47 protein-coding genes, 1 tRNA gene and 1 rRNA gene (1 of these 49 running past the window's edge) are annotated in these 57,032 nt (G+C 71.8%); 23 read left to right on the top strand and 26 right to left on the bottom strand.

The genetic code is table 11. The features are described 5' to 3' along the window. Positions 1-895: the 5' portion of a tRNA (adenosine(37)-N6)-dimethylallyltransferase MiaA gene (gene miaA, locus ACZ4MF_RS31910; RefSeq protein WP_467495609.1), read on the bottom strand. The gene continues 44 nt to the left of window position 1, outside the view; 895 of the gene's 939 nt are visible here — the first part of the coding sequence; its start codon is at positions 893-895; its stop codon lies beyond the left edge, outside the window. Between the two features lie 181 nt (positions 896-1,076). Here miaA and ACZ4MF_RS31905 point away from each other — a divergent pair, with 181 nt between their 5' ends. Beyond that, on the top strand, positions 1,077-1,370 hold the full coding sequence (locus ACZ4MF_RS31905) for a hypothetical protein (protein ID WP_467495607.1): 294 nt from the start codon (positions 1,077-1,079) through the stop codon (positions 1,368-1,370). A gap of 24 nt (positions 1,371-1,394) precedes the next feature. After that, on the top strand, positions 1,395-1,679 hold the full coding sequence (locus ACZ4MF_RS31900; RefSeq protein WP_356033654.1) for an antitoxin: 285 nt from the start codon (positions 1,395-1,397) through the stop codon (positions 1,677-1,679). A 147-nt stretch (positions 1,680-1,826) separates the two neighbouring features. Here ACZ4MF_RS31900 and ACZ4MF_RS31895 read toward each other — a convergent pair whose 3' ends face one another. Together ACZ4MF_RS31895 and miaB are read right to left on the bottom strand one after the other, a co-directional pair. Further along, positions 1,827-2,540 carry a class III extradiol dioxygenase subunit B-like domain-containing protein gene (locus ACZ4MF_RS31895; protein WP_467495605.1) on the bottom strand — a complete coding sequence of 238 codons (714 nt, stop codon included), beginning with the start codon at positions 2,538-2,540 and terminating at the stop codon, positions 1,827-1,829. Between the two features lie 49 nt (positions 2,541-2,589). Further along, on the bottom strand, positions 2,590-4,119 hold the full coding sequence (gene miaB, locus ACZ4MF_RS31890; RefSeq protein ID WP_467495603.1) for a tRNA (N6-isopentenyl adenosine(37)-C2)-methylthiotransferase MiaB: 1,530 nt from the start codon (positions 4,117-4,119) through the stop codon (positions 2,590-2,592). Between the two features lie 143 nt (positions 4,120-4,262). Between miaB and ACZ4MF_RS31885 the strand changes: the two genes are divergently transcribed. The 3 genes from ACZ4MF_RS31885 (at position 4,263) to ACZ4MF_RS31875 (ending at position 6,859) form a co-directional block, all read left to right on the top strand. Then, positions 4,263-4,622: a DUF6204 family protein gene (locus ACZ4MF_RS31885; RefSeq protein WP_467495601.1), complete on the top strand. Its 360-nt coding sequence runs from the start codon at positions 4,263-4,265 to the stop codon at positions 4,620-4,622. A gap of 51 nt (positions 4,623-4,673) precedes the next feature. Continuing rightward, entirely contained in the window at positions 4,674-5,117 is a 444-nt protein-coding gene (locus ACZ4MF_RS31880; RefSeq protein ID WP_467495599.1) for a MarR family winged helix-turn-helix transcriptional regulator, read from the top strand. Positions 5,118-5,389: 272 nt separating this feature from the next. Further along, positions 5,390-6,859, top strand: a complete 1,470-nt coding sequence (locus ACZ4MF_RS31875; protein ID WP_467495597.1) for a hypothetical protein — start codon at positions 5,390-5,392, stop codon at positions 6,857-6,859. Here the strand turns inward: ACZ4MF_RS31875 and ACZ4MF_RS31870 are convergent. After that, positions 6,856-7,275, bottom strand: coding sequence for a pyrophosphohydrolase domain-containing protein (locus ACZ4MF_RS31870; protein WP_467495595.1), 420 nt, complete (start codon positions 7,273-7,275; stop codon positions 6,856-6,858). The genes ACZ4MF_RS31875 and ACZ4MF_RS31870 overlap by 4 nt on opposite strands. 106 nt (positions 7,276-7,381) lie before the next feature. On the opposite strand from ACZ4MF_RS31870, the gene ACZ4MF_RS31865 reads away from it, so the two are divergent. Further along, entirely contained in the window at positions 7,382-8,380 is a 999-nt protein-coding gene (locus ACZ4MF_RS31865; RefSeq protein ID WP_467495593.1) for a TAXI family TRAP transporter solute-binding subunit, read from the top strand. 39 nt (positions 8,381-8,419) lie between these two features. On the opposite strand, the gene ACZ4MF_RS31860 is transcribed toward ACZ4MF_RS31865, so the two are convergent. Next, entirely contained in the window at positions 8,420-9,823 is a 1,404-nt protein-coding gene (locus ACZ4MF_RS31860; RefSeq protein WP_467495591.1) for a sensor histidine kinase, read from the bottom strand. A gap of 9 nt (positions 9,824-9,832) precedes the next feature. Further along, complete coding sequence (locus ACZ4MF_RS31855) at positions 9,833-10,519, bottom strand: response regulator transcription factor (protein WP_356033628.1); 687 nt, start codon at positions 10,517-10,519, stop codon at positions 9,833-9,835. A 290-nt stretch (positions 10,520-10,809) separates the two neighbouring features. Here ACZ4MF_RS31855 and ACZ4MF_RS31850 point away from each other — a divergent pair, with 290 nt between their 5' ends. From ACZ4MF_RS31850 to ACZ4MF_RS31815, 8 genes are all read left to right on the top strand, one after another. Beyond that, positions 10,810-11,586: an amino acid ABC transporter ATP-binding protein gene (locus tag ACZ4MF_RS31850; protein WP_356033625.1), complete on the top strand. Its 777-nt coding sequence runs from the start codon at positions 10,810-10,812 to the stop codon at positions 11,584-11,586. Between the two features lie 77 nt (positions 11,587-11,663). Beyond that, on the top strand, positions 11,664-12,494 hold the full coding sequence (locus ACZ4MF_RS31845; RefSeq protein WP_467495588.1) for a glutamate ABC transporter substrate-binding protein: 831 nt from the start codon (positions 11,664-11,666) through the stop codon (positions 12,492-12,494). A gap of 124 nt (positions 12,495-12,618) precedes the next feature. Then, positions 12,619-13,284, top strand: coding sequence for an amino acid ABC transporter permease (locus ACZ4MF_RS31840; protein ID WP_467495586.1), 666 nt, complete (start codon positions 12,619-12,621; stop codon positions 13,282-13,284). Beyond that, positions 13,281-14,183: an amino acid ABC transporter permease gene (locus ACZ4MF_RS31835; RefSeq protein ID WP_467495584.1), complete on the top strand. Its 903-nt coding sequence runs from the start codon at positions 13,281-13,283 to the stop codon at positions 14,181-14,183. The genes ACZ4MF_RS31840 and ACZ4MF_RS31835 overlap by 4 nt, the downstream gene beginning before the upstream one ends. Before the next feature lie 177 nt (positions 14,184-14,360). After that, on the top strand, positions 14,361-15,965 hold the full coding sequence (locus tag ACZ4MF_RS31830; protein WP_467495582.1) for an FAD-dependent monooxygenase: 1,605 nt from the start codon (positions 14,361-14,363) through the stop codon (positions 15,963-15,965). 77 nt (positions 15,966-16,042) lie between these two features. Then, a complete protein-coding gene (locus ACZ4MF_RS31825; RefSeq protein WP_313960178.1) occupies positions 16,043-16,129 on the top strand; it encodes a putative leader peptide in 87 nt (28 codons plus the stop codon). Between the two features lie 67 nt (positions 16,130-16,196). Continuing rightward, positions 16,197-16,760 (top strand): cupin domain-containing protein, encoded by a 564-nt coding sequence (locus tag ACZ4MF_RS31820; RefSeq protein WP_467495580.1) that lies wholly within the window; start codon positions 16,197-16,199, stop codon positions 16,758-16,760. Continuing rightward, the gene (locus ACZ4MF_RS31815; RefSeq protein ID WP_467495715.1) at positions 16,751-17,209 is read left to right on the top strand and encodes a rhodanese-like domain-containing protein; all 459 of its coding nucleotides are present in this window, start codon (positions 16,751-16,753) and stop codon (positions 17,207-17,209) included. The genes ACZ4MF_RS31820 and ACZ4MF_RS31815 overlap by 10 nt, the downstream gene beginning before the upstream one ends. Before the next feature lie 25 nt (positions 17,210-17,234). Here the strand turns inward: ACZ4MF_RS31815 and ACZ4MF_RS31810 are convergent, their stop codons facing one another. From ACZ4MF_RS31810 to recA, 3 genes are all read right to left on the bottom strand, one after another. Further along, complete coding sequence (locus tag ACZ4MF_RS31810; protein ID WP_467495578.1) at positions 17,235-19,763, bottom strand: ABC transporter permease; 2,529 nt, start codon at positions 19,761-19,763, stop codon at positions 17,235-17,237. Between the two features lie 237 nt (positions 19,764-20,000). Continuing rightward, positions 20,001-20,855, bottom strand: coding sequence for a recombination regulator RecX (recX, locus tag ACZ4MF_RS31805; RefSeq protein WP_467495576.1), 855 nt, complete (start codon positions 20,853-20,855; stop codon positions 20,001-20,003). Between the two features lie 3 nt (positions 20,856-20,858). Next, positions 20,859-21,977: a recombinase RecA gene (gene recA / locus ACZ4MF_RS31800; protein ID WP_467495574.1), complete on the bottom strand. Its 1,119-nt coding sequence runs from the start codon at positions 21,975-21,977 to the stop codon at positions 20,859-20,861. Between the two features lie 878 nt (positions 21,978-22,855). Between recA and ACZ4MF_RS31795 the strand changes: the two genes are divergently transcribed. From ACZ4MF_RS31795 to ACZ4MF_RS31780, 4 genes are all read left to right on the top strand, one after another. Continuing rightward, entirely contained in the window at positions 22,856-23,134 is a 279-nt protein-coding gene (locus ACZ4MF_RS31795; protein WP_467495572.1) for a polyprenyl synthetase, read from the top strand. After that, positions 23,124-24,179: a polyprenyl synthetase family protein gene (locus tag ACZ4MF_RS31790; protein ID WP_467495570.1), complete on the top strand. Its 1,056-nt coding sequence runs from the start codon at positions 23,124-23,126 to the stop codon at positions 24,177-24,179. The genes ACZ4MF_RS31795 and ACZ4MF_RS31790 overlap by 11 nt, the downstream gene beginning before the upstream one ends. A gap of 118 nt (positions 24,180-24,297) precedes the next feature. After that, on the top strand, positions 24,298-25,461 hold the full coding sequence (locus ACZ4MF_RS31785; RefSeq protein WP_467495568.1) for an oxygenase MpaB family protein: 1,164 nt from the start codon (positions 24,298-24,300) through the stop codon (positions 25,459-25,461). Between the two features lie 114 nt (positions 25,462-25,575). After that, on the top strand, positions 25,576-26,403 hold the full coding sequence (locus ACZ4MF_RS31780; protein ID WP_467495566.1) for a hypothetical protein: 828 nt from the start codon (positions 25,576-25,578) through the stop codon (positions 26,401-26,403). Positions 26,404-26,438: 35 nt separating this feature from the next. On the opposite strand, the gene ACZ4MF_RS31775 is transcribed toward ACZ4MF_RS31780, so the two are convergent. Beyond that, positions 26,439-27,710, bottom strand: coding sequence for an AI-2E family transporter (locus ACZ4MF_RS31775; protein ID WP_467495564.1), 1,272 nt, complete (start codon positions 27,708-27,710; stop codon positions 26,439-26,441). 136 nt (positions 27,711-27,846) lie between these two features. Next, on the bottom strand, positions 27,847-28,041 hold the full coding sequence (locus tag ACZ4MF_RS31770; protein WP_356033591.1) for a DUF3046 domain-containing protein: 195 nt from the start codon (positions 28,039-28,041) through the stop codon (positions 27,847-27,849). A gap of 80 nt (positions 28,042-28,121) precedes the next feature. Between ACZ4MF_RS31770 and ACZ4MF_RS31765 the strand changes: the two genes are divergently transcribed. Next, complete coding sequence (locus ACZ4MF_RS31765) at positions 28,122-29,066, top strand: hypothetical protein (RefSeq protein ID WP_467495561.1); 945 nt, start codon at positions 28,122-28,124, stop codon at positions 29,064-29,066. A gap of 27 nt (positions 29,067-29,093) precedes the next feature. Here ACZ4MF_RS31765 and ACZ4MF_RS31760 read toward each other — a convergent pair whose 3' ends face one another. The 3 genes from ACZ4MF_RS31760 to ACZ4MF_RS31750 are packed head-to-tail and all read right to left on the bottom strand — an operon-like array spanning position 29,094 to position 31,017. Beyond that, complete coding sequence (locus tag ACZ4MF_RS31760) at positions 29,094-29,402, bottom strand: AzlD domain-containing protein (protein WP_362822892.1); 309 nt, start codon at positions 29,400-29,402, stop codon at positions 29,094-29,096. Further along, positions 29,399-30,121 carry an AzlC family ABC transporter permease gene (locus ACZ4MF_RS31755; protein WP_467495713.1) on the bottom strand — a complete coding sequence of 241 codons (723 nt, stop codon included), beginning with the start codon at positions 30,119-30,121 and terminating at the stop codon, positions 29,399-29,401. The genes ACZ4MF_RS31760 and ACZ4MF_RS31755 overlap by 4 nt, the downstream gene beginning before the upstream one ends. 50 nt (positions 30,122-30,171) lie before the next feature. Beyond that, on the bottom strand, positions 30,172-31,017 hold the full coding sequence (locus tag ACZ4MF_RS31750) for a helix-turn-helix transcriptional regulator (RefSeq protein ID WP_467495711.1): 846 nt from the start codon (positions 31,015-31,017) through the stop codon (positions 30,172-30,174). Positions 31,018-31,186: 169 nt separating this feature from the next. Between ACZ4MF_RS31750 and ACZ4MF_RS31745 the strand changes: the two genes are divergently transcribed. The 3 genes from ACZ4MF_RS31745 (at position 31,187) to ACZ4MF_RS31735 (ending at position 37,927) form a co-directional block, all read left to right on the top strand. Further along, positions 31,187-36,178, top strand: coding sequence for an ATP-dependent helicase (locus ACZ4MF_RS31745; protein WP_467495559.1), 4,992 nt, complete (start codon positions 31,187-31,189; stop codon positions 36,176-36,178). Between the two features lie 45 nt (positions 36,179-36,223). After that, positions 36,224-37,069 carry an Fpg/Nei family DNA glycosylase gene (locus ACZ4MF_RS31740; RefSeq protein ID WP_467495557.1) on the top strand — a complete coding sequence of 282 codons (846 nt, stop codon included), beginning with the start codon at positions 36,224-36,226 and terminating at the stop codon, positions 37,067-37,069. Between the two features lie 93 nt (positions 37,070-37,162). Beyond that, the gene (locus ACZ4MF_RS31735) at positions 37,163-37,927 is read left to right on the top strand and encodes an SDR family NAD(P)-dependent oxidoreductase (RefSeq protein ID WP_467495555.1); all 765 of its coding nucleotides are present in this window, start codon (positions 37,163-37,165) and stop codon (positions 37,925-37,927) included. A gap of 371 nt (positions 37,928-38,298) precedes the next feature. Here the strand turns inward: ACZ4MF_RS31735 and ACZ4MF_RS31730 are convergent, their stop codons facing one another. From ACZ4MF_RS31730 to ACZ4MF_RS31690, 9 genes are all read right to left on the bottom strand, one after another. Further along, positions 38,299-38,769 (bottom strand): Dps family protein, encoded by a 471-nt coding sequence (locus ACZ4MF_RS31730; RefSeq protein WP_071383380.1) that lies wholly within the window; start codon positions 38,767-38,769, stop codon positions 38,299-38,301. 185 nt (positions 38,770-38,954) lie between these two features. Continuing rightward, a complete protein-coding gene (locus ACZ4MF_RS31725; RefSeq protein WP_030947329.1) occupies positions 38,955-39,329 on the bottom strand; it encodes a helix-turn-helix domain-containing protein in 375 nt (124 codons plus the stop codon). Between the two features lie 109 nt (positions 39,330-39,438). After that, the gene (locus ACZ4MF_RS31720) at positions 39,439-39,984 is read right to left on the bottom strand and encodes a CinA family protein (RefSeq protein WP_356033570.1); all 546 of its coding nucleotides are present in this window, start codon (positions 39,982-39,984) and stop codon (positions 39,439-39,441) included. Continuing rightward, the gene (pgsA, locus tag ACZ4MF_RS31715) at positions 39,981-40,745 is read right to left on the bottom strand and encodes a CDP-diacylglycerol--glycerol-3-phosphate 3-phosphatidyltransferase (protein ID WP_467495551.1); all 765 of its coding nucleotides are present in this window, start codon (positions 40,743-40,745) and stop codon (positions 39,981-39,983) included. Before pgsA ends, ACZ4MF_RS31720 begins: the two co-directional genes overlap by 4 nt. Continuing rightward, a complete protein-coding gene (gene rimO, locus ACZ4MF_RS31710; protein ID WP_467495549.1) occupies positions 40,742-42,214 on the bottom strand; it encodes a 30S ribosomal protein S12 methylthiotransferase RimO in 1,473 nt (490 codons plus the stop codon). The genes pgsA and rimO overlap by 4 nt, the downstream gene beginning before the upstream one ends. Before the next feature lie 94 nt (positions 42,215-42,308). Continuing rightward, positions 42,309-43,151 carry a helix-turn-helix domain-containing protein gene (locus ACZ4MF_RS31705; protein ID WP_356033562.1) on the bottom strand — a complete coding sequence of 281 codons (843 nt, stop codon included), beginning with the start codon at positions 43,149-43,151 and terminating at the stop codon, positions 42,309-42,311. A gap of 287 nt (positions 43,152-43,438) precedes the next feature. Continuing rightward, a complete protein-coding gene (locus ACZ4MF_RS31700; protein WP_467495547.1) occupies positions 43,439-46,183 on the bottom strand; it encodes a DNA translocase FtsK in 2,745 nt (914 codons plus the stop codon). 124 nt (positions 46,184-46,307) lie between these two features. Beyond that, on the bottom strand, positions 46,308-46,991 hold the full coding sequence (locus ACZ4MF_RS31695) for a response regulator (RefSeq protein WP_467495545.1): 684 nt from the start codon (positions 46,989-46,991) through the stop codon (positions 46,308-46,310). A gap of 319 nt (positions 46,992-47,310) precedes the next feature. After that, positions 47,311-52,767: a HAMP domain-containing protein gene (locus tag ACZ4MF_RS31690; RefSeq protein ID WP_467495542.1), complete on the bottom strand. Its 5,457-nt coding sequence runs from the start codon at positions 52,765-52,767 to the stop codon at positions 47,311-47,313. A gap of 408 nt (positions 52,768-53,175) precedes the next feature. Between ACZ4MF_RS31690 and ACZ4MF_RS31685 the strand changes: the two genes are divergently transcribed. After that, entirely contained in the window at positions 53,176-55,935 is a 2,760-nt protein-coding gene (locus tag ACZ4MF_RS31685; protein ID WP_467495541.1) for a SpoIIE family protein phosphatase, read from the top strand. A 70-nt stretch (positions 55,936-56,005) separates the two neighbouring features. Here ACZ4MF_RS31685 and ACZ4MF_RS31680 read toward each other — a convergent pair. The 3 genes from ACZ4MF_RS31680 to rrf form a co-directional block, all read right to left on the bottom strand. Continuing rightward, a tRNA-Thr gene (locus tag ACZ4MF_RS31680) sits at positions 56,006-56,081 on the bottom strand. An 84-nt stretch (positions 56,082-56,165) separates the two neighbouring features. Further along, the gene (locus tag ACZ4MF_RS31675; protein WP_358658226.1) at positions 56,166-56,828 is read right to left on the bottom strand and encodes a DegT/DnrJ/EryC1/StrS family aminotransferase; all 663 of its coding nucleotides are present in this window, start codon (positions 56,826-56,828) and stop codon (positions 56,166-56,168) included. A 116-nt stretch (positions 56,829-56,944) separates the two neighbouring features. Then, a 5S ribosomal RNA gene (gene rrf, locus ACZ4MF_RS31670) occupies positions 56,945-57,032 on the bottom strand; the annotation flags it as partial.

The raw sequence follows: 57,032 nt of genomic DNA, 5'->3' as shown, positions 1-57,032 counted from the left end.
GAAGTTCCTCGCGGGTGGCCGCGGCCCCACTCAACCAGTGCACCCTCGGGTCGCGCCTGAACCACGAATCCTGCCGGCGCGCGAAGCGCTTGGTCGCGCGCACGGTCTCGGCCCTGGCCTCCACGTCGGTGCACTCCCCGGCGAGCGCCGCGAGCACCTGCTGGTAGCCGAGCGCGCGCGACGCCGTGCGCCCCTCGCGCAAGCCCTGCGCCTCCAGTGCGCGCACCTCGTCCACGAGACCGGCCTCCCACATCAGGTCGACGCGGCGCGCGATGCGCTCGTCCAGCTCCGGACGCGCGACGTCGACACCGATCTGAACGGTGTCGTAGACCGAGTCGTGGCCGGGAAGGTTGGCGGTGAAGGGCCGGCCGGTGATCTCGATCACCTCCAGCGCCCGGACGATCCGGCGGCCGTTGCTGGGCAGGATCACGCGGGCCGCCTCGGGGTCGGCGGCGGCCAGCCGGGCGTGCAGGGCGCCCGAGCCGCGCAGCGCCAGCTCCTCCTCCAGCCGGGCGCGGACCTCGGGGTCGGTGCCGGGGAACTCGAGGTTGTCCACGGCCCCGCGGACGTACAGGCCGGAGCCGCCGACCAGGATCGGCCAGCGGCCCTCCGAGAGCAGGGCGTCGATCCGGGCACGGGCGAGCTTCTGGTACTCGGCGACGGAGGCGGTGACCGTCACGTCCCAGACGTCGAGCAGGTGGTGCGGTATGCCGCCGCGCTCTTCGGGCGTCAGTTTGGCGGTGCCGATGTCCATCCCCCGGTACAGCTGCATGGAGTCGGCGTTGACGACCTCGCCGCCCAGCTGCTGGGCCAGAAAGACGCCGAGATCGGACTTTCCGGCCGCGGTGGGTCCGACGACGGCGATGACGCGGGGGGTGGGGAGTGCACTGCTCACCGCACCAGTTTCGCAAACCTCCGGGTGGGCTCTCGAACGAGTTACGTGACGCATGGGTTTTTGCGTCGTTGCCCGTGGCGAGATACCGCCTCCGAATCACGGAGACGGTGACCCCGGCGGCGCAACCGTACGCACCGGGTGACGCGGGATTTCGCCCGCACGAGTACCGTATGGAGTGAATATGGGCGTGTTTGCTCGGATCTTCGGCAGGTCGAAGGCGACTCCGGAGACGCCGGACGCCGTGGCGCAGGCCGGTGTGGAGCCGGACGGAGCCGAGGCGGAGGAGGTGGAGTCGGCAGCTGCGGAGGAAACCGCCTCGGCGGAGGCGAAGGGTACGACCGGGGAGGGGCGTGAGGACGCCTCGGCACGGTCCGGTGCCGAGGCGGACGAGACGTCCGACGGCTCCGGCATCCCCAAGCAGCAGTCCGCCGAGGAGGCCGCCGACAGCGCGACCGGCGAGGGCGCCCGCAGGTAACTGCCCCGCGAGGGAAGGTGGACCATGGGTCTGTTGGACAACATGAAGGCCAAGCTCGGCCCGGCCAAGGACAAGGTGTCGGACCTCGCGCGACAGCACGGGGACAAGGTCACGCACGGCATCGACAAGGCCGCCAAGGCCGTCGACGAGCGGACCAAGGGCAAGTACAGCGACAAGATCCACGCGGGCACGGGCAAGGCCAAGGAGGCCGTCGACCGCCTCGCGCACAAGGAGGGCACCGGCCCCGAGACGGACGGGACCGACCCGGCGACCCCCACCCGGCCGCAGGAGCCGCCCACGGCTTCCTGAGGCCGCGGACGGCGCCCTTGCGGCACGGGGCACGGGCACCGGCGGACGGTCGTGGAGCGGCACCAGCGGCTCCCGGCCGTCCGCCGTCTCACGGGTACGGCGGGCCTTCGCACGTGCCGCGGCAGGCCCGGTACCGGATCGGACGTTCTAGGACCAGGTGGCGACGACGTACCCGACGCCGTACGGCGCGTCCTCGTAGAGCAGCGCGCCGGCCAGGTCCGCGCCCTCGGCGGCGCCGGCCAGGACCTGCCAGGGGGCCCGGCCGGAGGCCTTCAGCTCGTGGGCCAGCTCCGGGTCCAAGGCCCGGACGGCCGCCAGGTCCGCCGTGCCCAGCGCCCGCGCGACCCCGGCGTCGAACGGGGCCGCCCGCTCGTCCAGGTACCCCGGCGCCTTCAGCGTGCGGCATGCGCTGGCGTCTCCCATCACCAGCAGCGCCACCCGCCCGGCCCGGGCACCGATCTCCCGCCCGGTCGCGAGGCACCGCTCGGGCGCCAGCGGCTCCCCGACGCCGAGTCCCTCGATCGGGGCGTCCGCCCGGCCGGACCGCTCCAGCAGCCATGCGCCGACGGCGAGCGACGGCGGCAGCTCGCGCTCGGGGACGGCGTCCGTGGCCGGGCCCAGGCGTACGGCGACGTCGACCCCGAAGCCGCGGAAGGAGCCCGGGGTGCCCTGCGCGAACGCACCGCGCCCGCTCCGCTCGGCGGGTCCGACGACCACCAGGAGGTCCGGGCGGGCGGCGGCGAGCACGCCGAGCGCGTCGGCGCAGGCCGAGCGGGCGACGTCCAGCTCGGGCGCGGCACCCGCGGCGACCTCGGGTACGAGCAGCGGCGGGCAGGGACAGACTGCGGCGGCGACAAGCATGACCGGCAGCGTACGCCGGACGGCGGCCGCCCCTCGTCGGGGCGGGCCCTCAGTCGCAGCCGCAGCCGCTTCCCGCCGCGGCCGGCAGCGGCTCGGGGACGCCGATCTTCGGCAGGCCCAGCATGACGCCGGCCGGCTTGGCGGCCTCGGCAGCGTTGCGCTTCTCCCAGGCGTCACCCGCGCGCGTGCGGCGCACGGAGAGGACCGGGCCCTCGGCGAGGAGGTGGTGCGGGGCGGCGTAGGTGATCTCGACCGTGACGACGTCGCCGGGGCGGACCTCCTGGTCCGGCTTGGTGAAGTGGACCAGGCGGTTGTCGGGGGCGCGGCCGGACAGGCGGTGCGTGGTGCCGTCCTTGCGGCCCTCGCCCTCGGCGACCATCAGCTCCAGCGTGCGGCCGACCTGCTTCTTGTTCTCGTCCCAGGAGATCTCCTCCTGGAGGGCGACCAGCCGCTCGTAACGCGCCTGGACGACCTCCTTGGGGATCTGGTCGTCCATGGTCGCGGCGGGGGTGCCGGGCCGCTTGGAGTACTGGAAGGTGAAGGCCTGCGCGAACCGGGCCTCGCGCACGACGCGCATGGTCTCCTCGAAGTCCGCCTCGGTCTCGCCGGGGAAGCCCACGATGATGTCGGTCGTGATCGCCGCGTGCGGGATGGCGGCCCGCACCTTCTCGATGATCCCGAGGTAGCGCTCCTGGCGGTAGGACCGGCGCATCGCCTTCAGGACCGTGTCCGAGCCGGACTGGAGCGGCATGTGCAGCTGCGGCATCACGTTCGGGGTCTCGGCCATGGCCGCGATCACGTCGTCGGTGAAGTCGCGCGGGTGCGGGGACGTGAAACGGACGCGCTCCAGGCCCTCGATCGTGCCGCAGGCGCGCAGCAGCTTGCTGAAGGCCTCGCGGTCGCCGATGTCGGAGCCGTACGCGTTGACGTTCTGGCCGAGCAGCGTGATCTCCGAGACGCCCTCGGCGACCAGGGCCTCGACCTCGGCGAGGATGTCACCGGTACGGCGGTCCTTCTCCTTGCCGCGCAGGGCCGGGACGATGCAGAAGGTGCAGGTGTTGTTGCAGCCGACGGAGATCGACACCCAGGCCGCGTAGGCGCTCTCGCGCCGGGTCGGCAGCGTCGAGGGGAACGCCTCCAGCGACTCGGCGATCTCGACCTGGGCCTCCTGCTGCACGCGCGCGCGTTCCAGCAGCACCGGCAGCTTGCCGATGTTGTGCGTGCCGAAGACGACGTCCACCCAGGGCGCCTTCCGCACGATGGTGTCCTGGTCCTTCTGCGCGAGGCAGCCGCCGACCGCGATCTGCATGCCGGGCCGCGAGGCCTTCCTCGGCGCGAGCCGGCCGAGGTTGCCGTACAGCCGGTTGTCGGCGTTCTCGCGGACGGCGCACGTGTTGAAGACCACGACGTCGGCGTCGCCGTCCGAGCCCTCCGGGGCCCGCACGTACCCGGCCTCCTCCAGCAGCCCGGACAATCGCTCGGAATCGTGGACGTTCATCTGGCACCCGTAGGTACGCACTTCGTAGGTCTTGGGTCCCTGAACGTCCACTGCCCGGCTCCGGTCGCTGCTGCTGGTCATGGGTCAAGGGTAGGCGCTGGCCGGGGCGACCGGGATCGGCGGGCCGACGGGGTGCGGGTGAGGCCGCGATGCCGGCGCCCTCCCGGCCGGCCGGAGCCGAAACCGGGTGGAGCGGGCGCGTCCGCTGCGCCTAGGGTCGCGCAATGACCACACGTACGTTCCGGATCACCGTCCGCGGCGCCTTCGACGGCCTCACGGACGCGCAGCGGGCCGCCCTGCTGGCCGACGCCGCGGCACACGACGTGCTGCGCGCCGCGTTCACGCCCGAGGGCAGCCTCACCTACGACATCGCCGCCCGCCCCGCCTTCGTCTTCCGCTTCAGCGACACCGGCGAGGAAGAGGAGGACATCCTGGAGGCGACCGAGCGGGCCGAGGAGGCGGCGCGGGCCTGGCTGAGCGAGCGCGGCTACGGCTTCAAGAACCTGCGCTCCAGTGCCGAGGACCTCTCCCAGGCCCCGATGGGCAAGCGCCAGCGGCGCGCGGCGCGTTTCGACGGAGCATGAACTTGAGTACTCAAGGATCCAGCAATGGCCTGCGGAGGGAGCGGGGCGGCGATGAGTGACACCCTCGACGCGGCCCTGCGCCTGGTCAGGGCGCAGGCGGCGCTCGTACGGCGCTTCGACTCCCGGCTGAGCGGGCTGCACGGGATGAGCCTCGTCGACTTCACCCTGCTGCTGCGGCTGGGACAGGCGCCCGGCGGACGGATGCGCCGGGTCGATCTCGCCGAGGCGCTGGGCCTGACCGCCTCCGGGGTCACGCGCGGGCTGGCCCCGCTGGAGCGGATGGGGCTGGTGACCCGCGAGCCGGACGCCCGCGACGCGCGCGTGGCCTACGCGTCGCTGACCCCGACGGGCCGCGGGCGGCTGACGGAGATGCGCGCCACGGCCGAGGAGACCGCCGCCGAGGTCTTCGCCGCCCGGACGTGGAGCGGTGAGGACGTCGCGCTGCTGTCGGGGCTGCTGACCCGGCTCGGCGGGGCCGGGCTCGACGGCCGCTGAGCCCCGGCCCGTTACGGAGCCCCGGGGCGGCCGCCGTCCGCCCCGGGGACGGCGGCCATCCGCAACACCCGTGCGCACGGGAGCACTTCGGCCATGGATGGCCCGAACACGCCGTGTCACAGCTCACGTTCAGTTGTGGCCACACGGTGAGGGCGTGATGGATGCGGCGTGGCATGCTCATGGTTCGACATCGAGTTACCGGCCGGTACGACCGCTGGGCAACCCGCCCGCCGGCATCTCTCTGCCACCCCCCACTGCATCCAGGACCGACCTTGCGCAGACGCACGAGGCACAGGCACGCCCTGCTGCCCGCCCTCGCCGTGACCACCCTCTTTCTCGCCACGGCCTGCTCCTCCTCCGCACCGCAGGCCGCACCGGCGTCGGCCGCCGGACGCGGACAGCCGTCCACGGCCATCGACCGTGCCGCCGACGGCACGGACCGCTCACTCGCCGTCGCCGCCGCTCCCGCCGCCCCCGCGACCGCCACGGCGGGCCCGCCGGGCAGCGGGCAGCGCGCGCACCGGACCACGCTCGCCGTCAGCTCGTACGACAGCCGCACACGACGGGCCGTACTGTCCGACGAGCCGCCCTCACACGGGAGTTCGACCGCAGCCCCCTCGACCTCCCCCGCTCCTTCCGGCAGTTCCCCGGGCGTCGCGCACCGGACCGCCGTGGGCGACGTGATCGCCAGCGCGCCCGCGCCCGGGGCGCCGCACGGACTGCTCGCCAAGGTCACCAGGGTGATCGGCGAGACGGACCGGGGCACGCAGGTGCAGACGGAACCGGCCACGCTGAACGCGCTGCTCGGTGACGCCACCGCGAAAGGCGCCGTGCCGGTCGATCCCGCGTCCTTCGCCGTCGAGAAGCTGCTGCCCGGCGTGAAGGTGTCCTGGGCCAAGGCCGGTGACGTGCACGTCGGCCCGAAGGGCGCGACGGTGCCGCTCGGCAGTCTCCGGCTCGACGTGAGCACCGCGGTGCCGACGGCGAAGGACGCCCCGGTGTCGGCCGGTGCCTCGGTGCACGGCTTCGTGCAGGTCGCCCCGCGGGTCGACTTCGCCTACGGCGGCACCGGCACCGGCGTGACACCCGGGTCGGCGTACCTCGGCGTGTCCGGTCGCTGGACCTCCGGCTGGTCGGTCGGGGGCCGGGCCGCCGCGACGACCGGCGCGCCGCTGCGGATCCCGTTCGCCACGCTGCACGCCGACCCCGTCCTCCAGATCGGCCCGGTCCCCGTCGTCGTCAACCTCGACCTGACCTGTTACGTCCAGCTCAGCGGTGACGGACACGTCACCGTCGACGTCGAGCAGAGCCTCAAGGGCGCCTTCACGGCGGGCGGCACCTTCGGCCCCGCCAAGGGCTGGACGCCGGTCAGCTCCTCGGACATGACGGGCACCCCCGTACGCGCGTCCGTCACCACCGCGGGGTCCCTGAAGACGGCGCTCGGCGCCGAGGCCTCCGTCGGCCTCTACGGCGCCGTCGGCGTCACCGCCGACCTGGCCCCCTACCTGCGCGGCGAGGCCTCCGGCACGGCCACCGCCTCGTCCCGCGCCGGCTCGCCCTCCGCCGGCACGGGCGGGGTGAAGGCCTCGATGGCCTGGCGCGTGTACGGCGGCGTCGATCTGTCCGGGACGCTGCGGCTCCAGCTGTCCGTGTTCGGCACGCCGATCGTCCACCGGGACATCCCGCTGGGCGCGCTGCACCGCGAGTGGAAGCTGGCGGGCGGCACCCTGAAGACTTCCTAGGACCCCTCGGCGCCCGGCTCCGCCGGTATCCAGCCCTGGCCGCGCAGTACGGCCGACACGTCCGGGGCGCGGTAGTGCTCACCCTTGAGGACCTTGCCGTCGGCCCGGCGGGCGACCTGCCCGTCCGGGCCGATCTTGCTCATGTTGGCGCGGTGGATCTCGGCGATCACCTGGTCGAGGTCGATGCCGTGGACGAGCGCCGTGCCGTACGCGACGTAGACCACATCGGCCAGTTCGTGCGCGAGCTTGTCCAGCGGGCCGTCGACCGCGACCTCGGCGACCTCCGCGGCCTCCTCGGCGAGCAGTATCCCGCGGTGCGCGGCCAGTTGGGGGTCCACCTCCGCCGGCGTGCTGCGGGCGTCGAGGCCGAAGGCATGGTGGAACTCACGGACGAGGTCGGCGGGTGAAGTGCTCATGCGTCGACCCTAACGGCCGCCACTGACAGCGCCCGTGCCCTCCTCGTCGCCCGGGGAGTGACCGCGGCCCTGGTCACGGGCGTGCCCGGGCTGGCAGGATCGCCGCATGTCGAAGGTGTTCCCCCGGCTCGGCAGGCGCCGGGCGCTGCCGGTCGCGGCCGCCGGGGCCGTGCTGCTCGGGCTGCTGCTGTGGTGGCTGCTGCCCCTGGGCGAGAGGCCGCCGAGCGGGACGATCGTCTTCAGCACGGGCACGTCCTCGGGGGTCTACCAGGAGTACGGCGAGCGGCTGCGCACCGAGCTGGCCAAGGACATGCCCGGGCTGAAGGTCGAACTGCTCGGCAGCGCCGGTTCGCAGGAGAACGTGCAGCGGGTGGCGACGGGCAAGGCCGACTTCACCATCGCGGCGGCCGACGCGGTGGAGACGTACGAGCTGGCGCACGGCAGCGGCGCCGGGCGGCTGCGCGGGGTGGCCCGGCTCTACGACGACTACGTGCATCTCATCGTGCGCAGTGACTCGGACATCCGCAGCGTGGCGGACCTGCGGCACAAGCGGGTGGCGACCGGGCTGCCGGACTCCGGGGTCCGGCTGATCGCCGACCGGGTGCTCAAGGCAGCCGGCATCGACCCGCACCGGGACATCACTCCGGCCGGTGACGGCATCGACACCGGGCCCGAGCGGCTGCGGCAGAACAAGATCGACGCGTTCTTCTGGTCCGGCGGACTGCCCACCAAGGGGCTGGTCGGGCTGGCCAAGAAGGCCGCGTTCACGTTCGTGCCGATCGACGGCGGCCTCGTCGCCAAGCTGCACGACGAGGGCCAGGAGAACCGCTACTACCGGGCCACCAGCATCCCCGAGTCGGCCTACCCCGTCGTGCAGCAGGGCAGCGGGGTGCCGACGATCGCCGTCGCCAACCTCCTGATCACCCGCGCGGACGTGGACCCGCGACTGACCGAGTGGCTGACCCGCACGGTCATCAAGAGCCGCGACGGCATCGGTGCCCACGTCCACAGCGCCCAACTGGTCGACCTGCGCACCGCGATCTACACGGACCCGCTGTACCTCCAGGAGGGCGCCCGCCGGTACTACCGCTCGGTGAAGCCGTAAGGCGGCCGGAGCGGGGCGGGTACGCCGGAGTCCGCCCCCTCAGTGCTCCCCCTGCCGCGGCACCCGCACCGTCACGCGGAGACCGCCCGGTTCGTGGTGGTCGTAGGTGATCGAGCCGCCGCCCGCCGTGAGCAACGCGTGCGTGATGGACAGGCCGAGGCCCGAGCCCTTGATGTTCTGGTGGCGGCCGCTGCGCCAGAAGCGGTCACCCACGCGCGCGAGTTCCTCCTCGGTGAGGCCGGGACCGGTGTCGGTCACCACGGCCATGCAGGTGTCGCCGTCGGCCGCCACGGTGACCGCCACCGTGCCGCCCTCGGGGGTGAACTTCACGGCGTTGTCGATCACCGCGTCCAGGGCGCTGGACAGGGTGATCGGGTCGGCCCAGCCGGTCGTGGGCGGACACTCCCCGGTCAGCCGGACGCCCTTCGCGTCGGCGGCCGGTGACCACGCGGCCAGCCGCTCCTCGGCGAGCGCACCGACGTCGGTCAGGCTCAGGTCCGCCTCGGCGTGCTCGGCCAGCGCGAGGTCGAGCAGGTCGTCCAGCACCTGCGCGAGACGCTTGCCCTCGGTACGGACCGAGGCGATCTCCTCGTTGCCCTCGGGGAGTTCGAGGGCGAGCAGTTCGATGCGCAGCAGCAGCGCCGAGAGCGGGTTGCGCAGCTGGTGCGAGGCGTCGGCGACGAAGGCGCGCTGCTGCTCCAGCACGTCCTCGACGTTGTCCGCCATCTCGTTGAACGACCGGGCCAGCCTTCTGAGTTCCGGCGGTCCGCCGGCCGCCGCGACCCGGGACTTCAGGCGCCCGGTGGCGATGTCGTGGGTGGTGGCGTCCAGGACGCGGACCGGTCTGAGCACCCAGCCGGTGAGCCGTAGCGCCGCTCCGACGGCCAGCAGCATCGCCGCGCTCTCGCCGGCCGCGATGAGCAGCCAGCTGTGGAGGATCCGTGACCGCATCTGCCCGGTGGGAGAGTCGGTGACCACGACCGCCACGACGTCCCCGTCCCGGATCACCGGCGAGGCGACGACCAGCCGGCTGCGCTGCCAGGGCCACGCCTGCCGCGGGTCGTGGCTGCGCCGGCTGAGCAGCGCCTCCTCGAACGCGTCCCGGACTTCCCCCTTCGGCGGTACGAACCAGTCGCCGGGGGCGTTGGCCATGGCGGAGCTGTTGCGGTAGAAGACACCGGCCTTGATGCCGTAGACGCCGTAGTAGCTGTCGAGTTCGCTGCGCAGCGCCTCCAGGCGCTCGTCCGTGCCCGTCCGGCGGGATCCGCTGGGGCCGCCGGTGACGAACTGGGCGAGCGCGGCGAAGCGCGCCGTGTCGTCGATCCGGTCGACCACGACCTTCTGCTGCTCGGCGGCGGCCACGCTGATGGCGAGCGGCAGGCCGAGAGCGAGGAGTACGGCCGCCATCAGGACGATGAGCAGCGGCAGCAGACGTGCGCGCACCCGGCCCCGCTAGGCGGCCGGCGCGACGAGCCGGTAGCCGACGCCGCGTACGGTCTCGATCAGCGCGGGCATGCGCAGTTTGGCCCGCAGGGAGGCGACGTGCACCTCCAGGGTGCGGCCGGTGCCCTCCCAACTGGTGCGCCATACCTCGCTGATGATCTGCTCGCGCCGGAAGACGACGCCCGGACGCTGCGCGAGCAGGGCGAGCAGGTCGAACTCCTTGCGGGTCAGCTGGACGACCGAACCGCCCACGGTGACCTGGCGGGTGGGCAGTTCTATGCGCACGGCGCCGAGCAGCAGCGAGCCGTCGCCGCCGGGCCCCGCGTCCTCGTGGGCGGTGCGCCGGCTGACGGCGTGGATCCGGGCGAGCAGTTCCCCGGTGTCGTACGGCTTCACGACGTAGTCGTCGGCGCCGAGGTTGAGCCCGTGGATGCGCGAGCGCACGTCGGAGCGTGCGGTGACCATGATCACCGGGGTGCCGGTGCGCTTGCGGATCTTGCCGCAGACCTCGTATCCGTCCTGGTCGGGCAGGCCGAGGTCGAGCAGGACGACACCGAAACCGTCGCTCTCGGGGACGAGCGCCTGGAGGGCTTCCTCGCCGCTACGCGCGTGCGTGACCTCGAAGCCGTGCCGCGCAAGGACGGCGGACAGGGCCGCGGCGACGTGGTTGTCGTCCTCGACGAGCAGCAGTCTCATCCCGGCCCCCTCCGGTTCAGCGGTCGTACGGTGTCGGTTCCCGTGCGTCTTGTAGGTGCACGCGCGCGTGCACCATGGCAGTGACGCCGATGGACAAGGACGGCGTCAAGAGGGTTCCGGTTGCCTGTCGCTTCCGTTATCCGGCCGATACGCGCGCGGGGAACATGTGCTACGACACGTGTCCGTTTGCTATCGGATCGTGATGCTCAGATCTCCCTCAGATGTGATGACGCAGGTCACAGCGGCTCATTACTGTCCTCCGAAACCGAGCAGGACGGAGCCCGAGAGCGATGACCGAAGCAGCGCTGACCAAGGAAGACACGGTCACGTCCGACGAACTGGTCGTGCTGAAGAGCGTCAACAAGCACTTCGGCGCGTTGCACGTGCTCCAGGACATCGACCTGACGATCGCCCGCGGCGAGGTCGTCGTGGTCATCGGGCCCTCGGGGTCCGGAAAGTCGACTCTGTGCCGCACGATCAACCGCCTGGAGACGATCGACTCCGGCACCATCACGATCGACGGAAAGCCCCTGCCCCAGGAGGGCAAGGAGCTGGCCCGGCTGCGGGCGGACGTCGGGATGGTGTTCCAGTCCTTCAACCTCTTCGCGCACAAGACCGTGCTCGAGAACGTGATGCTGGGCCAGCTCAAGGTCCGCAAGGCGGAGAAGCAGCAGGCGGAGGAGAAGGCCCGGGCGCTGCTCGACCGGGTCGGGGTGGGCACCCAGGCCGACAAGTACCCCGCCCAGCTGTCCGGCGGTCAGCAGCAGCGCGTGGCGATCGCGCGGGCGCTGGCGATGGGCCCGAAGGTCATGCTCTTCGACGAGCCGACCTCGGCCCTCGACCCCGAGATGATCAACGAGGTCCTCGAGGTCATGCAGCAGCTCGCCCGTGAGGGCATGACGATGATCGTCGTCACCCACGAGATGGGATTCGCGCGCTCGGCCGCGAACCGCGTCGTCTTCATGGCCGACGGCCGGATCGTCGAACAGGCCACGCCCGAGCAGTTCTTCAGCAACCCGCGCAGCGACCGGGCCAAGGACTTCCTGTCCAAGATCCTGCACCACTGAGGGCGCGCCGCTCGGGCGGTGCCGACCACCCGCCCCGCACGGACCTCGATCTCTCCTCCACGCAAAGGAAGTTCACGATGAAGCTCCGCAAGGTCACCGCCGCTTCGGCCGCCGTTCTCGCCCTCACGGTGGGCGCCACCGCCTGCGGCGGCAAGAACTCGAACAGCGCCTCGGACGGCAACAAGATCAAGATCGGCATCAAGTTCGACCAGCCCGGTCTCGGCCTGAAGCAGCCCGACGGCTCCTTCTCGGGCTTCGACGTGGACGTGGCCACGTACGTGGCCAAGCAGCTCGGTTACAAGCCGGACCAGATCCAGTTCGTGGAGACGAAGAGCGCCGACCGTGAGAACGCGCTCCAGCGCGGCGACGTGAAGTTCATCGCCGCCACCTACTCGATCACCGACGAGCGCAAGCAGAAGGTCGACTTCGCCGGTCCGTACCTGCTGGCCCACCAGGACCTGCTGGTCAAGAAGGACTCGACGATCGCCAAGGGCACGGACCTCAACCAGAAGAAGCTGTGTTCCGTGACCGGCTCCACCCCGGCGCAGCACATCCAGCAGACGATCGCCCCGAAGGCCAACCTGAGGGAGTACAGCTCCTACTCGGAGTGCATGGCGGGCCTGCAGAGCGGCGCGGTGGACGCGGTGACCACCGACGACTCGATCCTCGCGGGCTACGCCGCGCAGGACAAGTACAAGGGCCAGTTCAAGCTCGCCGGTCTGAAGCTGAGCAACGAGAACTACGGCATCGGCGTCAAGAAGGGCGACTCCGCCACCCTCGACAAGATCAACAAGGCGCTGGAGAAGATGGTCAGCGACGGCTCCTGGGACGCCGCGGTGAAGAAGGACTTCGGCCCGGCGAACTACAAGAACGAGCCCGCGCCGAAGATCGGCCAGATCGTCAAGTAACGCGGAACTCCGCCGGCGCTGACTCCGGCGGGTGACGCAGGGTCACCAAGGCGCGCCGCCGCCGCTCTCCCGGCGGCGCGCCCCGCCCTCCACGTACGCCACACACCCGGAAGCGCGGGAGATCGTGTTCGACTTTCTTTCTGGTTACGACGTCCTCGGGGCGTTCTGGATGACGGTGAAACTCACCGTCCTCTCCGCGGTCGGCTCCCTCGTCTGGGGCACCCTGCTGGCCGCGATGCGGGTCAGCCCGGTCCCGGTCATGCGCGGCTTCGGCACCGCCTACGTGAACATCGTCCGCAACATCCCGCTGACGATCATCATCCTGTTCACCTCGCTGGGTCTCGCCGACGTCTTCGGAGTGACGCTGGGTGCCTCCGACTTCAAGATCCAGGGCTTCCGCCTGGCGGTCCTCGGTCTCATCGCCTACACCGCCGCGTTCGTCTGCGAGGCGCTGCGCTCGGGCATCAACACCGTGCCCCTCGGCCAGGCCGAGGCGGCCCGCGCGATCGGGCTGAACTTCGGCCAGACCCTGCGCCTGATCGTGCTGCCACAGGCGTTCCGCGCGGTCGTCGGTCCGCTCGCCAACGTCCTGATCGCGCTGGCCAAGAACACCACCGTCGCGGCCGCCATCGGCGTCGCCGAGGCCGCGACCCTGATGAAGACCATGATCGAGAACGAGGCCCAGACCCTGGCGATCGGCGCCGTCTTCGCCCTCGGCTTCGTGGTCCTGACCCTGCCGGTCGGCCTGCTCCTGGGCTGGCTCGGCAAGCGACTGGCGGTGAAGCGATGAGTTCCGTCCTCTACGACACGCCCGGCCCCCGCGCCAGGCGGCGCAACGCGCTCCTGTCCGTCGTCTTCCTCGTCCTGCTGGCCGCGCTGGTCTGGTGGGTCTGGACGACGCTGGACGACAAGCAGCAGCTGAAGTGGGCTCTGTGGCAGCCGTTCACCACGTCCGAGGCCTGGACCACGTACCTGCTGCCCGGACTCGGCAACACCCTCAAGGCCGCGGCGCTGTCCATGGTCATCGCCCTGCCGCTCGGCGCCGTCTTCGGCATAGCCAGGCTGTCGGACCACCGCTGGGTGCGCGCGGTGGCGAGCGTGGTGGTCGAGTTCTTCCGGGCGATCCCGGTGCTGCTGCTGATGCTGTTCGCCAGCGAGTTCTACAACCTCTACACACAGGTCAGCAGCGACGACCGGCCCCTGTACGCGGTGGTCACCGGCCTGGTGCTCTACAACGCCTCGGTGCTCGCCGAGGTCGTACGGGCCGGCATCCTGGCCCTGCCCAAGGGCCAGACGGAGGCGGCGTACGCGATCGGTCTGCGCAAGGGGCAGACGATGACCAGCATCCTGCTCCCGCAGGCGGTCACCGTGATGCTGCCGGCCATCGTCAGCCAGCTCGTGGTCATCGTGAAGGACACCGCGCTGGGCGGCGTGATGCTCGGCTTCCCCGAGCTGCTCAACAACCGCGGCACGCTCGCGGCCAACTACGCGAACGTCATCGCCAGCTTCGTCGTCGTCGCCGTCATCTACATCGTGCTCAACTTCGCCCTGACCTCCTTCGCGAGCTGGCTGGAGCGCCGGCTGCGGCGCAGCAGGCGCAGCACGGGCGCGGTGCTCGGCGCGGAGGAGCTGGAGGAGCTGAATCCGGCCGCGGTGGGTGGCACCGTCGGTACCGGCAGCGCCGCCTGACACCTCGGCACTCACCCGTACGGGCCCCTGGGGCAGTGGCATGATCGCCACTGCCCCTTGTCGCTTGACGCAAACTCTGCCAATGGGTTGCATACGTTCTGTGATCGTGCACCCCGCTTCACCTTCTTGTTCACCGCCGTCCGTCGAGGCACCGCTGCGGGCAGGGGGCGCCACGCCGTGGACCCGGTGATCGTCGTCGGAGCCGGGCCCGTCGGGCTCACGCTCGCCCTGGCGCTGGCCCGCCAGGAGGTGCCGTCCGTCGTCCTGGACGAGGGCCCCGGCAAGGACGAGCCCCGCCCGGCGCGCACCGTCGTGCTGCGCGAGGACACGGCCGCGCTGCTGCAGCGGCTGACGGGAGTGCCGCTCGACACGTACGGCATGCGCTGGGCCGGATGGCGGTCCCTCAGGCGCAAGCAGGTGATGAGCGAGGTCGACTTCGCCGAGGGGGGCCCCGCCGCCCCGCTGCACATCGCCCAGCACGTCCTCACCGCCGCCCTGCGCACGGCCGTCGCCGACGATCCCCTGGTGAAAATGGCCGTGGACAGCCGCCTGGACGCGATCGAGCAGGACCGTTCCGGCATCACCGCGCACTCCCGCGGCCCCAAGGGCACCTGGTGGCGCGGCAGTTACCTGGTCGGCTGCGACGGCCCGCGTTCCACGGTGCGCAAACTCCAGGACATCCGCTTCCCGGGCCGTACGGCGGTGGAGCGGCACGCGGTCGCCGCGCTGCGCGCGGAACTTCCGTGGGAGGGCCGAGCGTTGATCCATCGGACGCCGCCGTGGCGGCAGTCCGGGCCCTCGGCCGTGGAGGTGACCGCCCGCCCCCTCCCGGACGGCGTGTGGCGCCTGGACTGGCTGCTGCCGCCCGGCAGGGACCTGGTCACGCCCGAGACCCTGGTGGCCCGGATCCGCGAGACGCTCGCGGGCTGGACGGACGGCACCACACCGCCGTACGACCTGCTCGACACCGGTGTCCACACCGTGCACCACCGGCTGGCCCGCCGCTGGCGCGCGGGCCGGGTCCTCCTCGCCGGGGACGCCGCGCATCTGCTCGGCGCGCTCGGCACCCAGGGACTCGACGAGGGCCTGAGGGACGCCGACAACCTCGCCTGGAAGCTGGCCCCGGCCTGGCACCACGGGCACCACGAGACGCTGCTGGACAGCTATCAGACCGAGCGGCGCGCCGCGGTCTCCGCCCGGCTGCGCGCCGCCGACCAGGTACTGCCGGTGCTGCGCGGCGGAGGCGGGCTGCGCCAGATGGTGCCGGGCACGGCCCGGGGCCACGATGCGCTGCTGGCCGACGGCCACTTGGGGCGCGGAGCGCTCGGCGCACCGGGGACGTACGCCGACTCGCCGCTCGCGCCCCCGCCGCTGGAGGGCCGGATCCCGGTCGGGACCGCACCCGGCGCGCAGATCACCGACGTCCGGGTCACCGCGGAGGACGGCTCGTGCGTCCGGCTGCGCGACCGTCTCGGCCGCGGTGCCCTGCTCGTCGTGCTGATCGCGCCGGGCACGGGCGTGTGGGACCGCAAGCACTGGATGTCAGCCGGGGTGATGCCCCGGCTCGCGGCGGCCGTGACCGCGCTGCCGCACCCGGCCGAGTTGCTGGTCGCCGAGGACTACCCGGGTGCGCCGGCGCACAGCGTGCTGCTCGTACGCCCCGACGGCCACCTGGTCACGGCGCTGAGCGGGGTCCGTCCGGCCGCCCTGTACTCGGCGGCGGAGGCGGCGGTGGGCGGCGCGGTGAAGGAGGAGGCGGAGGCCGCCTCCGGCGCGCGCTGACCCGTACGCCGATCACGCTCTGTCCACATGGTGACGGTGAGTTGACCGGAGTGCACGCGCATGCTGTACTCCGGACCATGACCGACACCTGTGTGCGCCTGTGGCGGAGGGTCCACATGGACCTCGTCCGCTACGCGGGCTGTGTGTGTCGTCCGTCCTGCTGAATTCGCTCCCCCTCCCTCTCCGGGCGCCGTCGTGCGCCCGTTTCCGCGAACTTCCAGGACGGTGCTCGTGTCTGTCTCCCCTGCTTCCGCGTCCCCTGCCGCTGCATCCGTGCCTCCTGCCTCGCCCGGCGCCCGTTCGGCGCCCACCCAGGCGGACCTGCTCGCCTTCGCCCGGCGTACGGCCACCGACGCCGCGCTGATCGCCTCCCTTCCGCTCGACCCGGACGGCCGTACCTGGGTGCGGCTGGAGGGGCCGGGCGGCAGCGAGGCCTGGCTGATCGGCTGGCCGCCGGGCACCGGTACCGGCTGGCACGACCACGCCGAGTCGGTCGGCGCGTTCGTCACGGCCTCGGGCGAGCTCAAGGAGCACTCGCTCGCCGCCCGGCTGCCCACCGACGGCTGGCAGACCCTGGAACTCTCCGAGGGCGTCGACCGCGTACGCCGCCTCCCCGCCGGCGAGGGCCGCGCCTTCGGCCGCCACCACGTCCACGAGGTCCTCAACACGTCCCGCACCGAGCACGCGATCTCCGTCCACGCCTACCACCCGCCCCTTCCCCGTATCCGCCGCTACAGCCGCACGGGTCAGGTACTGCGCCTGGAGCAGGTGGAGCGGCCGGAGGACTGGCAGTGAGCGGCACGGAGGGGACCCCGGCGGGCGGCACCGGCCCGGCGGCGGACGCGGGCGAACGGCCGCTCGCCATCGACGCGTTGCTGGAGCGGGTGCGCGCGGGCTACCGGCGTATCGAGGCACATGAGGCGCACGAGGCGGCGCGCACCGGGGCGGCGCTGCTGGTGGACATCCGGTACGCGGCCCTGCGCGAGCGGGACGGGCTGATCCCCGGCGCTCTCGTCATCGAGCGCAACGAACTGGAGTGGCGCCTCGATCCTCGGGGCAGTCACCGCGTCCCCGAGGCCACCGGCCACGACCTGCGCGTCGTGGTCCTCTGCAACGAGGGCTACGCCTCCAGTCTCGCCGCCGCCTCCCTGCACCAACTGGGCCTGCACCGGGCGACCGACCTGGTCGGCGGCTTCCAGGCGTGGCGGGCGCAGGGGTTGCCGGTGGAGCCGCCGGCGCGCTGACGACGGCCGCCCCTGCTCCTGGGTGCTACTCCCGGGCGGTGGCCACCGTCACCGCCCGCACCCGCAGCGCCGCCCGCCCCGGGACCGCGCTGCCGACGAGCGCGAGCAGACCGGCCACCGCGACGACGGTGAGATGGAGCAGGGGCGTGACCGTGGGCGCGGCCCGGCCGGTCATGCCGACGCTGAACGCCGTGAGCACGGCGAGGGCGATCCCGCTGCCGAGCGAGGTGGCGAGGAGCAGCAGGCTCAGCACCTCGGTGCGCAGCATGCGCAGCACCTGGCGGCGGGTCGCCCCGGCGAGCCGGAGCAGGGCGAACTCCCGGACATGCTCCGCCACCGACATGGCGAGCGTGTTGACGACGGCGATGGCGGTGAAGGCCAGTACCAGCCCCATGGCGAGGTAATTGACCTTGGCGTTCGTCTGTTGCCGGTCTGCCTGGAGGGCGTCGGCGTCGGCCGGGGAGAAAATTCGCAACCCCGGGAACTCACGGAGCGTAGTCGCGAGTTGTGTCTGTGTACGGGCTGTGCTGACGAGGACGGAGGAGGCGAGCGGGTTGTCGACGTGCCGGGCGAGGAGATCGTGGGCGAAGGTGAGATCGCCGAAGCCCAGACCCCGGGCGTAGACGGCGGCGACGGTGAGCGCGGCGGGCGTGCCGTCGCCGAGGGTGAGTTTCAGGGTGCTGCCAGGCGCCAAGTGGTGCTGATCGGCGGCCAGTCGGCTGACGGCGACCGTGTCCGGGCCGAGCCGGTCGAGGGAGCCGGCGGTGACGTCCGGGTCCCAGGTACGGGTCGGACCGGCCGGGGTGACACCCTGCGCCGGGTACTTGTCGAGACCGATGCGCACGGTCGTGCGGACGACCTCGGTGACGGTGTCGTGCGCCGCGCGCAGCCGCTGGGCGGCCTCGTGGGGGACGCCGGGCCCCTGCGCGGCGACGACCCAGTCGGCCCGGACCCCGTCGCGGACCTGGGCGCGGGCGGCGTCGCCGAGGGTGGACTGGACGAACAGCACGGTGCAGGTCATGCCGACGAGCAGGGTGAGGGGGGTGACGACGGAGGCCATCCGGGCGGCGTTGCCGCGCAGGTTGGCGGTGGCGAGGCGGCCGCCGTGACCGGTGAGCCGGAGCGGGCCGGCGAGCAGCAGGGCGGCCGCCTTGACGAGGAGCGGGCCGAGCAGGGCGACGGAGGTGGACAGGACGACGACGGCGAGGAACGTCACGGGAGTCGAGGCGGGCTCGGTGCGCAGGGAGGTGAGGACGACGACGAGGACGGCGGCGCCGGCGAGAAGCAGCAACCCTGCCGCGGTCCGGCCCCACGCGGGACGACCGGGTACGATCCTGGCCTCGGCCAGAGCCTCGGTCGGGCGGATGCGGGCGATCCTGCGGGAGGCGATCCGGGCCGCGGCCCAGGCGCCGAACACGGTGGCGGCGAGCGCGGCCAGCGGCGGGAAGACACTGACGGTGCGTTCGAGCGTGGCGGGTACGGCGCCCAGGGCGACGAACCTGGCATACAGCGCGCCGCCGAGCGGCAGCCCGAGCAGCGCGCCCACGGTGCCCGCCGCCGCGCCGACGATCAGCGCCTCCCGGCCGAGCAGCGCGCGGATCTGCCCGGGCGTGGCGGCGATGGCGCGGAGCAGGGCGAGTTCCCGGTGGCGCTGCTGCACGGTGAGTCCGAAGGTGCCGACGACCACGAGCACCGCCACCAGCAGCGCGGTGCCGCCCATGGCACCGCCCATGCTGACCAGCCGGGTGCGGGCGCTCGCCGCGTCCAGGAACTCGACGGGTCCCCGGGCGTCGCCACCCGCGACCTGGACGGAGGTGCCGTCAAGCACCGCCGCCACGGCCTGCCGCACCCGTCCGGGATCCGTCCCCCGGACCGGCAGCACCCCGAACGCGCTGACCTGCCCCGGACGCCCGGCCAGCCGGCGGGCCTCGGCGGCCGAGAAGAAGAGGGACGTCTGGTGGCGTACGGCGGTGGCGGGGGCGGCGATACCGGTGACCCGGTAGCTGCGCGGGGCCCGGGTGGACTGCACGGTGAGCCGGTCGCCGATGTGCAACCGGGCGCGTGCGGCGAGGTAGTCGTCGACGACCAGTTCACCGTCGGACCGGGGCGCGCTGCCCGCGGTCAGCCGGTACGGCGTGAGCGCGGCGGAGTCCCAGGCGTGTCCGTAGGCGGTACGCCCGCCGGTCCCGGACGGGGTCAACGGCAGGGCGAGGAAGGTGAGTTCGGGCACGACCCGAAACACTCCGGGGACGCTGGCGAGTCGGCTGCGCAGTCCCTCGTCGACCCAGGCGCGCTCGGCGATGGGTTTCGCCTTGTGCTTCACCTTGGTCTTGCCCTTTTTGTGCTTGACGGTGGTCTGGTGGACGTACGGGTCTTTGGTGACCACGACGGGGGCGGCGGCGTAGCGCTCGGTGCGGATGGTGCCGCGCAGGCCGGTGTCGAGGAGGGTGCCGCAGGCCGTGATCAGAGCGGCGGCGCACATCAGGGCGAGGAAGGCACCGAGAAAGCCCGCTTTCCGGGCGCGCACTGTCTGGAGGGCGTAACGCAGCATCATCGGGGCGGGCTCTCTTCTGTTGTACGCGTCGGCGGTGTCGTACGCGTCCGGGCCCCGGCCGGTGTGTCCGTGCCGTGGCCCGCAGCGTGCCTCCAGACTCGCCCGGACGGGCCCGGCACAGCACTGCGGCGGACCGGCGTCTGCAACGGGGGCTAACCCCACCGCGGGAGACCCACGAGCCGTCCCGACGTGTGCTGCCACCGTCGGGCCGGCCGAGAGAACCCCGCCCAGGGGGCCTCAGATGTCCGCGTCCCCCAGGAACTCGGTGTCCTCGCCCTCTTCCTCCAGGGCCTGGCGGACGACGCGGAGGGCCATGCCCTCGGGATAACCCTTGCGGGCGAGCATGCCGGCGAGGCGGCGGAGCCGCTTGTCGCGGTCGAGGCCGCGGGTGGCACGCAGTTTGCGGTCGACCAACTCGCGGGCGGTCGCCTCCTCCTGCTCGGTGTCCAACTGACCGACGGCCTCGTCGATCAGCGCCGAGTCCACTCCCTTGGTACGCAGCTCCCGGGCGAGTGCCCGACGGGCGAGCCCGCGGCCGTGGTGCCGGGACTCCACCCAGGCGTCCGCGAACGCGCCGTCGTCGATCAGTCCGACCTCCTCGAACCGCGACAGCACCTCCTCGACCACGTCCTCGGGGATCTCCCGCTTGCGCAGGGCGTCGGCGAGTTGCTTGCGGGTGCGCGGGGTCCCGGTGAGCAGGCGCAGGCAGATCGCCCGTGCCCGCTCAGCCGGGTCCCCTGAAGACTCCCCCCGCTCGGCCCTCGACGAGGAAGGGGTGCCTTCGTCCTCCCCGGGCGCGTCCCCGAAGCCGCGCCGCCGCCGGCTCCGGCCGCCCTTGCCGCCCCGGCGGGCTCCGCCGTCGCCCTCGTAACCACCGCTGCCGCGGCGCTCGCCGGGGGCGTCGGACTCGCCGTACTCGCTGAACTCTCCGTGCGCGCCGTAGCCTCCGAGCCCGCCGTACTCGCGGTACCCGTCGGTCCGGTGTCCGTCGTCACCGTCCGGCGCGGAGTCCGGGCAGCCCCCGGTGCCCCTCCCCCGTGGGGCACCGGGGGTGGCGTACTCGTACTCGGCCCAGTCGGTTCGTCGTGTCACGGGTCAGCTCTTGGCTGCGGCGGCCTTGGGCTTGGCGGCCTTGGCGGCGGGCGCCGTCTTGGCGTCGTCGTCGGCCGCGGCGGTGACCGCCGCGTCTGCGCCGGGCTCGGCGGCGGGCTCCTCCGGCCGGACCCCCACGCCCAGCTTCTCCTTGATCTTCTTCTCGATCTCGTTGGCCAGGTCGGGGTTGTCCTTCAGGAAGTTGCGCGCGTTCTCCTTGCCCTGGCCGAGCTGGTCGCCCTCGTACGTGTACCAGGCGCCGGCCTTGCGGACGAAGCCGTGCTCCACGCCCATGTCGATCAGACCGCCCTCGCGGCTGATGCCCTGGCCGTAGAGGATGTCGAACTCGGCCTGCTTGAAGGGCGGCGCGACCTTGTTCTTGACGACCTTGCAGCGGGTGCGGTTGCCGACCGCCTCGGTGCCGTCCTTCAGGGTCTCGATGCGGCGGATGTCGATACGCACCGAGGCGTAGAACTTCAGCGCGCGGCCACCGGTCGTGGTCTCCGGGGAGCCGAACATCACGCCGATCTTCTCGCGGAGCTGGTTGATGAAGATCGCGGTGGTCTTGGACTGGTTGAGCGCGCTGGTGATCTTCCGCAGCGCCTGGCTCATCAGCCGGGCCTGGAGACCGACGTGGCTGTCGCCCATCTCGCCCTCGATCTCCGCGCGCGGGACGAGCGCGGCGACGGAGTCGATGACGATGAGGTCGAGGGCACCGGAGCGGACCAGCATGTCCACGATCTCCAGGGCCTGCTCGCCGTTGTCCGGCTGGGAGAGGATCAGGTTGTCGATGTCGACGCCGAGCTTGCGCGCGTACTCGGGGTCGAGGGCGTGCTCCGCGTCCACGAACGCGACCTGGCCGCCGGCCTTCTGGGCGTTGGCCACGGCGTGCAGGGTCAGGGTCGTCTTACCGGAAGACTCCGGTCCGTAGATCTCCACGACGCGGCCGCGCGGCAGGCCACCGACGCCGAGGGCGACGTCGAGCGCGGTCGATCCGGTCGAGATGACCTCGATGGGCTCCCTCGACCGCTCGCCCATGCGCATGACTGCGCCCTTGCCGAATTGCCGTTCAATCTGTGCGAGCGCGGCGTCGAGCGCCTTCTCGCGGTCGGTTCCTGCCATGGGTTCCACCCGGTTTGCTTGAGTCGATCGCTTCACGTCAAAGACGCTAACGCCTGCCACTGACAATGCGCCCCGACGCAGGCCCAGCCTGTGGATAACCGGGGGACACCTCCCCGCAAAACGGGTCGAAATCCACCCTCTAGAGCCTCGCCTGAGCTTCCATGAGAATGGATGTTCGATTTTTGTGTCAAGCGCACCCCCCGCAGGTACGGCCGATTGCGACCGGCGCTCCCGGAGGAAGCGGACCTTGGGGGACGCGGTGCGCGGGGGTGGGGCGGCCGGCTCCGGCGACTCGGTGACACGATCCCGCCGTCCTGCTGCCCCCCGGACGGCACGAGCGGGCACGAGCGGCGCCGGTCGCGGACGCGCTGCCGCGCAACAAGCACGCCTGGCTGCTCGTCCCTGCCCCGCGCCTGGTCGCGCCCCGTCCCGCAACGTCTCGGCGAGCCCTCGTCTCCGTGTCCGCCCGGGCAGGCCCGGCTCTGTCGGCCCACGGCGACCGCCGCCACGCCGTCTGTCGGCCCGCCCCGGATCCCGCGGCCCTGCGCCGCGCCCAGGACGAGAAGGTGCCGCGAGCCCCCGGCTGCTGCCCAGTCTGGTCGGCCGGCCTGGGCGAGCACGTTGCTCGCGGCGTTGACACCGGCGCCGAAGCCGCTGTCGCCGTCGGCGGGGTGGCCATACCGGCGGCGACGAGCGCGACGGCGGGCGGCGCGGACCGGAACCGTACGGCCTGCCGAACCGGTCACCCATTGGTGCACCCGGCGTCGGTTCCGCCACCTCCGCCTGTCCGGGGCCGTCATGCTCACGTGAAACGGCGATGTGGGACCGGCATCGCCCGGAGGCACCGGCGGGAGACCGGGCGTACTGACGGGAGAGGCATGACAGAGGCAGCGGGGCGCCGCGGCGGTCTGGACGAACAGGCCGTACTGCTGGTGGCGGGGGTGGCGGACCTGGCGGTGAGTGCGCTGGGCTCGGCCGTGACGACCGTACGGGGGCTGCTGCGCCGCTCGGACACCGCGGAGCTGGCATCGGCGGCCGAGCAGGACCTGGTGGCCCGCGGCCGGCTGGCACTGGACCGCTACGCGACCGTACCCCCGGCCCATTTGGAGATCCTCGCCCGGCACGCGCGCGTACACCGGGGTGCCGATGGCGGCTGAGCGGTGGAACGCGGCCGGGTTCCGGGCCCGCGTCGACCAGGTGCTGCACACGTTCGTCGCCCAGGAGGCCGATCTGCTGGCCGGGGTCGATCCGGCCCTCGGACCGGTGGCCGGCCAGCTGGAGTCGGCGGTCGCGGACGGCAAGCGGCTGCGGGCGGCGTTCTGCTACTGGGGCTGGCGTGCGGCCGGCCAGCCGGACAGTGACGCACTGGTGCGGGCCGCGGCCTCCATGGAACTGGTGCACGCCGCCGCGGTCGTGCACGACGACCTGATCGACGACAGCCCCCTGCGGCACGGCCGGCCCACCGCCCACCTGGCCCTGCGCGGTGCCGTGACCGGGCATCCGCGTCCCGGCGCCGCCGCGCGGTCGCTGGCGATACTGGTCGGGGATCTGCTGATGTCGCTGGCCGGGCAGCTGTTCGCCACGTGCGGGCTGCCCGCCGCCTATCTGGGCCGCGCCCGCCCGCTGTGGTCGCTGCTGGCCCGTGAGCTGATCGCGGGTGAGTGCCTGGAGATCCTGCACACCGGGGCCGTCCCGGACACCACGGCGTCGCTGAAGGTGATCCGGTACAAGACCGCCAAGTACACCGTCGAGCAGCCCCTGCTGATCGGCGGCACCCTGGCCGGGGCCGGGGAACGGCTGCGGGCGGGCTACTCGGCGTACGGGCTGCCGCTCGGCGAGGCCTTCCAGCTGCGCGACGACCTGCTGGGCCTGTTCGGGGACCCGGAGCGCACCGGGAAGGCCGACACCGACGACGTACGCGGCCGTCGCCCCACCGCGCTGCTGGCGGAGGCCTGGCGCATCGCCGGCGCGGACGAGCGCGAGCGGCTTCGGTTCCTGCTGGGCCAGGGCGAGCCGGACCGGGCCGGCCTGGACGCCGTACGGGAGGTGATGCGCCGGCTCGGGGCACCGGACCGGGTCGAGAACATGATCTCCGCGCGCGTGGCGGAGGCACTCGACGCCCTCCACGACCTGGACGTGTCCGCGCGCGCCGCCGACGCCCTGGCCGAACTGGCGCATGCGGCGACGGTCCGCCCGTACTGACCGTCTGCCCCGCCCTCCGCGCCCGTACGGCTGCGACCGCCCACGGCCCGGGCCCTGACGTCCCGTATGCCCACAACTCGCCGCACGCCCATGACTTCCCGGACAAGGAGCCCCTGCCATGACCGTCACCGAGGCATCGATGGACGCCCTGCGGGAGGCCGGCGACGAACTCGCCGACGCCACCGTCGCCACCCTCTTCGCGCGCGGGGAGGTCGGCACCTTCAACACGCTGATGCGGTACGTCTCCACCGCCGGCGCTCCGCTGCCGGACGGCCTGCCCGACGTGGCCCGCGAGTACCTCCGGGCGACGAGCGTGCCGCCGTCCTGGGTGGACTGGGGCGAGATGGAGAAGGCGCGGCTGTTCTTCATCGACAACAACGTGCACATCTCCACGGCGTTGTCCTTCGCCTCCATGCCCGCCTGTTACGTCGTCCCGCACGTGGCGCGGCTGCTGTCGGCCACGCACTCGCTGAAGTACCCCTCCAAGCGGATGGCGGAGACCGGCCAGTTCACGGTCTATCTGATGCGGCCGGACGCCTTCGAGGCGGGCAGCCGCTTCATCCCGGCCGCCCAGAAGGTCCGGCTGCTGCACGCGTCCATCCGGCACCACCTCAAGCGCGAGAACCGCTGGGACACGGCGGCCCTGGGCACGCCGATCTGCCAGGAGGACATGATCGGCGGGCAGATGTTCTTCTCGCTGCTCGTCCTCGACAGCCTGCACCGGCTGGGCATCCACATGACCACGGAGGGAGCGGAGGCCTACTACTACGCGTGGCGGGTGGTCGGCGCCATGCTCGGTGTCGACCAGGAGGCCGTGCCGAAGACCCTTCAGGAGGCGCGGAGCTTCCTCGACCTGTACATGATCCGTCACATGGGCCCCTCGGCGGAGGGCGCGGAGCTGACGCGGCAGCTCATCGACCTCTACGAGGAGGTCGTGCCCGGCACCCTCTTCGACCCGATCGTCTCCGCCCTCGTCCGCCATCTGGTCGGCGACACCTGCGCCGACTGGCTCCAGGTGCCCCGCACCCGCTGGGACACGCTGGTGAAGGCCGTCCCGCACCTCCTCGGGGTACTGGAGACCATCGAGGACCGCTCCCCGCTCGGCGCCTGGGCCCTGGACCGGCTCGGCCATCTGACGACCGTCCTCGAACTGTCCTCCCTCACGCGCGGGCGCGTGATGCATTACGCCATCCCCGAGCACCTCAAGAAGGACTACGGCGTCACCGACACGGTCCCCCGCACCAGGCGCTGGACCCCGCCCGCTGCCACGGTGTCCCCCTGACCGCTGCCTTCCGGGCGCCGGATGCCGCTGTTCACGGGGATACTCCCCGGGGCGTACGGCGGGTGCCTTCGGCCGGACGACGACCGCGCGGGCAGCCGCCGGGAGCCTTGGCGCATGAAGACACCGCGCGCTGCCGGCCGCGTCACCGACCGTCTCGTCGAGCGACCCGTCGGCCTCCCCGTCAACCGTTCCGCCGGCCGATCCGCCGACCGCCTCTGTCATGCGACGGGGCTGTTGCTCGTCCTGTCCGGTCTCGTGCACCTGGTGGTGTTCGCGGTGGACGGCGGCCCCTGGTACGGCCCGGTCTCCTGGCGCAAGCCCTTCACGTTCGGGCTCTCCTTCGGGCTGACTCTGATCGCGATCACCTGGGTCACGTCGTATCTGCGCGTTGCGGACCGGCTGCGCGCGGTCCTGCTGGTCGTGTTCGCCGCCGACTGCGTGGTGGAGGTCGGCGGGATCACCGTGCAGGCGTGGCGCCGGGTGCCCTCTCATCTGAACATGGAGACCCCCTTCGACACGGCCGTGTCGATGACGCTCGCGGTGGGCGGCGGTGTCCTGGTGGTCGTGCTCACGCTCTTCGCCGCCGCGTCGTTCCGGCAGCGGCCGACGGGGCCTGCCGGCATGCCGCTGGCGGTGCGCTCCGGATTCGCGATCCTGCTGGTGGGGCTGGCCTCGGGCGCGGCGATGATCGCGCGCGGGGTCGTACTGACCCGGACCGGCCACCAGCAGGCCGCCTATCACTCGACGGCGCCGCTCAAGCCCCTGCACGCCGTCAGCCTGCACGCGGTCCTCGTGCTGCCGCTGCTGGCCTGGCTGCTGTCCCGCTCACCCCGGAGTTCGTCCTGGAGCGGGCGGACGCGCCGGCGCATCGTGGCCGCGGCGGTCGGCTGTTACGTGATGGCCGTCGCCGGTGCGGGTGTGTGGGCGGGAGTGACGTACTGAGGTCCGTCGTACGGGAACGGCTCGGCGGACGCGGTCTACGACTCCTCGGCGGCCTCGGCCTCCCCGGCCCGCAGTCGGCGTACGCGCGCGCGTATCCCGGGTCCGCCCGGGCCGCGGCCGCGATGCCCGTGCACCCGGGGGTCGTCCGTGACGGCGTACCGCTTCACGTACGCGCCCAGGAAGGCCTGGAGGGTGGCTGTCGCCGGGATGGCGATGAGCGCGCCGACGGCACCGAGCAGCGCTGTGCCCGCGATGACCGAGCCGAAGGCGACCGCCGGGTGGATGTCGACCGACTTGGCGGTGAGCTTGGGCTGGAGCATGTAGTTCTCGAACTGCTGGTAGACCACGACGAAGGCCAGCACCCACACCGCGTACCAGGGGGCGACGGTGAAGGCGATCAGCATCGGCAGCGCACCCGCGAGGTACGTCCCGATGGTGGGGATGAACTGCGACACCAGCCCGACCCAGACACCGAGCACGGGCGCGTACGGCACGCCCAGGGCCTCCAGCAGGATGTAGTGCGCGATACCGGAGATGAGCGCCATCAGGCCGCGCGAGTAGAGATAGCCGCCCGTCTTGTCGACGGCGATCTCCCAGGCGCGCAGCACCTCGGCCTGGCGCGCGGGCGGCAGCACGGAGCACAGGGCGCGGCGCAGCCGGGGGCCGTCGGCGGCGAAGTAGAACGAGAACAGGCCCACCGTCAGCAGCTGGAACAGCCCGCCGAGCACCTGCTGGGACACGTCGAGGACACCGGCCGCGCTGTTCTGTGCGTACGAGCGCAGCCAGTCCGAGTGGAGCAGGCCCTTCTGGACGTCCACGCGTCTGAGGTCCGTGTGGAAGGAGTCGTTGATCCAGCGGATGAGCGAGTCGAGATAGTCGGGGAAGCCCTCGACCATCTTGATGATCTGGCCGGCCAGCATGGAGCCGAGCAGGGTGACGAACCCGGCGACGGCGATCGTCAACCCCAGAAAGACGAGGAAGGTGGCCAGCCCCCGGCGCATGCCACGGGCGGCCATCCGGCTCACCGCGGGCTCGATCGCGAGGGCCAGGAAGAACGCGATCAATATATTGATCAACAGTCCGGTCAGCTGGTGGAAGGCCCACGTGCCCAGCTGGAACACGGCGACCAGCGCGAGCGCGAGCACCATGGCGCGCGGCAGCCAGCGCGGCATGCGGCCGCCCGGAACGGCGGCGTCCGGGACCGGGGGCCGGTCGGGCGCTGTCGTACCGGTGGGTGCCGCGTGCCGGGTCAGCGACTCGGTGCCCTCGTCGGCGGATGCCACGAGGTTCTCGTCGGTGGGTGCCACGAGCCAAGTGTCGCCGAGGCCACCGACAACCAGCGCCCACCTGCGATTTCGTGACCGACCAGTGCCGTGCAGCAGCCACTTTCACGACCTATTGCCACATATCGTCCAGAAGGCGGCTGCGTGTCGGGGCAGGACGTCAGTGGCGCTCGCCCGGCACGTCCATGACCGTGCAGACCACGCGCCACACGTCCTTCGCCGCCCAGCCGGCGTCCAGCGCCTCGTTCACCGTGCGTCCGCCCAGCTCCGACATGACGTGATCACGCGCGAAGGTGTCGGCGTACCCCGGACCGAAATGTTCCGCCATCCGCTGCCAGAAGGTCGTCAACCGCATGACTCCAGTATCCCGCCCCTGAGGGTGGGCCCCGGCCGTGACCGCTTGCCGAGACCGCTTTCCGTCCTACGGTCTGACCCATGGCCGACATCGGAGCTTCCCCACTCCCCTCCACGCCCCAGGCGCACTCCTCGCTCTTCCGCGCCGAACAGTTCGTATGGCTCACCGCGCGCGTGCTGGAGCAGCGCCTCTTCGCCCACCACTTCCTGCACGGCACCGCGGACGCGGTGGAGACGGCGCTCGACGCCTACCGCAACGAGGACGGCGGGTACGGGCACGCGCTGGAGCCCGATCTGCGCGGACCCGTGAGCCAGCCTCTGCACACCGCGCACGCGCTGCACGTCCTGGACGCCATCGGGCGCTGCGGCGGACAGCGGGTGGAGCGCGTGTGCCGTTATCTCACCGCCGTCTCCACGGCGGACGGCGCGCTGCCGGCGATCCATCCCAGCCAGCACGGCTACCCGGCGGCCCCGTTCGTGCCGGTCGTCGACGACCCGCCCAGCGATCTGCTCGCCACCGGGCCGGTGGTCGGGCTGCTGCACCGCAACGAGGTGTGGCACGCCTGGCTGTTCCGGGCGACCGACTTCTGCTGGCAGGCCGTGGAGTCCCTGGAGAAGTCCCACCCCTACGAAGTGGAGGCGGCCGTGCTCTTCCTGGACTCCGCTCCCGACCGCTCGCGCGCCGAGACCGCCGCCGACCGGCTGGGCCGCATGGTGCGCGAGCAGCGGCTCGCGGCCCTGGACCCGGACCGGCTCGACGCGTATCCGGTCGCGCCCGGCTACGCCCCCGCCGAGCACCACTTCCCGCACGACTTCGCGCGCGGCCCGGACTCACTCGCGCGCGCGTGGTTCACGGACGACGAGATGTCCCGCTCCCTGGACCACCTGGCGGCCGAGCAGCAGGACGACGGCGGCTGGCCCGTCCGCCGGCGCCGGTGGGCCCCGGCCCCCGCCCTGGAGGCACGCTCCCTGGTGACGATCGCGGCGCTGCGCACGCTGAGGTCGTACGGCCGCTTCGTGGGCTGAGCCGACCTGGCCGGCGGCGTCCTCGCGTCACCCTCCGAGGGCCCGTACGCCCGCCGTCACCACGACGGCCGCCATGACGACCACCAGGAACGGCGCACGCAGCACCAGCGCCACGGCGGCCGCGCCGAGCCCCGCCGCCCGTGCGTCCAGCACGAGCGCGTGCCCGTCGGCGAACGTCTGCTGGGCCGTGAGCGCGGCCAGCAGGGCGACGGGCAGCAGGGCGGCGAGCCGCCGTACGAACGGCCGCTCCATGGCGCCGGCCGGCACCAGCAGCCCGGCGAGCTTGACGGCGTAACAGCCGATGGCGGTCAGCCCGATCGCGATCCAGGTGTTCACCGGTCCTCCCTCGATCCCGTGAGGAGGGCGATCGGTGCCGCCAGCGCCGCCACCAGGACCGGCACGCCGGCCGGCAGGACGGGCAGCAGGCCGAGGCCCAACAGGATCGCGAGGCCCGCCACCGCACGCTCGGTGGCCGTCTTCAGCATCGGCGCGAGCAGGGCGAGGAACACGGCGGGCCCGGCCGCGTCCAGGCCCCACGCGCGCGTGTCGCCTATGGCTTTGGCACCGAGCGCGCCGAGCAGCGTGGTCAGGTTCCAGAGCACGTACAGCGAGAGCCCGGTGATGGTGAAGCCGATCCGCCGGGCGCGCCGGTTCGGCTGGGACAGGGTAACCGCCGTGGTCTCGTCGATCACCCACTGGGCGGCGAACGGCCGTACCGCGCGCGGGAGGGCCAGCAACTGCGACAGCCGCAGCCCGTAGAAGGCATTGCGCACGCCGAGGAAGAAGGCGCCGGTAGCCGCCGTGAACGGACCTCCTCCGGCGGCGAGCGCCCCGACCAGCGCGAACTGGGAGGCGCCGGTGAACACCAGGAGGCTGAGCGCGCAGGTCTGGAGCAGCCCGAGCCCGCTGCCCGCCGACGTCACGCCGAAGGCGAATCCGGACAGGCCCACGGCAACACCGACGCCGAGGGCGTCCCGCACGACGGCCCGGTCGGGCTTCACCACGGCGTCGGTGCCGGTGCCCGTGTCGTCGTCGCCGGTGTCGTCGTCGGCCATGTCCCCGTGTGCTGTCTGCTGTGCCACGCCTCGGACGGTACGGGCGTCCTTCAGTGCGGGTCTTGTACGTTCTTGCGCCCGCTCGCCTGTCTGCGCTCTCGCTGATACGCCCCCGGGGGCACGCCGACGATGCGCGCGAAGTGCCGGTTGAGGTGGGACTGATCGGTGAATCCGACGGCGACGGCCACCTCGGCGGGCGGCGCCCCCGCATCCAGCAGGAGCCGCGCGCGGCGCACCCGCGCGTCGGTCAGCCAGGCATGCGGCGGCATCCCGTAGGCATCACGGAACGCCCGCAACAGCGCGAACGGGCTGGTGCCGAGGTCGGTGGCGAGCCGCTCCAGGGTCGGCGGCGCGGTCATCCGCCCGTCCAGCACGGCACGCGCGCGTGCCGCGATGCCGGCTCCGGCCGTGCGGACCCGGCGCTGCGGCAACGGTCCGCCGTTCAGCCGCAGCAGCCTCGTCACGGCGACCCGCAGCAGGGTGTCGGCTGCGAGCGCGTTGCCCTCCTCAGCGGCACGCAGTACCTGATGGACCAGGCGCCCGGCGTAGGGGTCGTCGAGAACGGGGCTGACGAAGCCCGGGGTGCCGCGGAGCGTGGTCGTCTCGGCCGCGATCGCGGCGACCGTCTCGGGCGAGGGGTAGACCGCGCCGTACCGCCAGCCCTCGGGAACGCCGGCGCGGCCGGTGTGCGCGGTGTCCGGGTTGACCAGGGCGAGGGCTCCGGCGCCCGCGGACACGTCGGATCCGTGGTGGTGGAAGATCTCGACGCCGTCGGCTATCGCGGCGATCACGAAGTGCTCGTGGGTGTGCCGGACGAAGGTCTTGCGGACGTATCGGGCCCGCAGCAGGTCCACGCCCGGCAGGTCGTCGTACCGCCAGTGCCGCGCACGCTCCACCGGCCGATGCCCGTGCGTCCGGCCACCCGTTCGTTCCTCGCCCCGCCCGGTCGCGCCCGCCACGTCTCCATTCTCCGCCCCACCGCCCGCGACCGGCTCCGTTCGCACCCGACGCACGGCGTTTCCCCAGGTCAGAGCGATTGTCAGTGGCCGGGTGCAGGATGGACGCATGGTCAGCTCCGCACACCGAGCCCTCGACGGCTTCTCACCCGCGACCCGCGGCTGGTTCACGGGGGCGTTCTCCGCGCCCACCGCGGCCCAGGCGGGTGCGTGGCAGGCCATCGGTGCGGGCTCGGACGTGCTGGTGGTGGCCCCGACCGGCTCCGGCAAGACGCTGGCCGCGTTCCTCGCCGCCCTGGACCAGCTGGCCTCGTCCCCGCCCCCGGCCGACGCGAAGAAGCGCTGCCGGGTGCTGTACGTGTCACCGCTGAAGGCCCTCGCGGTCGACGTCGAGCGCAATCTTCGCAGCCCGCTGACCGGTATCCGCCAGGAGTCCGTGCGCCTGGGCCTGCCCGAGCCCGAGGTCAGGGTGGGCATCCGCTCCGGCGACACCCCTGCCGCCGAGCGCCGCGCGCTGGCAACGCGTCCGCCGGACATCCTGATCACCACTCCCGAGTCGCTGTTCCTGATGCTGACCTCGGCCACGCGTGACGCGCTGACGGGCGTGGAGACGGTGATCCTGGACGAGGTACACGCGGTCGCGGGCACCAAGCGCGGCGCACATCTCGCGCTATCCCTGGAGCGGCTGGACGAACTGCTGTCGAAGCCGGCGCGCCGGATCGGCCTGTCGGCGACGGTCCGCCCGGTCGACGAGGTGGCCCGCTATCTCTCGCCGCGCCGCAAGGTGGAGATCGTCCAGCCCGAGTCGGGCAAGGAGTTCGACCTGTCGGTAGTCGTCCCGGTGGAGGACATGGGCGAGCTGGGCGGCTCCCCGGCGGCCGACGCGGCCGAGGGCGGCGAGCGGCCGTCGATCTGGCCGCAGGTGGAGGAGCGGATCGCCGACCTGGTCCAGTCGCACCGCTCCACTATCGTCTTCGCGAACTCCCGGCGCCTCGCGGAGCGCCTGTGCAACCGGCTCAACGAGATCGCGTACGAGCGCGTGACCGGCGAGCCCCTGGCGGAGCACCACGCCCCCGCGCAGCTGATGGGCGGCTCGGGCGCCGCCCAGGGCGCTCCCCCGGTGATCGCCCGCGCGCACCACGGCTCGGTCTCCAAGGAGCAGCGCGGCCTGGTCGAGGAGGACCTCAAGGCGGGCCGGCTGCCCGCGGTGGTCGCCACGTCCAGCCTGGAGCTCGGCATCGACATGGGCGCTGTCGACCTCGTCGTCCAGGTCGAGTCCCCGCCCTCGGTGGCCTCCGGGCTCCAGCGCGTCGGCCGCGCGGGACACCAGGTGGGTGCCGTCTCCACCGGTGTCGTCTTCCCCAAGTACCGCGGAGACCTCGTCCAGGCGGCCGTGGTCACCGAGCGGATGCGCACGGGCTCGATCGAGTCCCTGAGGGTGCCCGCGAACCCGCTGGACGTGCTCGCCCAGCAAGTGGTCGCCATGACGGCCCTGGACACCTGGCAGTTCGACGACCTGCTCGCCACGGTCCGCCGCGCGGCCCCGTTCGCGTCGCTGCCCGAGTCGGCGTTCACGGCGGTCCTCGACATGCTCGCGGGCCGTTATCCGTCGGACGCGTTCGCGGAGCTGCGCCCGCGCGTCGTGTGGGACCGTGTGACCGGCGAGATCACCGGCCGCCCGGGGGCCCAGCGCCTCGCCGTCACCTCCGGCGGCACGATCCCCGACCGGGGTCTGTTCGGAGTCTTCCTCGCCGGCTCCGACCCCAAGAAGGGCGGCGGCCGGGTCGGCGAGCTGGACGAGGAGATGGTGTACGAGTCCCGGGTGGGCGACGTCTTCACCCTGGGCACCAGCTCCTGGCGCATCGAGGACATCACGCGCGACCGCGTCCTGGTCTCCCCCGCTCCCGGAGTGCCCGGCCGCCTCCCCTTCTGGAAGGGCGACCAGCTGGGCCGTCCGCTCGAACTGGGCCGCGCGGTGGGCGCGTTCCTGCGCGAGGTCGGCTCGCTGCCCAAGGACGACGCGCGGCTGCGCCTGCTGGCGGCGGGGCTGGACACCTGGGCGGCGGACAACGTGCTGTCGTACCTGGACGAGCAGCGCGAGGCGTGCGGCCATGTCCCGGACGACCGCACGATCGTCGTGGAGCGCTTCCGCGACGAGCTGGGCGACTGGCGGGTCGTCGTCCACTCCCCCTTCGGCGCCCAGGTCCACGCCCCCTGGGCCCTCGCCCTCGGTGCCCGCCTGTCCGAGCGGTACGGCATGGACGCCCAGGTCATGCACGCCGACGACGGCATCGTGCTGCGTCTGCCCGACGCCGATCTGATGGGCCTGGACCTGCTCGACCAGGCGCCCGTGAAGACCGGCACGGAGTACGACAGCGAGCAGGCGCCCGTCGGCGCGGCGGACGTCGCCTTCGACAAGGGCGAGGTCGACCAGGTCGTCACCGACCAGGTCGGCGGCTCCGCCCTGTTCGCCTCCCGGTTCCGTGAGTGCGCCGCGCGCGCGTTGCTGCTGCCGCGCCGCAACCCCGGCAAGCGCACCCCGCTGTGGCAGCAGCGCCAGCGCGCGGCCCAACTGCTCCAGGTGGCGAGCGAGTTCGGTTCGTTCCCGATCGTCCTGGAGGCGGTCCGCGAATGCCTCCAGGACGTCTTCGACGTCCCCGGGCTCGTCGAGCTGATGGGCGACATCGAGTCCCGCAAGGTCCGTCTGGTCGAGGTCACCACGCCGGAGCCGTCCCCGTTCGCCCGCTCCCTCCTCTTCGGGTACGTCGCCCAGTTCCTGTACGAGGGCGACTCCCCGCTCGCCGAGCGCCGGGCCGCCGCGCTGTCCCTGGACTCCCGGCTGCTGGCCGAGCTGCTGGGCCAGGCGGAGCTGCGCGAGCTGCTCGACGCCGAGGTACTGACCGAGCTGGAGCGCGAGCTCCAGTGGCTCACGGAGGACCGCCGGGCCAAGGACGTGGAGGGCGTGGCCGACGTGCTGCGGCTGCTCGGCCCGCTGACCGACGCCGAGCTGGTCGCGCGGGGCGCGGATCCGCACTGGGTGCGGGAGCTGAGCGGGGCCCGCCGGGCCATCAAGGTCCGGATCGCCGGCGCCGACCAATGGGCGGCGATCGAGGACGCGGGCCGGCTGCGGGACGCGCTCGGCACGGCGCTGCCGGTCGGTGTGCCCGAGGCCTTCACCGAGCCGGTCAAGGACCCGCTCGGCGACCTCCTCGCCCGCTACGCCCGTACACACGGCCCGTTCACGTCGGCCACGGTGGCGGCCCGCTTCGGCCTGGGCGTCGCGGTGACCGAGGGCGCCCTGCACCGGCTCGCGGCGGGCGGCCGGGTCGTACAGGGCGAGTTCCACCCGGCAGGCATCGGCCAGGAGTGGTGCGACGCGGCCGTACTGCGCCGTCTGCGCCGCCGCTCCCTGGCGGCGCTGAGACACGAGTTGGAGCCCGTGCCCCCCGCCGCGCTCGCGCAGTTCCTGCCGCAGTGGCAGCACATCGGCAAGGGCCACGGGGTGCGCGGGATCGACGGACTGGTGCGCGCCGTCGAGCAGTTGCAGGGCGCATCCGTGCCCGCCTCCGCGCTGGAGAAGCTGGTCCTGCCCTCCCGCGTGGCGAACTACACGCCCGCGATGCTCGACGAACTGACCGCCGCCGGTGAGGTGGTGTGGGCCGGTGCGGGCGCCCTGCCCGGCAAGGACGGCTGGGTCTCCCTCTATCTGGCCGACGCGGCCCCCCTGCTCCTCCCACCGCCGCACCCCCTGGAGCTGACCGCGCTCCACCAGTCCGTCCTGGACACGCTCTCCGGCGGTTACGGCCTGTTCTTCCGCCAGATCGCCGACCAGGTGCGGGCCACCACCCATCCCGACGTCACCGACCCCCAGTTGGCCGACGTGCTCTGGGACCTGGCCTGGTCCGGACGGCTCACCAACGACACCCTCGCCCCGATGCGCTCCCTGCTGGGCTCGGGCCGTACGGCGGGTTCGACCGCGCACCGCGCCAAACGGTCGGTCCCGCGCGGGCGTTACGGCTCCCTGACGGCCGCCGCCCGTCCCGCCTCCCGCTCGGGCCCGCCGACCGTCGCCGGCCGCTGGTCGCTGCTGCCCACGGCGGAGCCGGACGCCACCGTGCGCGCCCACGCACTGGCCCGCACCCTGCTGGACCGACACGGCGTGGTCACGCGCGGGGCGGTCGCGGCGGAGGGTATCGAGGGCGGCTTCTCGGCGGTGTACCGGGTGCTGTCCGCCTTCGAGGAGAGCGGCCAGGCACGCCGCGGTTACGTGGTCGAGGGCCTGGGCGCCGCCCAGTTCGCCATGGACGGCGCGGTGGACCGCCTGCGCGCAGTGGCGAACGCCCGCGACCGGAGCGAGGGTCTGCCCTCCCCGGCCCACCGGAGCGGCTCCCTCCAGAACGGCTCCTTCCGGAAGGGCTTCCCGGGATTCCCAGACGGTCTCGGCGCCGGCGACGTCGCGCCCCACGACCACACCCTCTTCGATGCCTTCGACGGCACGGACGGCGGATTCGCCCACCCCGGCCTCGACGGCGACTTCGCGTGGCCGCCGGCGGACCCCCCGCCCGCCCCCGGCGAGTACGTCTCCCCTCGCGACCTGGCCGACCCCTTCGCCTCCCCCGGCCACGGTGGCCCCCGAGGCGGCACCACGGCCTACGGCTCACCCGCGAACCGGGGCCACGGCGGCCGTCGTACGGGCTCGTCGGCACCCGACCCACGGGCCGTGGTCCTCGCCGCGGCCGACCCCGCCAACGCCTACGGCGCCGCCCTCGCCTGGCCGGAGTCGCCGACCGGGGCCGGGCACAAGCCGGGCCGCAAGGCGGGCTCGCTGGTCGTCCTCGTGGAGGGCGAGTTGACGCTGTACATGGAGCGCGGCGGAAAGACCCTGCTCGCCTGGCCCGCCACCCCGGACACCCCGGCACCCGAGGACCCCCGCCTGCGTACGGCGGCCGAGGCCCTGGCCGCAGCGGCCCGCGCGGGCTCGCTCGGCACGGTCACCGTCGAGCGGATCAACGGCGCCCCGGCCCTGACCTCGCCGACCGGCACCCTGCTGGAAGGAGCGGGCTTCGTGGCGACGCCACGCGGCCTGCGGCTGAGAGCGTGACAGCGGCCGTGCCCCCGCCGTACCGCACCGTGGCACCCTGGACGCATGCCCGAAGGTGACACGGTCTGGCAGGCCGCGCGGCGGCTGCACGAGGCCCTCGCGGGCAAGGCACTGGCCGTCAGCGACTTCCGGGTGCCGAGGTACGCGACGGTCGACCTCACCGGCCGCACGGTGCTCGGCACACTCCCGCGCGGCAAACACCTGCTCACCCGCTTCGAGGGCGGCCTGACCCTGCACACCCATCTGCGGATGGAGGGGGCCTGGAAGGTGTACGGCACGGGCGAGCGCTGGCGGGGCGGTCCGGCGCACCAGATCCGCGTGGTCCTCGGCACCGCCGACCGCACGGCCGTGGGCTACCGCCTCCAGGTCCTGGAACTGCTGCGCACACGGGAGGAGGAACGGGTGGTCGGCCATCTCGGCCCCGACCTGCTCGGTCCGGACTGGGACCCCGAGCGCGCCCTCGCCAACCTCCTCGCCGACCCCGCCCGTCCGCTCGGCGAGGCCCTGCTCGACCAGCGCAACCTGGCCGGTATCGGCAACATCTACAAGAGCGAGCTGTGCTTCCTGCTCGGGGTGACCCCCTGGCTGCCCGTCGGCGCCCTGCCCGCGGACCGCGCGCAGAAGCTGCCGCCGCTCGCCAGAAGGCTGCTGGAGGCGAACCGTGACCGCCCGGTCCGCCAGACCACGGGCCTGCACCGCCACGACCTGTTCGTCTACGGCCGCGCACCCCGCCCCTGCCTGCGCTGCCGCACCCCCGTCCGCGAGGCCGACCAGGGCGACGGCTCCCGGGCCCGCCCCACCTACTGGTGCCCCACCTGCCAGACGGGCCCCGCGCCTTCCGCCGGCCCGCCGCAACGCCGCCCGGCCCGCGGCCCCCACCACCCCGGCTGACGCCACACCCACGCCCCACCTCACTCATCCGGTCACCGGCCGATCCCCGCCATCTAATTGACGGTCCGTCAGAAATGCTCGTACGGTCGCTTCATGGCCCTCACGGCGTACGACCTCACCGGACGGACCGCGTTCGTCACCGGAGCCGCCGGCGGCATCGGCCGGGCCGCCGCCGTTCTGCTCGCCGAGGCGGGCGCGACGGTGCACTGTGCCGACCGGGACCCGGACGGACTGCAGGGCACGGCCACGCTGGTCAAGAACCGTGGCGGCACGGCCGTCGTGCACGTCCTGGACGTGACCGACCGGGCCCGGCTCGCCGAGGCCGTACGGTCCTGCGGGCGCCTGGACGTGATGGCGGCGATCGCCGGGATCATGCACAGCAGCCCCGTGCTGGAGACCCGCGACGAGGATCTCGACCGGGTCCTGAACGTCAACTTCAAGGGCGTGCTGTACGCATGCCAGGAGGCCGCCCGCCTGATGCTCGCCCAGGACGTCCGGGGCAGCATCGTCACGATGGCGTCGGGCGCGGTCGACACGGGCGGTCCGGGGCTGCTCTGCTACGGCGCCGCCAAGGCCGCCGTGGTCCAGCTGACCAAGACCCTCGCCACCGAGGTCGGCCGGCACGGCATCCGGGTCAACGCGGTCGCTCCGGGCTGGATCCGCACCCCCATGACCGAGCGCCACGACCGGGAGGCACAGGCGCACACCGAGGGCACGATGGCCCGGTTGGCGCCCCTCGGCCGGGTCGGCGAGCCGGACGACGTGGCGCACGCTGTGCTCTATCTGGCGTCGGACGCCTCGGCGTTCACGACGGGTCAGATACTTCGCCCGAACGGGGGTGTGGCGATGCCCTGGTGACGTCTCCTGCCCGCCAGGCCGCCGCCCAGCGTCCCGTCCGCACCGCTCCGGCCGCCTGCCCCTGGGGCACACAGTGCACGGGCAGTACGCTCAGCCCCCACCCGCCGACCACGACGGCCCCCTCCAGCACACCCGAACCCTGCCCCAGCACGAGCCGCAGCCCGGCCCACCACCACACGGCCGTGAGTCCCAGCCCGAGCGCCCAGCGCACTGTCCGCGCCACCATGGCCGCCACCACCTCCTGCGCGACGCTAGACCGCCGCCCGCCCGGCGCGGGAGGCGCACTGAGGGCTCATGGATGCAGCACCCCAGGCGACACGCCCGGCACAGGGCAACCACACGGCGCGGGACGCCGAACCCCGGCCGACCGCTTACGCGTTCTCCGCCTGGAACATCCAGTGATGCTTCTCCAGATCCGCGGTGACCCCGATGAAGATGTCCTGGGAAACGGGGTCCGGCTCCCCCGTCGCCGCCACCCGCTCCCGCATGCGGGTGATCACCGCGCCGAGCGCGTCCACCATCGCCCTGACCGCGTCGCCGTCCTTGATCCAGCCCGCCGGAGTGGCGCCGATGCCGCTGCCCGAGGCGACCGAGGCAGCGCGCCCGTCGGGCGGGACACCGAGGGCCGAGGCCCGCTCCGCCACCGTGTCGGAATGGGTGCGCGCGGAGGCGACGACCTCGTCGAGCTGGAGGTGGATGGACCGGAAGCGGGGTCCGACGACGTTCCAGTGGATCTGCTTGGCGACCAGTGACAGGTCCACCAGGTCGACGAGGGCACCCTGGAGCGCCTCGGACACGGTCTTCAGGTCCGCGTCGGCCAACGGGCTCTTCACGACGTACATCCGTCTTCCTCCGGTGCTTCGGCGCGGTCACGTCTCTCCCACCATGACCGCACCCCACACATCGGGCAAATGGACGCATGGCCGGACACGAACGACAGAAGCCCCGGTCGGCTCCCCCAGGTGTCCCTGGAGCAGCCGGCCGGGGCTTCACTCGTCTTCGGACGGCTAGGCCACGCGCGCGAACCTCACGCGGCGACCACGTCCACAGCCTCCGCGGGCGCCTTGATGGTCACCCGTTCCGGTGGCACACCGGTCACCGACACCGAACCCAGCATCGGACGGACCGGCGCGGGTACGGGCTCGGTGGCCGCGGCGGACTGGGCCAGCTCGGCGAGCGCCAGCTCGTCGCTCACCTCTCGCATGAGTTCCGACATCCGTACGTCCAGCGCGTCGCAGATGGCGGAGAGCAGCTCGGAGGAAGCCTCCTTCTGCCCCCGCTCCACCTCGGAGAGATAGCCGAGTGAGACTCGGGCGGACGAGGAGACTTCGCGCAGAGTACGGCCCTGGCGTTGGCGCTGCCGACGCAGCACGTCACCCAGCAGGCGACGGAGCAGAATCATCGGTGGCTCCCTCCTCGGACCGCGTAGCCGCATCCTTCTCGCCCCACCGTACCGCCTCGCGCTGCGGCCGTGCGGGGAGCGATGTCGTGTTCACTCAGGGCTGCAAACATCAAAACCCCCCGTTCCGTTCCGTATCCTGTGCCCGCTCATTCCCGGTCTGTTCGCCCGCAAGCTGCTCAAGCAGCAGTGCGAGTACGCTCCGTACACTCTCCATACGAATTTCCGCACGGCTGCCGTTCAACCGCAGAGCCTCCACTTTTCCGCCACCGGCAGAACCAGCACGGCCGGTGACGGGCCCGTCGGCCGCGACGAACACCGTCCCGACGGGCTTGCCGTCCTGCGGGTCGGGCCCGGCGACCCCGGTGGTAGCGATGCCCCAGTCGGCACCGAGAGCCTTGCGCACTCCGGCCGCCATCTGGGCCGCGACCTGCGGATCCACCGCACCCTGCCGTGCCAGCAGGGCGGGGTCGACACCGAGCAGCTCGTGCTTCAGCTCCGTGGCGTAGGCGGTGACCGAACCCCGGAACACCTTGGAGGCTCCGGGGACTCCCGTGATCTCCGCCGCCACCAGACCACCGGTGAGCGACTCGGCGACGGCGAGGCTCTCGCCCCTCACCGTCAGTAGTCGCACCAGTTCGGTGGCCGTGGAACTCACGATTCCTCATCCTCCAACGCTGCCGCACGCTCGGCGATTCCCTGGCGGCGCAGCACAATGGCTTGTCTTACGTAGTCGAGACCGGTGACGACAGTGAGGACGACCGCCACGGCCATCACCCAGAACCTCAGAGTCGCCAGCCACCCCGTCAGTGCCAGGACGTACATCCCGACGGCGACGCCCTGGGTGAGCGTCTTGAGCTTGCCGCCCCGGCTGGCGGGGATCACGCCGTAGCGAATGACCAGAAAACGCAGCAGTGTGATGCCGAGTTCCCTGCCGAGGATCACCGCGGTGACCCACCAGGGCAGATCGCCCAGGGCCGACAGACAGACGAGCGCCGCCCCCATGATCGCCTTGTCGGCGATGGGGTCGGCGATCTTCCCGAAGTCTGTGACCAGGTTGTAGGTGCGCGCCAGATGCCCGTCGAACAGGTCGGTGATCATGGCGATGGCGAAGGCCGCCCAGGCCAGCGAGCGCCAGGCCGGGTCGTAGCCGCCGTCCGCCAGCATCAGCGCCACGAAACCCGGCACCAGGACCAGCCGGAGCATCGTCAGCAGATTGGCGACGTTCCAGACACTCGCCTGGTTGACGGCCGCGGCCGTGATCTTCCCGCCGCGCGCGGGCTTGCCGCCGCTGCCGCTGTCGGGACCTGGGGCAGAACCGGAGACCTCGGACCGTACGCCGTCGGCAGCGGCGGCGGGACCCCGGGCGCCCTGCGCACCGGAGGAGCCGCCCGCGGCGGATGCCGGGACTCCGGTCATCTGCCCGCCTCCTCACTACACGCGAGCGAACCGGCCAGCGGCTCGGCCACCAGGTCGACACCTTCCGTACCGACCACCTTCGCCTCGACCATACGTCCGACACCCAGGCCCTCGCCGCTCGTGAGCAGCACCTGGCCGTCGGTCTCGGGCGCCTGGTGCGCGGCACGGCCGTAGACGCCCTCTTCCTCGTCCACGGACTCGACCAGGACGCGCACGCTTTCGCCGACGCGCTCCTCGGCGCGCTGCGAGACCAGTTCCTCGGCCAGCCGGGAGATGTGCGCGAGCCGCTCGGCGACGACGTCCTCGTCGAGCTTGTGCTCGTACGTCGCCGCCTCCGTGCCCTCCTCGTCGGAGTACCCGAAGACACCGATGGCGTCCAGGCGGGCGCCGGTCAGGAAGCGCTCCAGCTCCGCCAGGTCGGCCTCGCTCTCGCCGGGGAAGCCGACGATGAAGTTCGAGCGCACGCCCGCCTCGGGGGCCTTGGAGCGGATCGTGTCGAGCAGCTCCAGGAAGCGGTCGGTGTCGCCGAAGCGGCGCATCGCGCGCAGCACGTCCGGCGCGGAGTGCTGGAAGGACAGGTCGAAGTACGGGACGACGTTGGGGGTCGAGGTCAGGACGTCGATGAGCCCCGGGCGCATCTCGGCCGGCTGGAGGTAGCTCACCCGCACCCGCTCGATGCCGTCGACCTCGGCCAGCTCCGGCAGCAGGGACTCCAGCAGGCGGATGTCGCCCAGGTCCTTGCCGTAGGAGGTGTTGTTCTCGGAGACCAGCATGATCTCCTTCACGCCCTGCTCGCCCAGCCAGCGCGCCTCGTTCAGCACGTCGCTCGGGCGGCGTGAGATGAAGGAGCCGCGGAAGGACGGGATGGCGCAGAACGAGCAGCGGCGGTCGCAGCCGGAGGCGAGCTTGACCGAGGCGACCGGGGAGCCGTCCAGCCGGCGGCGCAGGGGCGCGCGCGGGCCGGACGCGGGGGCGAGGCCCTCCGGGAGGTCGGCCGGGCCATGGCCGGGCAGCGCGACGGCGGCGGCCGATTCCTGCCGCTCGGCCGGGCTGATCGGCAGCAGCTTGCGACGGTCCCGCGGGGTGTGGGAAGCATGGATGCCGCCGGACAGGATGGTCTGGAGGCGGTCGGAGATGTCCGCGTAGTCGTCGAAGCCGAGCACGCCGTCGGCCTCGGGCAGCGCCTCGGCCAGCTCCTTGCCGTACCGCTCGGCCATGCAGCCCACCGCCACGACGGCCTGGGTTCTTCCGTGGTCCTTGAGGTCGTTGGCCTCCAGGAGGGCGTCGACGGAGTCCTTCTTCGCGGCTTCGACGAAGCCACAGGTGTTGACCACGGCGACGTCGGCGTCCGCGGCGTCCTCGACGAGCTGCCAGCCGTCCGCCTCCAAACGGCCTGCGAGCTCCTCGGAATCCACCTCGTTACGAGCGCAGCCGAGAGTGACGAGTGCGACGGTACGGCGTTCAGGCATGGGCTCAAGACTACTTTGTCTCACTGACAGCCCACGTCGACGGGGTTGGCCGATCTTGGCCAACCCCGTCACATCTGCGATCCGGCGGGACCGGTCAGCCCGCCACCGGGTCACCCTTCGTGTAGGTGAGGCGCTCCACGGCGCCCGGCTGGAACTTGTCGTCGATCTTCTTGCCGTTGACGTACAGCTCGATCGCGCCGGCGTCGCCGAGGATCAGGTTGATCTTGGAACTGTCCTGGAAGGTCTTGGACTCGCCCTTCTTCAGCAGCCCGTCGAACAGCATCCTGCCGTTGTGGTCCTTGGCGTTGATCCAACTGCGCCCGTTCGGCGCGCTGACCTGCACGGTCACCTTGTCCTGCGGGGCCGCGGCGATGGCGCTGTCGGAGGGCTCGGTGCTCGGCGCGGCGGGCTTGTCCTTCGTCGGAGTGGGCGAGGCGGACCTGGTCGTGGACGGCGAGGTGCCCTCGGCGACCTGCGTCTTGGAGTCGTTTGCGCCACTGCCGCTCTTGAGCGCGGTGAAGCCGACGAAGCCGATCACGACGACGATCGCGGCGACCATGGCAGCGGTCCAGTTCGGCCCGCGCCGCTCGGGCCGGATCCGCTCCGCCTCGAACAGAGGTGCGGCAGGGGTGGGTGCGGGGCGGCCGCCGTGGTCGGCGTCGTACTGGGCGATCAGCGGCGTGGGATCCAGGTGGACGGCCTTGGCCAGCGTGCGGATGTGCCCGCGCGCGTACACGTCACCGCCGCAGGGGGCGAAGTCGTCCGCCTCGATGGCGTGCACGATGGCGATACGGACCCGAGTGGCACTGCTGACGTCGTCCACGGTGAGCCCGGCCGCGATCCGCGCCTGCTGGAGAGCGCGGCCCACGGAGACACGGGCTTCCTGGGACTCGTCTGGGAACGGACGCTCGTCTTCAGGGGAGTTGCCGATGGACACGGGGGCGCCTTTCGAGCGTGTGAGCCACCTGTGCTGGAGGTTCAGTCTAGGGGGGTACGAAAGGTTGGGGCGACAGGGCGGTGCTATTTGTACGCCATCAGAACAACCGCTCATCCCAATGGCGGGACGGACACGTCCCCGGGCCCGGGGTCCGCGGCTGCCCTTTCGCTCAACTTGACGTACCGCAAAGGGAAACGGTTGCCCGCCGATCTCTAACGGGTGGATCACGGCGTGGCCGCCACCCGGCCCAACCCGCATCGGGCGGGCGGCCCCCCACGCCTTTACCCCTAAGACTCCCCGCGAATCAGCGCGAGCACGCCGTCCAGCTCGTCGGGCTTCACGAGAACGTCACGCGCCTTGGAGCCCTCGCTGGGCCCCACGATGTTGCGGGACTCCATGAGGTCCATGAGCCGCCCGGCCTTGGCGAAGCCCACGCGCAGCTTGCGCTGGAGCATGGAGGTCGACCCGAACTGCGTGGAGACGACCAGCTCGGCCGCCTGGCACAGCAGGTCGAGGTCGTCGCCGATGTCCTCGTCGATCTCCTTCTTCTGCTTGGTGCCCACGGTGACGTCGTCCCGGAAGACCGGCGCCATCTGGTCCTTGCAGTGCTGCACGATGGCCGCGACCTCGGCCTCGGTGACGAACGCGCCCTGCATACGGGTCGGCTTGTTCGCCCCCATCGGCAGGAACAGGCCGTCGCCCTTGCCGATCAGCTTCTCGGCGCCCGGCTGATCGAGGATGACCCGGGAGTCGGCCAGCGAGGAGGTGGCGAAGGCCAGCCGGGAGGGCACGTTGGCCTTGATCAGACCGGTGACCACGTCGACCGAGGGGCGCTGGGTGGCGAGCACCAGGTGGATGCCGGCCGCGCGCGCGAGCTGCGTGATGCGCACGATCGAGTCCTCGACGTCCCGCGGCGCGACCATCATCAGGTCGGCCAGCTCGTCCACGATCACCAGCAGGTACGGATACGGCTGGAGCTCGCGCTCGCTGCCCTCCGGCGGCTTGACCTTGCCGTCGCGGACGGCCTGGTTGAAGTCGTCGATGTGCCGGTAGCCGTAGGCCGCGAGGTCGTCGTAGCGCAGGTCCATCTCGCGGACGACCCACTGAAGCGCCTCGGCGGCCCGCTTGGGGTTGGTGATGATCGGCGTGATCAGGTGCGGGATGCCCTCGTACGCGGTCAGCTCGACGCGCTTGGGGTCGACCAGGATCATCCGGACGTCCTCCGGGGTCGCCCGGATCATGACCGAGGTGATCAGGCAGTTGATGCAGGACGACTTGCCGGAGCCGGTGGCGCCCGCGACCAGCATGTGCGGCATCTTCGCCAGCGAGTGCATCACGTACCCGCCCTCGACGTCCTTGCCGAAGGCGACCAGCATCGGGTCGTCGTCCTCGGCGGACTCCGCGAGCCGCAGCACGTCGCCGAGGTTGACCATCTCCCGGTCGGTGTTCGGGATCTCGATGCCGACCGCGGACTTGCCCGGGATGGGGCTGATGATCCGCACGTCCGGGCTGGCGACCGCGTACGCGATGTTCTTGGTCAGGGCGGTGATCCGCTCGACCTTCACTGCGGGGCCGAGCGCCACCTCGTAGCGGGTGACCGTCGGGCCGCGGGTGAAGCCCGTGACGGCCGCGTCGACCTTGAACTCGGAGAAGACCTGGGTGAGCGAGGCGACGACCGCGTCGTTGGCCTCGCTGCGCGCCTTGCCGGGGCCGCCGCGGGTGAGGAGGTCCAGGGAGGGCAGCGCGTACGTGATGTCCCCGGCGAGCTGGAGCTGCTCCGCGCGCGGGGGCAGATCGCGGGGCTCCTCGGGGGCCTTCTTGGTCAGGTCGGGAACGGTCCCGGCCGTGAGCTTCTCCTGCTTGGGGCGCGCGGCCGGCACCGGCGAGGGCGCGGGAGCCGGGGCGGGCTCGGGCTCGGGCGTCGGCACCGGGGTGGTCTCTTCGCGCCCGCCCGTGCCGACGCCCTGGGTGAGGTCGGCGACCAGAGGGGACGGCGGCATGCCGTGCAGCACCGCGCCGTCGAGCGCGGCAGCGGCGGCCGCCGCGACGTCCACAGCGTCCATCTGGCGCTGCGGATCCGGTTGGGGCACCGCGGAACGCCTGGGACGCCCGCGACGCCGCGAGAGGGCCTCTTCCTCGGCGCTGTCGGGGTCGTACGGCTGGGGGGCGGCAGAGCGGCTGCGCGGGCGCGCGGGCAGCGCCTCGCGCCACTGCTCGTCGTAGCGCTCGTCGTCCTCGGTGAAGTCCTCGGCCTCGTGGTCGTGCAGCACGCCCAGGCGTACGCCGAGCGTGCGAAGGCGCTGCGGGATGGCGTTGACGGGGGTGGCGGTCACCACCAGCAGACCGAAGATCGTCAGCAGCGCCAGCAGGGGTACGGCGAGCACGTCGGTCATGGTGTACGTCAGCGGGGTCGCCGCCGCCCAGCCGATGAGGCCGCCGGCGTCCCTTATCGCCTGCATGCCGTCGGCGCGCGCGGGCGAGCCGCAGGCGATGTGGACCTGCCCGAGCACGCCGATGACGAGCGCGGACAGACCGATCACGATCCGCCCGTTGGCCTCCGGCTGCTCCGGGTGGCGGATGAACCGTACGGCGATCACCGCGAGCAGTATCGGCACCAGCAGGTCGAGCCGGCCGAAGGCGCCGGTGACGAGGATCTCCACGAGATCGCCGACGGGGCCCTTCAGGTGGGCCCAGGTGCCGGCGGCGACGATCAGCGCGATACCGAACAGCAGCAGCGCGATGCCGTCCTTGCGGTGCGCCGGGTCGAGGTTCTTCGCGCCCCGCCCTATGCCGCGGAAGACGGCGCCGACGGCGTGCGCGACGCCGAGCCACAGGGCGCGCACAAGCCGGTACACGCCCCCGGTGGGGCTGGGTGCCGGCTTCGGCGGCGCGGCCTTCTTCGCCGGCGCCTTCTTGGCGGGCGCCTTCCTGGCCGGGGCCTTCTTCGCTGCGGCCTTCCTCGCCGGAGCCTTCGCGGGAGCCGCCGCCTTCTTGGCGGTCTGCTTCTTGGCTGCGGAGGGACGTGAGGCCATGGGTGTGAGGTTACCGGGGGAGACGACAGGGGACACGTGTGCCCACATCTTCACCCGTTCGTGTCGCCCTTGCGGGGACTCGGAACTGACGTGTGCTCATGGGCAACCGGTGCCCGGGATCACGTCAGTTCTGCGCCGACACCGACGGACCGCCGGCACCGGCGCCCGGTTCCAGGGCGTCGAGTGCGCGGCGCAACCCGGTGAGTTTGCGCTCCAGATGGGCCGCCGTGGCCACCGCGGCCGCGTCCGCCGAGTCGTCGTCCAGCTGCTTGGACAGCGCCTCGGCCTGCTCCTCGACGGCCGCGAGCCGCGCCGACAGCTCCGCGAGCAGCCCGGCCGACTCCTTGCCGCCGCCGACCGCGCCCTTGCCGCCGCCCTCCAACTGGAGCCGCAGCAGCGCCGCCTGCTCACGCAGCTGGCAGTTCTTCATGTACAGCTCGACGAAGACCGAGACCTTCGCGCGCAGCACCCACGGGTCGAACGGCTTGGAGATGTAGTCCACCGCGCCTGCCGCGTAGCCCCGGAAGGTGTGGTGCGGGCCGTGGTTGATCGCCGTGAGGAAGATGATGGGGATGTCCCGCGTCCGCTCCCGCCGCTTGATGTGTGCGGCCGTCTCGAAACCGTCCATGCCAGGCATCTGGACGTCCAGCAGAATGACCGCGAAATCGTCCGTGAGCAGTGCCTTGAGCGCTTCCTCCCCGGACGATGCCCGCACCAGCGTCTGATCGAGCGCCGAGAGGATCGCCTCCAGCGCCAGCAGATTCTCCGGCCGGTCATCGACCAGGAGGATCTTGGCCTTCTGCACCATGGCCCGCCCTCCTCGCCCCGGCGGTACACCGGGCGCCGCCCCAGGGGACGACTCCCTATCGCCGCCCGTCCTTGTGCCGGTCATCGTAGCCGCACCCCGCCCGTCGCCACACCCTGTCACCGCGATGTCACTGTGCACGTAGCGGAAACGCCTCGGAGGCCCGGATGGTTCCCGGAATCCGGCATTCCCATACGCGCACAGCTCTCTCGGGCCCTACCTTCGCAGCCGCCCCACAGGGGCAACTCCCGACGCCCGCCAGAGGTTCCCCGGGTATTCACATCCCGGTGAACCTCTTTTCGCGTCACCTCGCGTCCGAGGGTCACCTCGCGCCCATCCACTGCTGCATCACGGCCAGCAGGTGGTCAGGGTCGACCGGCTTGGTCACGTAGTCCGAGGCACCCGACTCGATCGCCTTCTCCCGGTCGCCCTTCATGGCCTTCGCCGTCAGCGCGATGATCGGCAGGCCGGCGAACTGCGGCATCCTGCGGATCGCCGTGGTCGTCGCATACCCGTCCATCTCCGGCATCATGATGTCCATCAGTACGACCGCCACGTCGTCGTGCTGCTCCAGCACCTCGATGCCCTCGCGGCCGTTCTCGGCGTACAGCACCGAGAGACCGTGCTGCTCCAGCACGCTGGTCAGCGCGAACACGTTGCGGATGTCGTCGTCGACGATCAGCACCTTCTCACCGCCGAACTGCACCACGTGCGCGGGGTGCGCCGTGCCCTCGTGTTCGAGGGCCGACCAGCGCTCCGCCCTCAGCTCACCCTGCGGCAGGGCGCGCCGCCGGCGCCGGAAGAGCGCCGCGGGGCCGTTCTGCGTCTCGCGGTACGACTTCACCTCGGCCGGCGTCTCGATCTCCACCGCGGACAGCTCCGAGGACGGCTCCGCCTCCGAGGCCAGCAGCTCGCCCGCCCCCAGCGGGGGCACGGACTGCTGGTAGCCCTGAGGCGGCAGTTCGCTCGGGTGCAGCGGCAGATACAGGGTGAACGTCGAGCCGCGACCCGGCTCGCTCTGCGCGTGGATCTCACCGCCGAGCAGCTGCGCGATCTCCCGCGAGATCGACAGGCCCAGGCCGGTGCCGCCGTACTTGCGGCTGGTCGTGCCGTCCGCCTGCTTGAACGCCTCGAAGATCACCCGCATCTTGCTGGCCGCGATGCCGATTCCCGTGTCCGTCACCGAGAACGCGATCAGCGGCGCCTCCGGATCGGTCAGCGCACCGGCCTCCAGCAACTGCTCCCGGATGCCCACCGGCACGTCCGCGCCGGCCGGCCGGATCACCAGCTCCACCGAACCCGAGTCGGTGAACTTCACCGCGTTCGACAGCAGGTTGCGCAGCACCTGAAGCAGCCGCTGCTCGTCGGTGTGCAGGGTCGCGGGCAGCTCCGGGGAGACCCGTACGGACAGGTCCAGGCCCTTCTCCGCGGTCAGCGGGCGGAAGGTGGCCTCCACGTAGTCCACGAGCTGCACGAGCGCGATACGCGTCGGCGACACGTCCATCTTGCCCGCCTCGACCTTCGACAGGTCGAGGATGTCGTTGATGAGCTGGAGCAGGTCCGAACCGGCGCCGTGGATGGTCTCGGCGAACTCGACCTGCTTCGGCGAGAGGTTGCCCTCGGCGTTGTCGGCGAGCAGCTTGGCCAGGATCAGCAGCGAGTTCAGCGGGGTGCGCAGCTCGTGCGACATGTTGGCGAGGAACTCGCTCTTGTAACGCATCGACACCGCGAGCTGCTCGGCGCGCTCCTCCAGAACCTGGCGGGCCTCCTCGATCTCGGTGTTCTTCACCTCGATGTCGCGGTTCTGCCGGGCCAGCAGCTCTGCCTTCTCCTCCAGTTCGGCGTTGGAGGCCTGCAGCGCCTTCTGCCGGTTCTCCAACTCGGCCGACCGCTCGCGCAGTTGCTCGGTCAGCTCCTGCGACTGCTTCAGCAGCAGCTCGGTCTTGGTGTTGACCGAGATGGTGTTGACGCTCGTCGCGATCATCTCGGCGATCTGGTTGAGGAAGTCCTTCTGGATCTGCGTGAACGGCGTGAAGGAGGCCAGCTCGATGATGCCGAGCACCTTGCCCTCGAACAGCACCGGCAACACGATCACCTGCGCGGGCGGGGCCTCGCCGAGCCCGGAGGAGATCTTCAGATAGCCGCTCGGCGCGTCCGACACCAGGATCGTGCGCTTCTCCTCGGCGGCCGTGCCGACCAGCGCCTCGCCGGGCCGGAACGACGTCGGCATCGAGCCCATCGAGTAGCCGTACGAACCCAGCATCCGCAGCTCGTAGTTGTCCTCGCCGTTGCCCACGGCCTTGCCCTCGACCATCGGCATGGCCAGGAAGAACGCCCCGTGCTGCGCGGACACCACCGGCGTCAGCTCGCTCATGATCAGCGACGCCACGTCCTCCAGGTCGCGGCGGCCCTGCATGAGGGCGGAGATCCGGGCCAGGTTGCCCTTGAGCCAGTCCTGCTCCTTGTTGGCGATCGTGGTGTCGCGCAGGTTGGCGATCATCTTGTTGATGTAGTCCTGGAGTTCCTGGATCTCGCCGGACGCGTCCACGTCGATCTTCAGGTTCAGGTCGCCGCGGGTCACCGCGGTCGCCACGCGCGCGATGGCCCGCACCTGCCGGGTCAGGTTCCCAGCCATCTCGTTCACCGACTCGGTCAGGTCCCGCCAGGTGCCGTCGACGTCACGCACGCGTGCCTGGCCGCCCAGCTGCCCCTCGGTGCCCACCTCACGCGCCACGCGCGTGACCTCCTCGGCGAAGCTTGAGAGCTGATCAACCATCGTGTTGATCGTCGTCTTCAGCTCAAGGATCTCGCCGCGGGCGTCAATGTCGATCTTCTTGGTCAGGTCACCCTTGGCGATGGCCGTGGTGACCATGGCGATGTTGCGCACCTGACCGGTCAGGTTGGACGCCATCTGGTTCACGGACTCGGTGAGGTCCTTCCAGGTGCCGGCCACACCCGGGACGTGGGCCTGGCCGCCCAGGATGCCGTCCGTACCCACCTCGCGGGCCACCTTGGTGACCTGGTCGGCGAACGAACTCAGGGTCTTCACCATGGTGTTGATGGTGTCGGCGAGCTGCGCCACCTCACCGCGCGCCTCGATCGTCACCTGCCGCGTCAGGTCGCCGTTGGCGACGGCCGCGGAAACCTGCGAGATGTTGCGCACCTGCATGGTCAGGTTGTTGGCCATCAGGTTGACGTTGTTGCTCAGGTCCTTCCAGATGCCGGTGACGCCCGGCACGTGCGCCTGGCCGCCCAGGATGCCCTCGGTGCCCACCTCACGGGCCACTCGGGTCACCTGCTCGGCGAAGCTGGACAGTTGATCAACCATGGTGTTGACCGTCGTGACCAGCTCAAGAATCTCACCCTTGGCGTCAACAGTGATCTTCTTGGACAGGTCGCCCTTGGCCACCCCCGTCGTGACCTCGGCGATGTTGCGCACCTGGATCGTCAGGTTGTTCGCCATGAAGTTCACGGACTGCGTGAGGTCCTTCCAGGTGCCGGAGACGCCCTGCACCTCGGCCTGACCGCCGAGGATGCCCTCCGTGCCCACCTCACGGGCCACCCGGGTGACCTCCTCCGCGAACGACGACAGCTGGTCGACCATCGTGTTCAGGGTGTTCTTCAGCTCCAGGATCTCTCCGCGCGCGTCCACGGTGATCTTCTGGGAGAGGTCACCGCGGGCCACCGCCGTGGCGACCTGCGCGATGTTGCGCACCTGGGCCGTCAGGTTGCCGGCCATGCCGTTCACGGAGTCCGTCAGGTCCCGCCACACGCCGGCCACACCGGGCACCTGCGCCTGGCCGCCGAGGCGCCCCTCGGTCCCCACGTCCCGGGCCACCCGGGTGACCTGGTCGGCGAAGGCGGACAGCTGATCAACCATCGTGTTGATCGTGTTCTTCAGCTCAAGGATCTCACCGCGCGCGTCGACGTCGATCTTCTGCGACAGGTCACCCCGCGCCACCGCCGTCGTCACCTGGGCGATCTGCCGTACCTGCGAGGTCAGGTTGCCGGCCATGAAGTTGACGGAGTCCGTCAACTCCTTCCACGTGCCCGACACGCCGTCCACCCGGGCCTGACCGCCCAGCCGGCCCTCCGTGCCCACGTCCCTGGCCATCCGCGTGACCTGGTCGGCGAAGCTCGACAGCTGGTCCACCATCGTGTTCACGGTGTTCTTCAACTGGAGCATCTCGCCGGAGACGTCGACGGTGACCTTCTGCGAGAGGTCGCCGTTCGCCACCGCCGTGGTCACCTGGGCGATGTTGCGCACCTGGCCGGTGAGGTTGCGGAATGCAGTGTTGACGGAGTCCGTCAAGTCTTTCCATGCACCGGCGGCACCGGGAACCTGTGCCTGACCGCCCAGTTCACCCTCGACACCGATCTCCCGCGCGACACGGGTCACTTCGGCACCGAACGCCGACAGCTGGTCCACCATCCCGTTGACGGTGTTCTTCAGCTCCAGCATCTCGCCGGCCACGTCCACCGTGACCTTCTGCGACAGATCACCACTGGCCACGGCGGTCGTCACGGCGGCGATGTCCCGCACCTGAGTCGTCAGGTTCCGGAAGACCGTGTTGACCGAGTCCGTCAGGTCCTTCCAGGTCCCGGCCGCGCCCGGCACGTTCGCCTGACCGCCGAGCCGCCCCTCCGCGCCGACCTCGTTCGCCACGCGCGTGACCTCGTCCGCGAAGATGCGCAGCGTCTCGGTCATCTGGTTGATCGTCTCGGCCAGCTGCGCGACCTCACCGCGCGCCGGAACCGTCACCTTCTGCGACAGATCACCGTTCGCGACGGCGGTCGTGACCTGCGAGATCCCCCGCACCTGCGCGGTCAGGTTGCCCGCCATCGTGTTGACGGAGTCGGTCAGCTCCTTCCACACACCGGCCACCTCGGGCACCTGCGCCCGGCCGCCCAGGATGCCCTCGGTGCCCACCTCACGGGCCACGCGCGTGACCTCGGAGGAGAAGGCCGACAGCTGGTCCACCATCGTGTTGACGGTGTTCTTCAGCTCCAGCATCTCGCCGGCCACGTGGACGGTCACCTTGCGTGACAGATCACCCTTGGCGACCGCCGTGGTCACCAGCGCGATGTCCCGCACCTGCGCCGTCAGCCGGTCGGCCATCGTGTTGACGGACTCCGTCAGGTCCTTCCACGAACCCGACATCCCGCGCACCCGGGCCTGCCCGCCGAGCTTGCCCTCGGTGCCGACCTCGCTGGCCACGCGCGTGACCTCGTCGGTGAACGTCGACAGCTGGTCCACCAGGTTGTTGACGGTACGCCCGACCTTCAGGAACTCGCCGCGCAGCGGATGCCCGGCACCGTCGTCCGGCGCCTGCGTGCGCAGCTCCATCCGCGGCGACAGATCACCCTCGGCGACCGCCGTCAGCACCCGGCTGACCTCCGACACCGGCCAGACGAGATCGTCGACCAGCGCGTTGGAGGCGTCGATGGCGGTCACCCACGAGCCCTCGCAAGCCCCCGTCTCCAGCCGCTCCGTGAGTTTTCCCTCACGCCCCACCATGCGCCGTACCCGGGACAGCTCCCCGGTCAGATGCATGTTCCGGTCGGCCACCTCGTTGAAGACGGCGGCGATCTCCGACATCACGCCGTCACCGGACACGGTGAGCCGTTTGCGGAAGTTTCCGTCACGCATCGATACGAGAGCCGCCAGCAGCCGGTTCAGGGCAGCCGTGTCCACGGCGGTGGTGCCGCCGCTCCTGCCCAGGGACGGTCCGCCTTTCGCGCGCGTCTTCGTGCCACGCGTCGCCGCGCCAGACTCCACTGTGTCCCTCCCGGAGGGGTAGACCGCTACTGCCGTGCTCTGCCGCTTCGGCACCGGTCGCCGGTCATCGGCATACCGGATACTTCCGCGTATCCATTACTGCTGCGTATTTCTGCCAGATGAGATCCGGCCGCACCAGAGGCTGCTGCCCGCCGTACACGGAACACACGCAACCCGACCCGACCTTCATCAGAAGCTTGCCCAGTGTTTCACCCAGGCCGAACCAGGCCATAACAGTTCGGCAGCTTCGCACATCGCCCGCACACCGTGGGGGGTAATCACCGGCGACCGGCATCCGCACGGACGGCGAAGGTAAGTAACCTTGCATCCGGCTGTCCAGCCGCACCGGTCCGACCGGCCTGGGCGGTGGCACGAGCACGAGGGGCATCGGAGGGGCGGCCGCAGACCATGACCACCGGAGTCATCCCCGGGGGACAGCCCCCGGAGCCACAGCCGACGGGCGAGCTGCTGCCCCAGCAGCGAAGCGAGCCGGCCGGCCATGCTGCCCTGCACGTCGACAACCGGCCGAGGAGTTCTGTGATCACCGCGCGCGCGGCCGCCACGTTCGAGCCCGTCGGGCGGTCCGTCGCGACCGCCCGGTCCTTCGTCCGCGACACGCTCCAGGGCTGGGGCTTCGCCGACATCGTCGACGACGCCGTCGTCCTCACCAGCGAACTGGTGACCAACGCGGTCGTCCACGCGGGCACACACGCGGACGTCCTGTGCCTGCGCACCGACGACGGCGCGCGCATCGAGGTCTCCGACCACTACCCCGAGCGCGAGGTCCCCCTCCAGAGCGCCGCCGCCACGATGGGCAGCCCCGACCGCGAGGGCGGCCGCGGCCTCCAGCTGTGCGCGGCCCTCGCCGCCCGCTGGGGCGTGGACTACACCCCCACCCACAAGAACGTCTGGTTCCAGCTCAATCTCCCCCAGCGCCCGGTCGGCACCCGCTCCGCCGGGCCGTCCCTGCCCGCCGAGCTGCTGCCGCTGGCCGACGGCCGGGTCCGGGTCGCCGTCCTCCAGGTCGACCGAAAAGGCTCCCTCACCGCCTGGAACGAGGACGCCGAGGAACTCTTCGGCTACCCCGCGTCCGAGGTCATCGGCAGGCCTCTCACCGAACTCGCTGCCTGGCCGCACACCCCGGGCACCAGCACAGGCGTCGCCGAGGCCCTCCAGCTCTCCCGCTGGGAGGGCAGTTACGGCATCCGCGGCGCCGACGGCCGCGTGACCCCGGTCTACGCCTCACACCTCCGGGTCCGCGACACCGGCGGCGAGCCCTCCACCGTGTGCCTCCTGGTACGGGACCACGAGCGCGCCGTCCTCCAGACGCCGCTGCGCGTCCCGGCAAGCGACCAGAATCAGCCCTCCGACGGCCCGAACGCCGACCCCTTCGAGGTGTTCATCGGCTCCCCCGCCCCGGACGACCTCGACGGTCTGCTCCAGCGCACGGTGGAACGCGCGCGTGACATGCTCGACGGCGACTCCGCCTTCCTGCTGCTGGCCACCGACGACGAGACCGAGCTGGAGGTCCGCGCCTCGACCGGCCTGCCCTCCGCCCGCCAGCGCTTCGCGCGCGTGCCCGTCGAGGCCGGCCCCGGACGCTACGGCTCCGCGCGCATGCCCGCCGTCCACGACGACCTGACGGCCGTACCCGGCGCCGTACCCCTCCTGTCCGGCACCGGCATGCGCTCGGTCGTCACGGTCCCGCTCAAGGTCGAGGGCCGCCTCACCGGCTCCCTCGGCGTCGCCGCCGAGGGAGCCGGCAGATACTCCAACGAGGAGGCGCTGCGCCTCCAGTTCGCCGCCGACCGCATCGCCCTGGCCGTCGAGTCGGCTCGCCTCGGCGAACTGGAACGCCTGCGCCGCGGCTCCCTCAGCTTCCTCGTCGAAGCCTCCGACCTGCTGGCCGGCACGCTCGACCGCGACCAGACGCTGGCCCTCATGGCCCAGATGACGGTCCCGACCCTGGCCACCTGGTGCGCCGTCTACACGATCGCCGACCAGGCCTCGGACCCCTATCTGTCCTACGTCCTGCACGAGGACGAGGAACTCATCGACGGCATCAAGTCATTGCTCTCGAAGATCGCCCCGCCCGACCCGGTGCCGACCCCCGGCGCCCGCGTGTGGACGGTCCCCGCCGAGGTGGCCCACCAAGCGGCCCTGCGCACCTCCATGCGCACCCTCGGCCTGTCCGGCAGCCCCACCCACCGGATCTCCTCCAGCATCGGCCCGACCCTGGCCACCGCCTCCGCGGTCGGCGGCGAGACGGTCGTCCTGCCGCTCGTCGCCCGCAACCGCGTCATCGGCATGCTCGTCCTCGGCAAGCCCACCGACGAACACTTCCGCCAGGAAATCCTGGAACTGGCCGAGGACCTGTCCCGCCGGGCCGCACTCGCCCTCGACAACGCCCGCCTGTACTCGGAGCGCACGGCCATCAGCCAGGCCCTCCAGCGCAGCCTCCTGCCGCCCGGCACCCCGCATATCGACGGCGTCGAGGTGGAGGTCATCTACCGCGCGGCCGGCGAGGGCAACGAGGTCGGCGGTGACTTCTACGACCTCTTCCCGATCGGCAACGGCGCCTACGGCTTCGCCATCGGCGACGTCTGCGGTACGGGCCCCAACGCCGCGGCGGTCACCGGCCTCGCCCGGCACGCCCTGCGCCTGCTCGCGCGCGAAGGCCTCTCCGGCCCCGCGGTCCTGGAGCGCCTGAACTCGGCCATCCTCGACGAGGGCGACCGCAGCCGCTTCCTGACCCTCCTCTACGGCGAGATGCGCCTTCAGGAGGACGGCAGCGCGGAGCTGAAGGTGGTCTGCGCCGGCCACCCGCTCCCGCTGCGCCTGCGCCAGGACGGCACGGTGGTCGCGGCAGCCGAACCCCAGCCGCTGCTCGGCGTCATCGAGGACCTGGAGCTGTACGAGGAGACCGTCACCCTCGATCCGGGCGACGTTCTGCTCTGCGTCACGGACGGCGTCACCGAACGCCGCGAGGGCACGCGCATGCTGGGCGACGACGGCCTCGCCGACGTCCTCACCACGTGCACGGGCCTGACGGCCGGAGCGGTCGCGGCCCGCATCATGCGCGCCGTGGAACGCTTCGCGTCCGACGCTCCGTCGGACGACATGGCGATTCTGGCGATGCGGGTCCCGGGAATTCACCAGGAGGCATGAGGCCTTGAGGTCTCAAGGCCTTGAGGACATGAAAAAGGGCCCCACCCGAGAGGGTGGAGCCCTTTTCTGCTGGAGCCCCCAAACGGAATCGAACCGTTGACCTTCTCCTTACCATGGAGACGCTCTGCCGACTGAGCTATAGGGGCCTGTCCTTTTCGAGGTTTCCCTCGCGGCGACGAAGAAACTGTACCCCGAACCGGCCCGGGTTCCCAAATTCGTTCGGGAGCCGTTCAGAAGGCGGGCTGGAGCAGACCTCCGAGCGCGTTGCACGCCGAAACGATGCGCTGCATCTCCCGCTTGGTGAGCGTGGCGTCGACGGGCAGCGCGAGCGTCTCGTCGGCCGCGAGCTCGGTCTCGGGCAGCGACACGCACCGCCGGAACTCCGGCAGCCGGTGCACCGGCGTCTTCACGGGCACCCGGCACTCAACTCCCTTGGCCCGCAGGGCCCGTGCGAAGGCGTCCCGGTCCGGCCGGCCGTTCCCCGGCACCCGCACCACGTACTGCTGATACGTGTGCCCGTCGCCCCCGTCCGGCGTCCGTACGCCCTTGAGCTTGGCATCCAGGTAGGCGGCCCGCTGCCGACGCTGCGCTATCTCGTCGTGCGGTGCCTCGGACTCGCCCTGCTCCAGCATGAGCAGGCCCTGCCGCTGCCCCAGCGCGTGCAACCGCCCGATGTCGGCCCGCCGTCCGAAGCGATGCACGGCAACGACCGCCGCAGTACGCGAAGTTACGGCCGCCTCGACGGCACCGGGATCGATGCAGTACGTCAACGGGTCTATGTCGGCGAACACCGGGAGCGCGCCGGCCAGGGTCACGGCCTCGGCGACTTCGACGTTCCCGAAGGCCGGTACGACGACCTCGTCACCGACTCCGACACCCGCGGCCCTGAGCATTGCAGCAGTTCCCATGTGCTGGATGTTCGGCGCGCAACATGAACGACACGTTAAGTGAACGGTAAAAAGGCCGGACCCCGAACCGAAGTTCAGGATCCGACCTTTTTGGAAGAATTGTTCGGCGGCGTCCTACTCTCCCACAGGGTCCCCCCTGCAGTACCATCGGCGCTGTGAGGCTTAGCTTCCGGGTTCGGAATGTAACCG

It is taken from the genome of Streptomyces sp. NPDC025793, from assembly GCF_055558375.1.
Note: the sequence above shows the minus strand (reverse complement) of the source record. Positions and strands in the feature narration are given on the sequence as shown.

What these genes read in the sequence shown, in the direction of transcription:
- pgsA (WP_467495551.1), bottom strand. Translation starts at nt 40,745, where the DNA reads ATGACCGGAGTCCCGGCATCCGCCGCGGGCGGCTCCTCCGGTGCGCAG.
- ACZ4MF_RS31695 (WP_467495545.1), bottom strand. Translation starts at nt 46,991, where the DNA reads ATGGTGCAGAAGGCCAAGATCCTCCTGGTCGATGACCGGCCGGAGAAT.
- ACZ4MF_RS31780 (WP_467495566.1), top strand. Translation starts at nt 25,576, where the DNA reads ATGAAGACACCGCGCGCTGCCGGCCGCGTCACCGACCGTCTCGTCGAG.
- ACZ4MF_RS31770 (WP_356033591.1), bottom strand. Translation starts at nt 28,041, where the DNA reads ATGCGGTTGACGACCTTCTGGCAGCGGATGGCGGAACATTTCGGTCCG.
- ACZ4MF_RS31810 (WP_467495578.1), bottom strand. Translation starts at nt 19,763, where the DNA reads ATGATGCTGCGTTACGCCCTCCAGACAGTGCGCGCCCGGAAAGCGGGC.
- ACZ4MF_RS31895 (WP_467495605.1), bottom strand. Translation starts at nt 2,540, where the DNA reads ATGCTTGTCGCCGCCGCAGTCTGTCCCTGCCCGCCGCTGCTCGTACCC.
- ACZ4MF_RS31740 (WP_467495557.1), top strand. Translation starts at nt 36,224, where the DNA reads ATGCCCGAAGGTGACACGGTCTGGCAGGCCGCGCGGCGGCTGCACGAG.
- ACZ4MF_RS31900 (WP_356033654.1), top strand. Translation starts at nt 1,395, where the DNA reads ATGGGTCTGTTGGACAACATGAAGGCCAAGCTCGGCCCGGCCAAGGAC.
- ACZ4MF_RS31825 (WP_313960178.1), top strand. Translation starts at nt 16,043, where the DNA reads ATGACCGACACCTGTGTGCGCCTGTGGCGGAGGGTCCACATGGACCTC.
- ACZ4MF_RS31790 (WP_467495570.1), top strand. Translation starts at nt 23,124, where the DNA reads ATGGCGGCTGAGCGGTGGAACGCGGCCGGGTTCCGGGCCCGCGTCGAC.
- rimO (WP_467495549.1), bottom strand. Translation starts at nt 42,214, where the DNA reads ATGCCTGAACGCCGTACCGTCGCACTCGTCACTCTCGGCTGCGCTCGT.
- ACZ4MF_RS31850 (WP_356033625.1), top strand. Translation starts at nt 10,810, where the DNA reads ATGACCGAAGCAGCGCTGACCAAGGAAGACACGGTCACGTCCGACGAA.
- miaB (WP_467495603.1), bottom strand. Translation starts at nt 4,119, where the DNA reads ATGACCAGCAGCAGCGACCGGAGCCGGGCAGTGGACGTTCAGGGACCC.
- ACZ4MF_RS31735 (WP_467495555.1), top strand. Translation starts at nt 37,163, where the DNA reads ATGGCCCTCACGGCGTACGACCTCACCGGACGGACCGCGTTCGTCACC.
- ACZ4MF_RS31700 (WP_467495547.1), bottom strand. Translation starts at nt 46,183, where the DNA reads ATGGCCTCACGTCCCTCCGCAGCCAAGAAGCAGACCGCCAAGAAGGCG.
- ACZ4MF_RS31905 (WP_467495607.1), top strand. Translation starts at nt 1,077, where the DNA reads ATGGGCGTGTTTGCTCGGATCTTCGGCAGGTCGAAGGCGACTCCGGAG.
- ACZ4MF_RS31845 (WP_467495588.1), top strand. Translation starts at nt 11,664, where the DNA reads ATGAAGCTCCGCAAGGTCACCGCCGCTTCGGCCGCCGTTCTCGCCCTC.
- ACZ4MF_RS31795 (WP_467495572.1), top strand. Translation starts at nt 22,856, where the DNA reads ATGACAGAGGCAGCGGGGCGCCGCGGCGGTCTGGACGAACAGGCCGTA.
- ACZ4MF_RS31755 (WP_467495713.1), bottom strand. Translation starts at nt 30,121, where the DNA reads ATGGCCGACGACGACACCGGCGACGACGACACGGGCACCGGCACCGAC.
- ACZ4MF_RS31885 (WP_467495601.1), top strand. Translation starts at nt 4,263, where the DNA reads ATGACCACACGTACGTTCCGGATCACCGTCCGCGGCGCCTTCGACGGC.
- ACZ4MF_RS31880 (WP_467495599.1), top strand. Translation starts at nt 4,674, where the DNA reads ATGAGTGACACCCTCGACGCGGCCCTGCGCCTGGTCAGGGCGCAGGCG.
- recA (WP_467495574.1), bottom strand. Translation starts at nt 21,977, where the DNA reads ATGGCAGGAACCGACCGCGAGAAGGCGCTCGACGCCGCGCTCGCACAG.
- ACZ4MF_RS31835 (WP_467495584.1), top strand. Translation starts at nt 13,281, where the DNA reads ATGAGTTCCGTCCTCTACGACACGCCCGGCCCCCGCGCCAGGCGGCGC.
- ACZ4MF_RS31865 (WP_467495593.1), top strand. Translation starts at nt 7,382, where the DNA reads ATGTCGAAGGTGTTCCCCCGGCTCGGCAGGCGCCGGGCGCTGCCGGTC.
- ACZ4MF_RS31675 (WP_358658226.1), bottom strand. Translation starts at nt 56,828, where the DNA reads ATGCTCAGGGCCGCGGGTGTCGGAGTCGGTGACGAGGTCGTCGTACCG.
- ACZ4MF_RS31855 (WP_356033628.1), bottom strand. Translation starts at nt 10,519, where the DNA reads ATGAGACTGCTGCTCGTCGAGGACGACAACCACGTCGCCGCGGCCCTG.
- ACZ4MF_RS31765 (WP_467495561.1), top strand. Translation starts at nt 28,122, where the DNA reads ATGGCCGACATCGGAGCTTCCCCACTCCCCTCCACGCCCCAGGCGCAC.
- ACZ4MF_RS31870 (WP_467495595.1), bottom strand. Translation starts at nt 7,275, where the DNA reads ATGAGCACTTCACCCGCCGACCTCGTCCGTGAGTTCCACCATGCCTTC.
- ACZ4MF_RS31685 (WP_467495541.1), top strand. Translation starts at nt 53,176, where the DNA reads ATGACCACCGGAGTCATCCCCGGGGGACAGCCCCCGGAGCCACAGCCG.
- ACZ4MF_RS31745 (WP_467495559.1), top strand. Translation starts at nt 31,187, where the DNA reads ATGGTCAGCTCCGCACACCGAGCCCTCGACGGCTTCTCACCCGCGACC.
- ACZ4MF_RS31730 (WP_071383380.1), bottom strand. Translation starts at nt 38,769, where the DNA reads ATGTACGTCGTGAAGAGCCCGTTGGCCGACGCGGACCTGAAGACCGTG.
- ACZ4MF_RS31725 (WP_030947329.1), bottom strand. Translation starts at nt 39,329, where the DNA reads ATGATTCTGCTCCGTCGCCTGCTGGGTGACGTGCTGCGTCGGCAGCGC.
- ACZ4MF_RS31785 (WP_467495568.1), top strand. Translation starts at nt 24,298, where the DNA reads ATGACCGTCACCGAGGCATCGATGGACGCCCTGCGGGAGGCCGGCGAC.